Annotated in this window: 53 protein-coding genes and 1 pseudogene (2 of these 54 cut by a window edge); 32 read left to right on the top strand and 22 right to left on the bottom strand. The window is 45.7% G+C overall.

Features of this window, described 5'->3' with window-relative positions:
- On the top strand, positions 1-355 hold the 3' end of the coding sequence (locus FMR86_RS12930; protein ID WP_163351824.1) for an AraC family transcriptional regulator. Its footprint begins 536 nt before the window's first position; the window shows 355 of its 891 coding nt (coding positions 537-891); its start codon lies off the left edge, out of view; it ends in the stop codon at positions 353-355.
- A gap of 19 nt (positions 356-374) precedes the next feature.
- Here FMR86_RS12930 and FMR86_RS12925 read toward each other — a convergent pair whose 3' ends face one another.
- The 3 genes from FMR86_RS12925 to FMR86_RS12915 form a co-directional block, all read right to left on the bottom strand.
- Positions 375-1253: a radical SAM protein gene (locus FMR86_RS12925; RefSeq protein WP_163351823.1), complete on the bottom strand. Its 879-nt coding sequence runs from the start codon at positions 1251-1253 to the stop codon at positions 375-377.
- Between the two features lie 8 nt (positions 1254-1261).
- On the bottom strand, positions 1262-1579 hold the full coding sequence (locus tag FMR86_RS12920) for a TIGR04076 family protein (RefSeq protein ID WP_163351822.1): 318 nt from the start codon (positions 1577-1579) through the stop codon (positions 1262-1264).
- A 125-nt stretch (positions 1580-1704) separates the two neighbouring features.
- Positions 1705-2031: a helix-turn-helix transcriptional regulator gene (locus FMR86_RS12915; protein ID WP_163351821.1), complete on the bottom strand. Its 327-nt coding sequence runs from the start codon at positions 2029-2031 to the stop codon at positions 1705-1707.
- Positions 2032-2218: 187 nt separating this feature from the next.
- Between FMR86_RS12915 and FMR86_RS12910 the strand changes: the two genes are divergently transcribed.
- The 3 genes from FMR86_RS12910 to FMR86_RS12900 all read left to right on the top strand — a co-directional run bounded on the left by FMR86_RS12910 (position 2219) and on the right by FMR86_RS12900 (position 6164).
- Complete coding sequence (locus FMR86_RS12910) at positions 2219-3418, top strand: NADH:flavin oxidoreductase (RefSeq protein WP_163351820.1); 1200 nt, start codon at positions 2219-2221, stop codon at positions 3416-3418.
- 133 nt (positions 3419-3551) lie between these two features.
- The gene (locus FMR86_RS12905) at positions 3552-4892 is read left to right on the top strand and encodes an aldehyde dehydrogenase (RefSeq protein ID WP_163351819.1); all 1341 of its coding nucleotides are present in this window, start codon (positions 3552-3554) and stop codon (positions 4890-4892) included.
- 126 nt (positions 4893-5018) lie between these two features.
- Entirely contained in the window at positions 5019-6164 is a 1146-nt protein-coding gene (locus FMR86_RS12900) for a radical SAM protein (protein WP_163351818.1), read from the top strand.
- Positions 6165-6260: 96 nt separating this feature from the next.
- On the opposite strand, the gene FMR86_RS12895 is transcribed toward FMR86_RS12900, so the two are convergent.
- The 6 genes from FMR86_RS12895 to FMR86_RS12870 all read right to left on the bottom strand — a co-directional run bounded on the left by FMR86_RS12895 (position 6261) and on the right by FMR86_RS12870 (position 10307).
- Positions 6261-6728 carry a hypothetical protein gene (locus tag FMR86_RS12895; protein ID WP_163351817.1) on the bottom strand — a complete coding sequence of 156 codons (468 nt, stop codon included), beginning with the start codon at positions 6726-6728 and terminating at the stop codon, positions 6261-6263.
- A 35-nt stretch (positions 6729-6763) separates the two neighbouring features.
- Entirely contained in the window at positions 6764-7879 is a 1116-nt protein-coding gene (locus FMR86_RS12890; protein WP_163351816.1) for an acyltransferase family protein, read from the bottom strand.
- 103 nt (positions 7880-7982) lie between these two features.
- Complete coding sequence (locus FMR86_RS12885) at positions 7983-8552, bottom strand: TetR/AcrR family transcriptional regulator (protein WP_163351815.1); 570 nt, start codon at positions 8550-8552, stop codon at positions 7983-7985.
- Between the two features lie 103 nt (positions 8553-8655).
- Positions 8656-9000, bottom strand: coding sequence for a carboxymuconolactone decarboxylase family protein (locus FMR86_RS12880; RefSeq protein ID WP_163351814.1), 345 nt, complete (start codon positions 8998-9000; stop codon positions 8656-8658).
- Positions 9001-9071: 71 nt separating this feature from the next.
- Positions 9072-9653: a TetR/AcrR family transcriptional regulator gene (locus tag FMR86_RS12875; RefSeq protein WP_163351813.1), complete on the bottom strand. Its 582-nt coding sequence runs from the start codon at positions 9651-9653 to the stop codon at positions 9072-9074.
- A gap of 60 nt (positions 9654-9713) precedes the next feature.
- Entirely contained in the window at positions 9714-10307 is a 594-nt protein-coding gene (locus FMR86_RS12870) for a TetR/AcrR family transcriptional regulator (protein ID WP_163351812.1), read from the bottom strand.
- Positions 10308-10513: 206 nt separating this feature from the next.
- On the opposite strand from FMR86_RS12870, the gene FMR86_RS12865 reads away from it, so the two are divergent.
- From FMR86_RS12865 to FMR86_RS12855, 3 genes are all read left to right on the top strand, one after another.
- Positions 10514-11092 (top strand): flavodoxin family protein, encoded by a 579-nt coding sequence (locus FMR86_RS12865; protein ID WP_163351811.1) that lies wholly within the window; start codon positions 10514-10516, stop codon positions 11090-11092.
- A 232-nt stretch (positions 11093-11324) separates the two neighbouring features.
- The gene (locus FMR86_RS12860; protein WP_163351810.1) at positions 11325-11885 is read left to right on the top strand and encodes a pyridoxamine 5'-phosphate oxidase family protein; all 561 of its coding nucleotides are present in this window, start codon (positions 11325-11327) and stop codon (positions 11883-11885) included.
- 3 nt (positions 11886-11888) lie between these two features.
- Positions 11889-12497 (top strand): pyridoxamine 5'-phosphate oxidase family protein, encoded by a 609-nt coding sequence (locus FMR86_RS12855; protein WP_163351809.1) that lies wholly within the window; start codon positions 11889-11891, stop codon positions 12495-12497.
- A 68-nt stretch (positions 12498-12565) separates the two neighbouring features.
- Here FMR86_RS12855 and FMR86_RS12850 read toward each other — a convergent pair whose 3' ends face one another.
- On the bottom strand, positions 12566-13534 hold the full coding sequence (locus tag FMR86_RS12850; protein ID WP_163351808.1) for a GlxA family transcriptional regulator: 969 nt from the start codon (positions 13532-13534) through the stop codon (positions 12566-12568).
- A 184-nt stretch (positions 13535-13718) separates the two neighbouring features.
- Here FMR86_RS12850 and FMR86_RS12845 point away from each other — a divergent pair, with 184 nt between their 5' ends.
- The 3 genes from FMR86_RS12845 to FMR86_RS12835 all read left to right on the top strand — a co-directional run bounded on the left by FMR86_RS12845 (position 13719) and on the right by FMR86_RS12835 (position 16586).
- The gene (locus FMR86_RS12845) at positions 13719-14096 is read left to right on the top strand and encodes a C-GCAxxG-C-C family protein (protein WP_239057233.1); all 378 of its coding nucleotides are present in this window, start codon (positions 13719-13721) and stop codon (positions 14094-14096) included.
- A gap of 79 nt (positions 14097-14175) precedes the next feature.
- Positions 14176-14913 carry a DUF5131 family protein gene (locus FMR86_RS12840; protein WP_163351806.1) on the top strand — a complete coding sequence of 246 codons (738 nt, stop codon included), beginning with the start codon at positions 14176-14178 and terminating at the stop codon, positions 14911-14913.
- Between the two features lie 446 nt (positions 14914-15359).
- Positions 15360-16586 carry an ATP-binding protein gene (locus FMR86_RS12835; protein ID WP_163351805.1) on the top strand — a complete coding sequence of 409 codons (1227 nt, stop codon included), beginning with the start codon at positions 15360-15362 and terminating at the stop codon, positions 16584-16586.
- Positions 16587-16663: 77 nt separating this feature from the next.
- Here the strand turns inward: FMR86_RS12835 and FMR86_RS12830 are convergent, their stop codons facing one another.
- Positions 16664-17851: a site-specific integrase gene (locus tag FMR86_RS12830; protein ID WP_163351804.1), complete on the bottom strand. Its 1188-nt coding sequence runs from the start codon at positions 17849-17851 to the stop codon at positions 16664-16666.
- Positions 17852-19424: 1573 nt separating this feature from the next.
- Here FMR86_RS12830 and FMR86_RS12825 point away from each other — a divergent pair.
- From FMR86_RS12825 to FMR86_RS12815, 3 genes are all read left to right on the top strand, one after another.
- A complete protein-coding gene (locus tag FMR86_RS12825) occupies positions 19425-19601 on the top strand; it encodes a hypothetical protein (RefSeq protein WP_163351803.1) in 177 nt (58 codons plus the stop codon).
- A 445-nt stretch (positions 19602-20046) separates the two neighbouring features.
- A complete protein-coding gene (locus FMR86_RS12820) occupies positions 20047-20259 on the top strand; it encodes a hypothetical protein (protein ID WP_163351802.1) in 213 nt (70 codons plus the stop codon).
- Between the two features lie 54 nt (positions 20260-20313).
- Entirely contained in the window at positions 20314-20859 is a 546-nt protein-coding gene (locus tag FMR86_RS12815) for a hypothetical protein (protein ID WP_163351801.1), read from the top strand.
- Positions 20860-21584: 725 nt separating this feature from the next.
- On the opposite strand, the gene FMR86_RS12810 is transcribed toward FMR86_RS12815, so the two are convergent.
- Positions 21585-21908 (bottom strand): helix-turn-helix domain-containing protein, encoded by a 324-nt coding sequence (locus tag FMR86_RS12810; RefSeq protein WP_163351800.1) that lies wholly within the window; start codon positions 21906-21908, stop codon positions 21585-21587.
- 177 nt (positions 21909-22085) lie between these two features.
- Here FMR86_RS12810 and FMR86_RS20845 point away from each other — a divergent pair.
- From FMR86_RS20845 to FMR86_RS12775, 7 genes and pseudogenes are all read left to right on the top strand, one after another.
- Positions 22086-22517: pseudogene (locus FMR86_RS20845) on the top strand (flagellin); the annotation flags it as partial.
- Positions 22518-22523: 6 nt separating this feature from the next.
- On the top strand, positions 22524-23918 hold the full coding sequence (locus FMR86_RS20585; RefSeq protein ID WP_373682482.1) for a flagellin: 1395 nt from the start codon (positions 22524-22526) through the stop codon (positions 23916-23918).
- 1046 nt (positions 23919-24964) lie between these two features.
- Positions 24965-25540 carry a recombinase family protein gene (locus tag FMR86_RS12795; protein WP_163351799.1) on the top strand — a complete coding sequence of 192 codons (576 nt, stop codon included), beginning with the start codon at positions 24965-24967 and terminating at the stop codon, positions 25538-25540.
- A gap of 23 nt (positions 25541-25563) precedes the next feature.
- Positions 25564-25917 (top strand): hypothetical protein, encoded by a 354-nt coding sequence (locus FMR86_RS12790; RefSeq protein WP_163351798.1) that lies wholly within the window; start codon positions 25564-25566, stop codon positions 25915-25917.
- Between the two features lie 872 nt (positions 25918-26789).
- Positions 26790-28586, top strand: coding sequence for a reverse transcriptase domain-containing protein (locus tag FMR86_RS12785; RefSeq protein WP_163351797.1), 1797 nt, complete (start codon positions 26790-26792; stop codon positions 28584-28586).
- Between the two features lie 74 nt (positions 28587-28660).
- Entirely contained in the window at positions 28661-29680 is a 1020-nt protein-coding gene (locus tag FMR86_RS12780; RefSeq protein ID WP_163351796.1) for a hypothetical protein, read from the top strand.
- Positions 29681-29936: 256 nt separating this feature from the next.
- Complete coding sequence (locus tag FMR86_RS12775) at positions 29937-30380, top strand: hypothetical protein (RefSeq protein WP_163351795.1); 444 nt, start codon at positions 29937-29939, stop codon at positions 30378-30380.
- Positions 30381-30398: 18 nt separating this feature from the next.
- Here FMR86_RS12775 and FMR86_RS12770 read toward each other — a convergent pair whose 3' ends face one another.
- Positions 30399-31466, bottom strand: a complete 1068-nt coding sequence (locus FMR86_RS12770; protein WP_163351794.1) for an SH3 domain-containing protein — start codon at positions 31464-31466, stop codon at positions 30399-30401.
- 508 nt (positions 31467-31974) lie between these two features.
- Positions 31975-33141 carry a site-specific integrase gene (locus FMR86_RS12765; RefSeq protein ID WP_163351793.1) on the bottom strand — a complete coding sequence of 389 codons (1167 nt, stop codon included), beginning with the start codon at positions 33139-33141 and terminating at the stop codon, positions 31975-31977.
- A 456-nt stretch (positions 33142-33597) separates the two neighbouring features.
- Between FMR86_RS12765 and FMR86_RS12760 the strand changes: the two genes are divergently transcribed.
- Complete coding sequence (locus FMR86_RS12760) at positions 33598-34113, top strand: hypothetical protein (protein ID WP_163351792.1); 516 nt, start codon at positions 33598-33600, stop codon at positions 34111-34113.
- An 89-nt stretch (positions 34114-34202) separates the two neighbouring features.
- The gene (locus FMR86_RS12755; protein ID WP_163351791.1) at positions 34203-34502 is read left to right on the top strand and encodes a hypothetical protein; all 300 of its coding nucleotides are present in this window, start codon (positions 34203-34205) and stop codon (positions 34500-34502) included.
- Positions 34503-34635: 133 nt separating this feature from the next.
- Here FMR86_RS12755 and FMR86_RS12750 read toward each other — a convergent pair whose 3' ends face one another.
- Both FMR86_RS12750 and FMR86_RS12745 read right to left on the bottom strand, forming a co-directional pair.
- Entirely contained in the window at positions 34636-35367 is a 732-nt protein-coding gene (locus FMR86_RS12750; RefSeq protein ID WP_163351790.1) for a hypothetical protein, read from the bottom strand.
- Entirely contained in the window at positions 35328-36353 is a 1026-nt protein-coding gene (locus FMR86_RS12745) for a hypothetical protein (protein ID WP_163351789.1), read from the bottom strand. Before FMR86_RS12745 ends, FMR86_RS12750 begins: the two co-directional genes overlap by 40 nt.
- Positions 36354-36675: 322 nt before the next feature.
- On the opposite strand from FMR86_RS12745, the gene FMR86_RS12740 reads away from it, so the two are divergent.
- From FMR86_RS12740 to herA, 3 genes are all read left to right on the top strand, one after another.
- Positions 36676-36870 (top strand): hypothetical protein, encoded by a 195-nt coding sequence (locus FMR86_RS12740; protein ID WP_163351788.1) that lies wholly within the window; start codon positions 36676-36678, stop codon positions 36868-36870.
- 173 nt (positions 36871-37043) lie between these two features.
- Positions 37044-38195, top strand: a complete 1152-nt coding sequence (locus FMR86_RS12735; protein WP_163351787.1) for a hypothetical protein — start codon at positions 37044-37046, stop codon at positions 38193-38195.
- Between the two features lie 18 nt (positions 38196-38213).
- Positions 38214-39950 carry an anti-phage-associated helicase HerA gene (gene herA, locus FMR86_RS12730; protein WP_163351786.1) on the top strand — a complete coding sequence of 579 codons (1737 nt, stop codon included), beginning with the start codon at positions 38214-38216 and terminating at the stop codon, positions 39948-39950.
- 36 nt (positions 39951-39986) lie between these two features.
- On the opposite strand, the gene FMR86_RS12725 is transcribed toward herA, so the two are convergent.
- The 3 genes from FMR86_RS12725 to FMR86_RS12715 all read right to left on the bottom strand — a co-directional run bounded on the left by FMR86_RS12725 (position 39987) and on the right by FMR86_RS12715 (position 42802).
- Positions 39987-41240 carry a type II toxin-antitoxin system HipA family toxin gene (locus tag FMR86_RS12725; protein ID WP_163351785.1) on the bottom strand — a complete coding sequence of 418 codons (1254 nt, stop codon included), beginning with the start codon at positions 41238-41240 and terminating at the stop codon, positions 39987-39989.
- Positions 41241-41249: 9 nt separating this feature from the next.
- Positions 41250-41558 (bottom strand): helix-turn-helix domain-containing protein, encoded by a 309-nt coding sequence (locus FMR86_RS12720; RefSeq protein WP_163351784.1) that lies wholly within the window; start codon positions 41556-41558, stop codon positions 41250-41252.
- Positions 41559-41656: 98 nt separating this feature from the next.
- Positions 41657-42802, bottom strand: a complete 1146-nt coding sequence (locus tag FMR86_RS12715) for a site-specific integrase (protein ID WP_163351783.1) — start codon at positions 42800-42802, stop codon at positions 41657-41659.
- A 484-nt stretch (positions 42803-43286) separates the two neighbouring features.
- Here FMR86_RS12715 and FMR86_RS12710 point away from each other — a divergent pair, with 484 nt between their 5' ends.
- The 3 genes from FMR86_RS12710 to asnB all read left to right on the top strand — a co-directional run bounded on the left by FMR86_RS12710 (position 43287) and on the right by asnB (position 45934).
- Positions 43287-43487, top strand: a complete 201-nt coding sequence (locus FMR86_RS12710; RefSeq protein ID WP_275406894.1) for an HD domain-containing protein — start codon at positions 43287-43289, stop codon at positions 43485-43487.
- Positions 43488-43603: 116 nt separating this feature from the next.
- On the top strand, positions 43604-43771 hold the full coding sequence (locus FMR86_RS12705; RefSeq protein WP_163351781.1) for a hypothetical protein: 168 nt from the start codon (positions 43604-43606) through the stop codon (positions 43769-43771).
- A 249-nt stretch (positions 43772-44020) separates the two neighbouring features.
- Positions 44021-45934: an asparagine synthase (glutamine-hydrolyzing) gene (gene asnB / locus FMR86_RS12700; protein ID WP_163351780.1), complete on the top strand. Its 1914-nt coding sequence runs from the start codon at positions 44021-44023 to the stop codon at positions 45932-45934.
- On the opposite strand, the gene FMR86_RS12695 is transcribed toward asnB, so the two are convergent.
- A complete protein-coding gene (locus FMR86_RS12695) occupies positions 45924-48131 on the bottom strand; it encodes a tetratricopeptide repeat protein (protein WP_163351779.1) in 2208 nt (735 codons plus the stop codon). The two genes, asnB and FMR86_RS12695, sit on opposite strands and share 11 nt — an antisense overlap.
- A gap of 155 nt (positions 48132-48286) precedes the next feature.
- Between FMR86_RS12695 and FMR86_RS12690 the strand changes: the two genes are divergently transcribed.
- From FMR86_RS12690 to FMR86_RS12675, 4 genes are read left to right on the top strand one after another with little or no spacing between them, the layout of a single operon-like run.
- On the top strand, positions 48287-50194 hold the full coding sequence (locus FMR86_RS12690; RefSeq protein ID WP_163351778.1) for a radical SAM protein: 1908 nt from the start codon (positions 48287-48289) through the stop codon (positions 50192-50194).
- 18 nt (positions 50195-50212) lie between these two features.
- Complete coding sequence (locus FMR86_RS12685) at positions 50213-51424, top strand: bifunctional 2-polyprenyl-6-hydroxyphenol methylase/3-demethylubiquinol 3-O-methyltransferase UbiG (protein ID WP_163351777.1); 1212 nt, start codon at positions 50213-50215, stop codon at positions 51422-51424.
- Positions 51409-53625 (top strand): hypothetical protein, encoded by a 2217-nt coding sequence (locus FMR86_RS12680; RefSeq protein ID WP_163351776.1) that lies wholly within the window; start codon positions 51409-51411, stop codon positions 53623-53625. The genes FMR86_RS12685 and FMR86_RS12680 overlap by 16 nt, the downstream gene beginning before the upstream one ends.
- Complete coding sequence (locus FMR86_RS12675) at positions 53618-54490, top strand: sulfotransferase family 2 domain-containing protein (protein ID WP_163351775.1); 873 nt, start codon at positions 53618-53620, stop codon at positions 54488-54490. Before FMR86_RS12680 ends, FMR86_RS12675 begins: the two co-directional genes overlap by 8 nt.
- Before the next feature lie 73 nt (positions 54491-54563).
- Here FMR86_RS12675 and FMR86_RS12670 read toward each other — a convergent pair whose 3' ends face one another.
- Complete coding sequence (locus FMR86_RS12670) at positions 54564-56543, bottom strand: radical SAM/SPASM domain-containing protein (protein WP_163351774.1); 1980 nt, start codon at positions 56541-56543, stop codon at positions 54564-54566.
- Positions 56527-57671, bottom strand: partial view of an acyltransferase gene (locus FMR86_RS12665; RefSeq protein WP_163351773.1) — the 3' portion only. The gene runs 1450 nt beyond the window's last position; the window shows 1145 of its 2595 coding nt (coding positions 1451-2595); its start codon lies off the right edge, out of view — the gene reads right to left on this strand; the stop codon is at positions 56527-56529. The genes FMR86_RS12670 and FMR86_RS12665 overlap by 17 nt, the downstream gene beginning before the upstream one ends.

Below are 57671 nucleotides of genomic sequence, written 5' to 3'. Positions count from 1 at the left end.
CGCAGCAGGTGGCGAAAGCGCATACGCCAAAATAGCCAAGGCCATCCGCACCATTCATGACAATTACGCAGAGTCACTGGATGTCGCCCAGCTTGCCAAGACCGCCAGCATGAGTCCGCGCTCCTTCCAGCGTCATTTCAAAGCCGCCACAGACTGCACCCCCATCCAATACCTGAAGCGCATCCGCCTTGACCGCGCCCGGCACCTGCTGGTGCGCAAAGGCTTGCAGGCCAATGTAACCTCACACATGGTCGGCTATGAAAGTACATCCCAGTTCAGCCGTGAATTCAAAGGCTACTTCGGCTACCCGCCAAGGGATGCGCATAAGGCTGTAATTCCGGGCTTGGTACGTTAGGTCAATTTGATGCGCTATTTTACAAAGTGCTGCGGTCTGCAAATGCATCAAGGGTTGCGGCCGGAAGTTGCTCCACAGCCGCATCAATGCGTTTAATCATTACCTCCCGGTCATGGGGCAGGTTGCCGCTGACACTGACCAGATTATTCATATGCGAACCGTAAAAAAGGCAATCCTCTACTTCCAATTTGCGCAATAACTCACGTTCTTCTTCCAGCATTTCCCGCTCGGTGGGCGGGACGAACTTTCCTGCATTATGCAGTGTTTCAAGATTGCTGCCGGGGAAAATTCCCAAGGGAATTACCGAAATAAGTTTCGGGGCCGTAGCATTCAGTAACGCTGCGGTATCACTTGCGCTTTTCATACCCTCATTCAATCCACCCATGCCCAGCAGGATCAAGGCCATGTAGCTGATGCCCACTTCTTTCAGTTTACCCAGATTGGAATAAGCCTGTTCGGAATCATAGCCTTTATTCATAATTTTCAGGGCCGCGTCATTGCCAGACTCAAGCCCTACATAAAGATCATTTAACCGCAATTCCTTCAGCCTCTTAAGCTCATCCAAATTCTTGCCTTTCAGGTTGCGCACCGAAGAATAGGTAGAGATCGTTTCCATCTCCGGGAAGACTTCAATTATCCGGGTCAGGATCTGCTCCAACCTTTTCGCGGGTAGTGCAAAAGGGTCACCGTTGACCAGAAAAATACGGGGTAGCCGGGGATAAGTGCGCCGTAACTCCTGAAGATCCTCCTCAATATGCTCCATACTGCTGATTGAAAAATCCACATCTTTATACATGGTGCAAAAAGTACACTTATTATGGGAACACCCGGCAGTTATCTGCAATAGCGGGGTGCGCGCCTCAAGAGGATGTCTGTAAACCGGACCTGTATAATGCATGTCTGCTCCTAATCAATACGTTCAAGCTTGAAGACAACGGGACGCACGCCGTCATTGCAACAGGCAATCATTTCATTTTCTCGTTTCATCCAGCTGCCGTTAAAAATTTCACCGCCGCCAAGACAAAAAGCAAAAACGTAGCGGTCAATCGCCGCCCATGCCTCAGAGCAGAATCCATGCGGTTTATCCGGCATGGGACCGCGTACTACGAATTCCTGCCCTTCCCTAAGCATTTCGCAAGGCCCTACAGCGGGATGCTTGCAGAACTCACGGGCAAAATCTTCATTAAACATTCTTCGGATTACGGTAATTTTACACATAGACATGGTTAGTTCTCCTTGTTTTAAATATTCAACTTCGAGAAGTTTCGAATTACGTAAATAAAAATTATGGTGCCGCTACCGACACCACAAAGCACATCATTAATTGTCAGCCATGCAGAAGCCCAAAACTAACTGATAAAATCTTTCATCAATTCTACAGCCTCGGTATCCACCCAGAAAAGGACATTTTTGCCCTTGCGTTCCTTATGGATCAGTCCAGCCTGCCGCAACTCCTTGAAATGGTGCGACACGGTCGAAGGTGCCAGTTCAAGCAGAGTGGAAAATTCCCGCTGGCAATTGGCGTCTTCTTCCATGGTTTCCTCCACCGGGCCATCGGTATAATGCTCGATAAGGGCCTTATAAATGCGCAATCGATAAGGATTGGACAAAGCCTTGAACATTGCGGCCACATTTTTAAAGTCAGCTTCAGGTATATTCGTTTTGTACTTCGACATGTTTCGAACTATAATTATCAGAGTTTAAATGTCAACCTTTTTCCCCTTTGGCAGAAATGTGCATCTTTTCGGCAGCTATGTTCATTCAAAAATAATCTCGTCATGGTCATATTAAATTCAACGCTGAGGACGGAAAGCATCCGTCACAACTTGAATCCCAAAATATCCGAGGAATAAAACTATGACCATGACCCGCAGAAAAGCAATGAAAGTAATGGCCGCCGGAGCAGTGGCTGCATCCGTAACAGCTACCATGCAGCCCACATTCGCACTGGCTAAGCGCAATATTTTCGAACCCGTGACCATCGGCAACCTGAAGATCAAGAACCGCATCTTCAAGGCCGCCACATCCTACGATCTGTCCGACCACCACGGACGTCCCTCTCAGGACTGGATCGACACCTACGTGGAAGCAGCAGAAGGCGGCCCCGGCATGATGGTAACCGATGTGACCTACGTGGAATTTGACGACCGCCCCAGCCACGCGGACCTTTCCATCCACGACGACAGCCAGATTCCCGCATTCAAAAAAGCAGTGGACGCAATCCACAAGGCCGGATCAAAAGTCTGCATGCAACTCGGCTGGGCCGGGTCCATGACCATCACCGGATACCGCATCAAGGAACGTGAAGTCTGGGGTCCCTCCAAAGTGCAGCACCCGCTGACCAAGGTCACCCCGACCAAAGCCATCTCCAAGGAAGAGATAAAGCACGTGGTCAAGACCATGGCCGACGGAGCACTCCGGGCCAAGAAAGCAGGCTTTGATGCTATCGAACTGCACTTCTGCCACAACTTTATGCTCAGCCAGTTCCTTACTCCCTATTACAACAAAAGAACTGACGAGTACGGCGGCCCCATTGAGAACCGCGCCCGTCTGCACTTTGAAATCACCGAAGCCGTGCGCAAGGCTGTTGGCCCGGATTACCCGGTACTCGCCAAAATCCATGGCCGCGACTATCTGGAAAAAAACGGCATGACCATTGATGAAGGGTTGTTCTTTGCCAAGGGTCTGGAAAAGCGCGGCGTCACCGCCCTTGAAATCAGCGGTGGTAACCTCGTAAACGGCTTTGATACCATGCCATGGCGCGGCGATCTTGAAGACGAACCCCAGAACCAGACCTATTTTGCTGCGGATGCCCGAAAATATTCCAAAACCGTCAAGCTGCCGCTGATCCTCACCGGAGGCAACCGCCGCATGGAGATCATGGAAAAAGAACTGAACACCAATCCGCACATCGTGGCTTTTGGGCTCTGCCGGACTCTGCTTTCCGAGCCTGATCTGGTCAACAAATGGAAGGAAGCCCCTGAAACACATGCCCAGTGCGTGGCCTGCAACGAATGCATCGCCAACTACGGGCAGGGCCCCACTGTTTGTGTGTTGAATTAAGATGCTCCGGCGGCCCTTTCGGGGAACCCTGTCGGGGGCCGCCTCCAGCGGGGCCAAAGAACCCTTTTGGAAAAGGGTTCTTTGGACTCTCCTAAAACCTTTAATAGGCTTCGCCACCAATGGATATAACGAAATGAAAAATATGCTTAATTCATATGATCCCTGCAACGGGGAACTGGTCGGCAGTGTTGAGATCACCCCTGTTGAAAACATAAGCGATGTTGTTTCCACTGCCCGTTCTGCCTCCAAGGAGTGGGGAAGCAAATCCATCAACGAACGGGCCGAAATCGTCAGCCGCGCTTTTTCCGGCCTTGAACCGCATATCTCTGAACTTGCGGAACTGATCAGCCGGGAAATGGGCAAAGACCTGCGCCGCTCCGGGGGCGAAGCTTCCGGCACAATCTACGGCGGTTCCTACATTGCCGACTCCGTGAAAGCAGCCCTGCAAACACGCCGGGTCAGCAATGAAACCCGTGTGGAATACAAGCCGCTGGGAGTTGCGGCGGTAATCTCACCGTGGAACTATCCTCTGGCCATGGCCAACAACCTGATCGTTCCCGCTTTGGTGGCCGGAAACACGGTTGTGTTCAAGCCTTCGGAAGAAACCCCGCTGGTGGCAGGGCAGTACGTTGAAATTTTGAACCGCGTTCTGCCTGAAGGAGTGTTAAACATCATCTTCGGTACTGCCGAGCAGGGCAAGACTTTGGTTGAAAGTGATGTAAACATAATCGCCTTCACCGGATCAATGGCTGCGGGCAAGGACATCATGCGCCGCGCATCCGGAGGACTGAAACGGCTGCTCATGGAGCTTGGCGGCAATGATCCCATGATTGTGTTACATGATGCCAATATTGAATCCGCAGCACGTTTCGCAGTAGCCAGCAGCTTTGAAAATGCAGGCCAGATGTGTACCTCAACCGAGCGAATCTACGTGGATGAACGTATTGCCGATCCATTCGAAGCACGGGTAGTAGAAATTGCATCCGCATACCGGGTTGGGCCATGGAATGAACCGGGAGTCAATATCGGTCCTATTGTCAATGCGACTCAGCACGCTAAGATTGTCGAGCACATCAAGGATGCTGAAGACAAGGGAGCACGCATACTCCTCGGCGGATCAAATCAGCCGGAACGCTACATTAATCCCACTGTAATTTCCGGCATGACTCCTGATATGCTCATGGAGCAGGACGAGACCTTCGGCCCCGTTGTCGCCATCAGTCGATTCAGCGATGTAGAAGATGCCATTTCCCGTGCAAATGACAGCGACTATGGACTCGGTGCGGTGGTCTACGGAAAAGAGAATGCCGAAGCGGTAGCGGATTGCCTTGAGGCCGGAATGGTCGGTATCAATCAAGGTGTCGGCGGTATGGGCGATGCCCCGTGGGTCGGGGCCAAGATGAGCGGGTTCGGTTTTCACGGTTCAGCCGAAGGACACCGCATGTTCGCCCAGACTCGTGTTGTGAACAGTTAGCCTTCGGCGACCCTGCCGGGGACCTTAAACCCTTTTGGGAAAAGGGTTTAAGAATCCCAAAACTTTTTATTAGGGCTTCGCCACTGATAATTTCAAACCGTCATTTAATTTACTCAGAGGTAGAAAATGACCGAGATTTTAGAAAATTACACCGGATTTGAACAAGGCCCCATCCGCCCTCCCAGTGAGGCCGGGAGCTTGCTTCTCCGTGTTTCCCGCAATTGTCCGTGGAACAAATGTACTTTCTGCGCTATCTATAAGGGCCAAAAATTTTCCAAGCGACCTGTTGAACACATCATGCGCGACATTGATATTGTGCATGGTTATGTGGAAAAAATGCTTGAGCTTCAGGGATCATCCCCTTTCAGCCGCTTTGAGCAGCTCAAGAATCAGCCGGACTTTGATGCCCACGCCTTTCATGCTGCCTACAATTTCGTCAGCAACGGCATGAAATCCATCTTCCTGCAGGACGGCAACAGCTTTGTACTAAAACCTGATGAGCTGGTGCGCATTCTGGAGCATGTGCGCTTGCGCTTCCCGGATGTGGACCGAGTCACATCCTATGCCCGCTCAAAATCCATCGCCCGTATCAGTGACGAAGACCTGCTGCGTATTCGTAAGTCCGGGCTGAACCGTATTCATATCGGCATGGAATCCGGTTCCGATGCGGTGCTGAAAAAGGTCAAAAAGGGAGTGGACAAGGAAACCCAGATCATTGCCGGGCAGAAGGTAAAACTCTCGGGCATGCAGCTTTCCGAATACTGGATGCCCGGGCTTGGCGGGCGCAGTCTTTCCCGTGAGAATGCATTGGAAACAGCCGACGCCCTCAACCAGATCAATCCCGACTTCATCCGTCTACGCACTCTGGCCCTGCCTTTTGGTGCTCCTATTACTGAAGAATATAAGGCCGGAGAATTCGATAAAATGGGCGAGGTGGAAACAGCACAGGAACTGCTGCTTATGCTCGAAGCACTGGACGGCATCAGTTCCACAATCCGCAGTGACCATGTGCTCAATCTCTTTCAGGAAGTGGACGGTAACATACCGGAAGACAAAGAAAAAATAATGACACCCATCAAAGACTATCTGGCTCTTCCGGCTGAAGAACAGATGCTCTTTTCCATCGGTCGCCGCACTCGACGTTTTGCACGCTTCACGGACCTGCAAAATCCTGAACTGCGCAGCAACGCACAAAGGATGTGCGCTCAACTGGGAGCTACGGCTGAAAATATGGATGAAATTGTGGAACGGATTACGAAGCAGTTTATATAGGCAAGAATCAGTTCATAACATCCGGCACTTACTGAAAGGTAGTGCCGGATGTTATTTACAAAGAACAGATTTCTGCTGACTGCCATACTTTGGGAATCAGATTTGATCACCGGAAACTAACTGCGGTCGGTAAACACCGGACGGATGGGCCTTGGTTCTTTTTCCCTTAACTATTACCCGGACATACCCATCTCCATTTTTCGAAGGATACAGCGCCGAGCATTGTTTGCCGTTTTTAGCCCACATGCCGGACCATTCTGAACAATACAATCCTTCATCAGTAACATACCAGATCCCGGTATCCAGTTCTTCACCCCAATCGCCCCATGCCTTGCCTTTCAGGGTTCCATCCGGGGCTTGGTACATCATGTAATGGTACTTTGCTAACGACTCTTCCATTGTTTTATCTTTCAGGAGAGTTACGATTTCTAATTTAGTCAGTGGCTGAATCCCCTTGTCTGCCATGGTTCGTACAAGTTTATCAGCATCCGAACCATAACCAACGGCAGGCAACAAACCAAGAACAAGCACCGACACGAACAGCAACATAAATTTAAATTTCATTTTTACTCCTCAAATTTAATTGCAATAACACAGAGCTAAAATATTCGCCGTAATACAGGCATATTCTTCATAATATTTGCAGTTATCCACGACAAAACCAGCCCGACGACAAATGAAATCGTGAACTTGCTAAAAACCGAGAACTGATAAGGAATCAGAAAATAAGCAGTCCAGAAAACAAAATACATATGCACGTAGTAAATGGCGTATGAACAGCCTGCGAAATTTTTCCAGACTCTGGTCTCTCTGTTGAGCAGTTTTTGAAAAATTGCGATCAAGGACATGGTCGTGCTAAGACAGAACAGGTTGAACAGGCAGGCATATCCACCTTTCAAAAGCGGGGTTGTCTGGGTCTCCAACGGTATCGCCAAACGATAATTGATAAAACAATATGCGCTTACCAAAGCCAAGACAGTCCAGCTGATAGCGCGGGGACTATAACCTTGCGGGGTGAACCAACCTTGTTTTTCTGCATAGATACCCAGCGCAAAGTAGGAAAAAAGGCCGATAATCTTAACAGGCTGGAAGCTGAGCACATATGTTTTGTTAAACCAGTAGTCGGGAGAAAAAAACAGGCTCATGAACAGGAAGGCTGCGCTGGTAAAAACGAGAAATCCGATAAAAAGCAACAGAGACGGCTTTACTGCTTGGTTTTCTTTCTGCACCAGCTCCGGCTTGATTTTAGCTGCCAGCAAAGCAAGCAAAAAGAAGAGGAGTAGAATCCCCAGAAACCAATACTGGACCTGCTGGTACATCTTTCCCCAGAAATCATTCATCCAGAATTGCCCTAACGAAACAGGCACATTGCGTGTGAAATAAGTCATGTATGCTATGGGTGGTCCCAGAAGCAAAACTCCGGCAACCCACGGCACGGTAATTCTGATCTGCTTATCTTTCCAGAAATGAGCCGCACCTTTGCTGCGAAGCGAGGTGTAAGCAAAATATCCGGCACAGAAAAACATTACCGGCATAATAAAAACATCAGTCAAAAGTACCATCACAGTGAATACAAAACTGCGCTGCGGATCAAGGACATACCACCAGTTCGGTGCGTATGCCATGTAGCATAAGGCCGCATGGAACATGACCACCAGCCCGATTATAAACGCGCGCAAATTATCAATAAAGTACAACCTGTTGCCACCACCCATAACTAAACCTCCTAAAAGAAATTCATGACTAAATTATGTATACCAGTCGGTATAGTTGCTAATCAAAAAAATACGCAGCCACCAAGTGACCGCGTGTTATGGATCAGCTCCCGATTCCGTATAAAAAATTCTTAACTATAAAATCGACCTTTGTATCTGAAAGGTCTGTAATTTCATTCAGATACAAAGCTATATACTGATGCACAATGCCGATAAAGGTTATTGCGTGGCCCATGCAGATATTATCCGTAATCTGATCATTATCCTTTAAAGCTTCAGCAAACAGTCCCTGCATAATCAAATAGGGAGCTGTAGCCACCTTTTCAATAATTCGTACCGGATCTCCATCCTTAGGCCCGAAAACCATGGCCAACTGCATTCGGTAAAAGTCTTTGTTTTCCTCGGCAAAATTGAAAAATGCTTTTGCAACTTTGGTCAGGCTTTGCTCAAGGTCATCTTCATACCGGGCCGCTGCGGAAATATCGCGCACCAATTCCTGATAGTAGCGATCAAGAAGGACTTCCAAGAGGCCTTTCTTACTGCCGAAATAATGATACAAAGTAGGCTTTGTGACCCCAGCCTGCTTGACGATTTCCTGCACCCCGGTTGCTTCATAACCCTTTGATCCAAAGAGCTTCAACGCGCATGCAAGTATCTTTTCTTTATTGTCCATGTCGCTCGTATACCGATCGGTACAGAGGTTGTCAACATGGCAATAAAATCTAAAATTCCGCCCAGATTATTAGCCTGAGCGGAAACTTCTGTACAATAGCAGCCTACAGCTTTTCCAGTTCATCCAGCAGCTGGATTACTTTCAGGGATTCGGCAGCACCGGTAGTGCCGCGCATACTGATCACAACCTGAATTGTTTCCAGAATTTCTTCTTTAGTGGCCCCCAGCTCAATGGCTCCGGTAGCCTGACCGAGCGTGCAGTTTTCACAACCCACAGCAAGGCCGATCCCCAGAGCCATCAGCCGTTTGGTTTTTGAGTCGATGGCACCGTCTTTATAGGCAATTTCCACCATTTCGATCACATTTTTTCCCGCTTCCGGCATTGTTTCCAGAAATTTACCAAGGTTCTCTTTGCGTTTTTCGTTTTTTTCAATCTGACTTTCACTCATTGAATTTTCTCTATTTTTAAACCGATCGTTCTGTAATTGTTCAAAAAAAATGGTCACACTTAAAGACATTGTCACGACTCAAGTGTTCCCATTACCAGTTCCACAATCTTCCGCGCCCTGTCTTCGTCTTTACTCAACTCCGCAGAGACAAGCATGCCACGAATATTATTCAACAAAAAATCCGTCAGCAACGCAGGGTCCTTACCTTTGGGCAACTCTCCATTGTCAATGGCAGCCTGGAGACAATCCCAAAATGCTTGCTTGAACACTTTTTCATGGACAGCAAGCCGTTCCACAGCATTGCTTTCGAGCAAATTAATCCCGACAGTTGCTTTCAGGGTCAGGCAACTCTTGTAATCTTCAGAACAGGTGTACTGAATCCGCTCTGCAAAAAAGGCCCGGATATTCTCAAGCCCAAGCGGTTCGCGTTTCAGGATTTTGCCCAGCTTCTGCCATGCGGTAGCGGCATAATGGTCAAGGCAGGCAGCAAAAAGCCCGGCTTTGCTGCCGAACTCTTTGTACATGCTGTGTTTGTTCAGTCCCGTTGCTGCCACCAGATCAGCCAGAGAGGCGGCATTGTAGCCTTTTCTCCAGAATATTTCCGTTGCCGCATCAAGGACTTTTTCCCGGTCATATGCCTTTGGTCTTGCCATATGCTTTCTTATAAACCGATCGGTCTGAAACTGTCAACGTGGTTTGCGAACATACTTTCGCTACCCGGAAAACTTTCCTGCAAGGCAGGATTCAACCATTCGCACCAGCAGCCCGGATACTTCCTGCTTACTCAAAGGCAGCGAAGATGAAATCATACCATGTCCATCAACTGACATAATCAGCACAGACGCAGCCTTGATTGCGCAGTCACGATCTTTGGCGAAGGGGGCCAGCATTTCTGCATAATCTTTCACGTAATGCTGATAAAAGCCGTGCAGCTGGTTTTTGATTTCCTCATTGCGATCCGCGATTCCCCAGAGTTCGCGGATAACTTTCCCGATTTCGGAATCACCGTAATTAACTCCGTAATCCACCAGAAAACGGATTATCTCATCCTTGCCCTGCGGATTCTGCGCTGCAAGTTCCTGCTGATAATGCTCGGCGCATTGTCCGAAATAAACATCACCCAAACCGATCAGCAAGGCGGTTTTGTTCTTGAAGTAATATTGCAGATTCCCCAAAGCCATGCCCGCTTTGGCAGCGACCTTACGCATGGATAAACCCTGCTCCCCATGGTCACGGAGAATTTCAAGGGTGCTCTCAATAATCAGCGCGACTTTGGGACTCACTTTTTTGGGACTGCATTCTGACAAAACTTGCTCCTTTGGCTTGAAAACACTGGGCCTAAACTTGGCCGCTCATACCTTCGCTGTCAAGTTCAGGAAATTGTAACCTGAAAATTTTGCGCTTGGGGATTGACAATCTAGTACACCAGACCTAAATACAATCTTAGTACAAATGACCTAGTCAACTGTACTAAAAAATTAATCCAAACAAAACCTCAAAACAGGAGCAAGTCATGAAAGTCCTCAGCATACTGGGCAGCCCCAGAAAAAAAGGAACCAGCAGCCGTATCGCAAAATCTTTCACCACTGTGGCCGAGCAGAACGGAGCTGAAGTGCAGGAATTTTATCTGAACGGCATGAATTACAAAGGGTGTCAGGGCTGTGAAAAATGCCACTCCAAAGACGATAAGTGCATTCTCAAGGATGATTTGACCCCGGTGCTGGACGGTATGCGCGAAGCTGACATCATCGTCTATTCCACACCCGTTTACTATCTGGATGTCTCCGGCCAGTTCAAAACATTTCTGGACCGCACGTGGTCCCACATTGATTACCAGCCCGAAAAGACAAATCCCTATATTTCACGCCTTCCAGAAGGAAAAACTGTCATATTTGTTGTGACTCAGGCTGACGTAGAGGAAAACCAGCGCGATGTTGTGGAGCGGCAACAGCTTTTGGCCGATCTTTACGGCTATGATTTTAAGGTTATCCGTGCCGCCGGACTTTCCATGGGCAGCCCGGATGAGGATGTCTCCACTTTTGAGGCTGAAGCAACCAAACTTGCTCAGGAACTTATTCCCATAAACAGCTAAGCAGGAATTCATGAACCGAAAAAACTCATTGCAGCACGAGGTCCGGACCTGTCCGGGCCTTATCTTTGATACACTCAAAATGTTGCCATTGTGATTTCTCTCAGGCCTTCTTTGTGTCGCATTTGAACATTTTTATGCCGCATACGCCACTTATGAAAAGTAATGCAACATGTAAAATTTCAAAAATGAATTGGGCAAGACAACAAGAACAATGTGCAAAAGGGAGTGGATAATGAACGATCTGAACAACAAAAAATTGCAGGCTGAAAATGAAATGGACGAAGTGATCAAAAAAAGGATCTACGGCAACGGTGCCACAGAAATGACTGAAGAATTGCGCCGGAAAATGATTGAAATCCTCGGGCAGTGCAAGGACATGGTCATCTGCACCACCCGCGAAGACGGCTGGCCGCAGGCAAATACCGTAGGCTTTGTCAGCATGGAAGAGCACATCTATTTCGAGACCTTTACAAAGTCATCCAAGGCACTCAACATCGCCCGTGATAACCGTATTTCCATAGCCATTTCACCTTTCTATGAAAACGTCGCCAACGGTTGCGGTATTTCGCTGGCAGGTTACGCAGAGCCGGTCACAGACGAGGAGACTGCGAAGGAATGCACCCGCTTGCTGCTCGAAAAAATGCCTGAACTGGCGGATATTACTTACAATGACGGCGATCCGGTCTTTCCTGATCCCAACATCACCAAATACCGCATCATTCCCACCGTGATTTCCATTCTTGATTTCGAAAAAGGATTCGGACACGCAGACCTGGTTGTGACGGGGGAATAAAACATGACTGAACTGAGCACAAAAAGAGATTTCAAGGCCGAAATGACCGAAATCATGGCCAACTGGAACCCTACAGGCGAACCCGCCAAGTTGAGCGACGAAATTCGCGCTCTCATACTCGACATGTTTGCCCGCCAAAGCGAAATATCCCTCGCCACTGTGCGGGCCGACGGCTGGCCGCAAGCCAACGTAGTTGATATCTGGAATCTCGGCCTGACCCTGTATTTCCAGACCCACGAAGCCGCTTCCAAGGCACAAAACATTGAACGGGACCCGCGCATATCATTCACGCTCACGCCCTCCTTTGACCACGACTTTGGAAGGATGCAGGGCATCACCATGGCCGCCCGCGCTGAAAAGGTCACCTGCAAAGCGGAAATCGGAGACCTCTACCACCAGTTTCTTACCCGGCTTCCCCATATGAAACAGTTCGCCAAGTACGAAGGCGACACCGCCTATCCCGGAGAGGGAATGGCCGTGTATCGCATCCGCCCTGAAATGGGCTGCGTTCTGGACTTTACCAAGGGTTATGGTCACTGGGATTATGTCCGATTTGATGCTGACGATTTTCAGGAATGGCAAGAAAGACAGACTCAGTGGGCAGATAAATAAAAACTTTGTGCAAAACTCAGGTCCGACCGGATTAAATTCGGTCGGACCTCAAAAAACAATTAATATATTTAACAAGTCTGGTTGTATTTCCGCCTGTACAGGTTCGGGGTAAGCCCGGTACTTTTCTTGAAAACCCTGCTGAATGTACTGCTGTCCTCATATCCAACCAGATAGGTGATTTCATCAAAGGTTTTTCCGCCCAGTTCAAGAAACCGTTTGGCCTTTTCCACTCTGATCCGCTGAATGCACCGTCTGGGGGAATCCCCGGTAATATCCTTGAACCGCCTCTCGAATGTCCGGCGTGACATGCCGACTTTTTCCGCAAGCTGCTCCACTGTGACATCTTCACTGAAGTTATCTTCAAGCCAGAACTGGATGTCCAATATCTGCTTATCTCCATGGGATTTATCAAAGCGGAATGTCGAATACGGGGACTGTGAAATCCTGTCCGCATCCATGAGCATGACCCGTGCGGTCTGATGCGCCACCTCCCAGCTTACGTATTTTGCTATGAGGTAAAGGGAAAGATCGCCCCCGGCATTGGCCCCACCCGTGCAAAACATATTTCCTTCATCAGTGATGATTTTATCCGGTTTCAAACGCACCGCCGGGAATTCCTTGCGAAAACGATTCACATAGCCCCAATGGGTCGTTGCGGTCTTGCCGTCAAGTAATCCGGTCTTTGCCAGCAAAAACGCACCAAGGCAGATGCTGGCAATATGCGCCCCCCGTGCGTGAGCCGTCATAATCCATTCAACCTCTTCCGGCCGCAATGCTTCCGATGCGTCCGAGGGTGGAATAAGGATGGTCTCGCTGTCCTTCACGTCTTGAATGGAGCCGTCCGGCTTGAGTTCAAGACCATCATAAGTCTGCACCGGATTGCCGTCGATGCTGACCGTCTTGACCTCGAATAGTGGCTCAGGTTCCCTGTCGTTTAAAATATTCCAATATACCCCGGCCCCCTTGAATGCATCCAGAGGGATTGCCAGAGATGAAAGCATAAACCTGTGCGGCATCAAAATAGTTATTTTCCTCATCGCGTTTTCCTCATGACGCATTAGAACATTTTTATGTCGTATACGCCACTTTTCTTTTTGATCGCAAATGGGGATTCTAATTACATCAAACGCAACCACCCTAACCCGGATAAAGGAGAAAACTATGACCACCCACACTGCTTCCCATTTCATGGAACAAGGCTTTTCCTGATCTGAATCAGTATTGCTGGCCGTGAGCCAGAAAATCGACATTGAAAGCGACATTATTCCGGGCGTAGCCACAGGCTTAAGTGGCGGCATGGGCCTTACCGGGACCGTATGCGGTGCCGTCTCCGGTGCTGTAATGTCAATCGGCCTTGTACAAGGCCCTGCTGAAAACAAACAGATATGGTATCAAAATATGACCGTGATTCAGGAGTTCCGCCGTCGATTCGAGGCGGAAATGAAAACCATCCAGTGTCGCGAACTGATTGGTGTGGATTTGACTGATCCAGAGCTTTTCGCAGAATATATAGAATCGGAGACCCCAAAAACCGTATGCGTTCCGGCTGTAGATACGGCCTATCGCATTGTACTGGAATTGCTTGATTTAGATTCCTGAACACAACTATTAATAAAGCAGAACCTGTCCATCCAATAGATCAAGCAGGTTCTGCTCTCATCAAGACAAGAGCAAGGAAATGACAAGCACATTTAAACGCCCCAAAGTAATCACCATCAACCCCATTACCGGATGTGACAAACACAGCCCCGGCTGCAAGAACTGCTATGCCCTGCGCATGATTCCCAGACTGCAAAGTTTCGGAAACCCAAAATATAAAAACGGAGCAAAGATCACCTGTCATCCGGGTGTTATGGAAGCGGTGCTCAAAAGAAAAAAGCCGACCTTCTACTTTGTAAACAGCATGTCGGACACCTTCCACAAGGATGTTCCGGTTGAATTCCTGCGCGAAATTTTCACCATCATGAATCAGGCTCCGCAGCACACTTTTCATTTCCTGACCAAACGGTCCACCCGGCTTGCCGAGCTGGCCCACGAATTCAACTATACCCCGAACATCATGCCCGGAGTAACCGTTGAGGCCAACCAATACCTCTACCGCATTGAAAACCTAAAAAAGGTTCCCGCAACAGCACGGGCAGTGACATTTGAACCGCTACTTGACGGCTTGCCGGACCTTATCCCCCAAATGCTGGAGGACATAGACTGGGTTGTTGCCGGAGGTGAATCCGGGAGCGGCGCAAGAGAAATGAAACCGGAATGGGCAAGAAAACTCCGCGACACATGCAAAACTGCCGGGGTCCTCTTCTGGCTGAAACAGATGGGCAGCTATGGCCGTAAACCAAATAAGGGTGGCAATCTGCTGGATGGTAAGGTTAATGAGGAATGGCCCTTAAATATTATAACCGATGGATAAATATATTTTTAATCGTGACGATTAAAGCTGAGCAGTCCTTAAGTCCCATCAATCAAAACACGTTGAACCGAAGGTGAATAAGTCACCCTCAGCCCAAGGCTGGGCAGGACGTAAGGTACACCGCTTTGAAAAAGTGGGACTACCTTACCTGTCCTGCCTTATGGCACCATGAGAAAGTTTGCCATTTTTTGGTATTTTGGGTGCAGTTTTGGAAAAATAGCAAATAATCTCGCACAATAAAGAATAATGGCAAAGAAAATCAATCTGAATCAAACTAAATCAAAATTTCTCAAAAAATATCATCCAGTATCAAAAAATATCATGATTCAGGCTTTACTGTTCAATGTATGGCGATAATAAGCTTCGCCGCAAACGGACGCTCGCTCATATTTTGAGTACTACATTTTTACCTTGAAATTTTACCATTAGGTGGTAAATATTTCACCATGTACTTACGAAATATCACTCAAGAACTTGTTGAGGCACTGGAAGATTCCCCCGTTCTTTTTCTGCGCGGGGCCAGACAGGTGGGTAAAAGCACTTTGGTCAAAAATCTTCTCTCTGATGCCTATAAAGCCAAGTATGTCACTCTCGACAATGCCACATCTCTGGCCTTGGCTGCCGATGATCCAACGGCTTTTATTGCCGGACAGCCGAAGCCGCTTATTATTGATGAGGTGCAGCGTGTCCCGGAATTGTTGCTGGCAATCAAAGAGGCAGTGGATAATGACAGAAAGCCGGGGCAATTTCTTCTGACAGGTTCTGCAAATCTGCTGACTTTGCCACTTGTAAGCGATTCACTTGCCGGACGCATGGAGATACAGACTCTCTGGCCTCTAGCCCAAGTCGAGATCCATAGGCACAAGGCAGATTTTGTGGAGACATTGTTCAACAAAGATTTCATACGTGAATACGAAACGAACGAATACGATCTTCCCGAAATGATTGTCACGGGCGGCTATCCTGAAGTCATGGCTCGCAAATCGCTAAAGCGGCGGGATGCATGGTTTGAGTCATACCTGACATCCATCATTGAGCGGGATATACGCGACATCGCCCGTATTCAGGAAACAGCCGTCATGCTTAAGCTTGTGCGGCTGCTCGCAACACGTACAGCCAATCAGCTCAATTTGTCGGAACTATCTCGAACCATGCAGATTCCCAATGCGACACTTCGCCGCTACATGGACCTGCTTGAAAAAGTATTCCTGATCCATTTTCTTCCGGCATGGGGACCGAATCTAGGTAAACGTCTGGTCAAATCTCCCAAGCTTTACTTGGTGGACTGCGGGCTTGCGGCTCACCTCATGGGCGCAGACGCTGATCGACTGAAGAACACACCCGAACTCGCCGGGCAGCTCGTTGAAACTTTTGTGGTCAATGAAGTGCTCAAACACCTGACATGGAGCAATGTTTCAGCCACTCCGTATCACTTCCGCACCCATGCCGGACTTGAAGTGGATATGGTTCTGGAAAAAACTTCCGGCGAAATAGCTTGCATAGAAATTAAACAATCCGCCCAAGTAGCCCCTAAACATTTCCGGGGATTAAAAACATTGAAAGAAGATCTTGGCGATAAGTTCAAAGCTGGTGTTGTTTTATATGGCGGCAAAGATATTGTACCGTTCGGAGAGGACTTGTTTGCTGTCCCCATAAGTATGCTTTGGAGATAGAATTATGTACCCAGCTCCCTGATGTCTCGCAACAGTGTAGCTGGGTACAAAAGGCCACTACATAAAATAGTGAAAAGCTAATTTTCCAAAACAGCTATAGCAGCTTTCAAGTTGTCCGGTGCAAGATGGGCATACCGCTCAGTCATAGCCAGAGTGGAATGGCCCATGAGCTTTGCTACGGTGTAGAGCGGAGTGCCTCGCTGAACCAGCCAGCTTGCAAAAGTGTGGCGCAGGGTATGGAAAACAACTTTCTGCCTGCGGTCGTCGATACCGACATTTAAGCCCAGCTCGTCAACTGCTTCATTGAAAAGTCTGGAGACCTCATTAAGTTTTTCGCCGCGTTGTGCGCTGAATACCGGCTTCTGGTCGGGGGCGACCTGTTTGCGCATTTCCCGGAGTTGCAGCTTGACCTGTTTGGTCATGAAAGCATGGCGGGAAAATCCATTCTTGGCATCACGTATCAAAATCATATCTTCTGCGAAGTTTAAGTCGCGCCATTCAAGCTCAATGATTTCACCTGCCCGCAGTCCGCAGTAAAGGGAAATCAAAGATACACTATGCAGTAAAGGGTTCCTTTCCTGCAAAATTTCAAGGAGCTGAACAGCTTCATCTTCTGAAAGGAATCGTGTTCTCCGGTTGTCCATTTTGGGCATTTTGATTTTTTTGACTGGATTATCGCCTTTGAAAATATCCAGATTCTTGGCAACATTGTATACTTGGCGCACGGTCGCAAGCGCATACTGTATGGAGCGGGGGCTGAGTTCTTTCTCAGCCATGTTGATTTTTATTTTTTCAAGGTCAGTGGCTGAGACACCGGCAAAGGGGATTTTGCCAATGGCCGGTGAAATCCAGATGCGATGCAAACTTTCTTCTCGCTTCCATGATTTGGCTGCTTTGTTGGCTTCCGCTTGTGGTCGATAAAATTGCTCCCAGATTTCATCAAAGGTGATACCTTTGGCTTTCTCTGCTTTTGCGTGTGCTTCCTGTTCTTCGAGTTCAAATGCGGCCATTTCCTTTTTTTGCTTCAGCGTCTGGGGGAATTTGCCCTGCGTCTGGTTGACTTTAAGCTCGCTGAGAATGTTTGCCGCATCCTGTGCTTTGATACCTTGAGTGGCCCAGCCGATGGCTTCGGTTTTGGTCTTGCCTTTATACTTGTAGGTGATGGTGTAATATTTGTCCGGCTGGATGCCGTGTTTGCGGGTTTCATGCTCCCGGTAGCGAACTCCGGGGAACTTTGTTTTATTCCATTTCGATCTTGTTGCCATTTTTATCTCCAAGTTTTTGTACAACTCCTGTACAACTTTTTTGGAGGATGGACAATGATCACAAGTGATGATTTATGAAGGTTTTCTAGTATAAAATTCAATAAAAACAAAGTTTAAGTTGGTTTAAATTAAATCTCGTGATTTATTGTGAAGCTTGATAGAACGGACTCAAAATCCGCCGGGTTCACGCCCTTGCGAGTTCGAGTCTCGCTCCCGGTACCAGATATTACAAGGACTTACAGCTTTTATGCTGTGAGTCCTTTTTTTGTTGGGGTAAAATCTGCCCCACTCCTGCCCCACTTTTATAGGTTAAAGCAGATGATAGTCAGTGATGTTTTCGTCAGCTTTCGCCCTTTCTCAATTGTTCGCCATGAGTCTTTTTTAGTGTGTCCTAGAATATTCACTATTAATATTCTGAGTGTATGCTTAATTATTGATAATGAGTAATTTTAGTATGTTTAAAATATTCACTATTAATATTCTGAGTGTGTGCTTAATTATTGATAATGAGTAATTTTAGTATGTTTAAAATATTCACTATTAATATTCTGAGTGACTGCTTAATTATTAATAATGAATATTTTTAATATGTATATAATATTCACTGTAAATATTCTGAGTGTTTTATTAATATTGCTAATGTATTTTTTGAGTATATATTATGCATTTGCGTCTAATTGTGATGTTAAATATTAATTATGAATATTAAATTATGTGGTTTGATCTTGTTTTGTATAAAAAATTCATAATTAATATTTTAAAGTATATGAGAAAAATCAAAAAAGCTATTGACACAACAGTGAGTGTTGTCTAGCATGGTTTGCATGTTTTCGGTATTGCTGTGCTGAATGTAATGGTTTTTCAGTGCATGCTTGTTATATAACATTAACTAATGGAGTTGTGACTCTTATGTATGTGAAAAATTTGAGCACTGAGTTAAATCATGTGCTTCCATCTGTGCTTTGACGTTCGAAGTGGGCTGAATATCGAAAAGAATTCGGTGTCCCGTATACACGTGGAAGCTTGGCTAATCTTGATTCTAGTGGAGCAGGCCCTGTGAAGGGGGTCGAAGCCGGGAAAGTCTACTACCTGAAAAGAGATTTTTTGGAATGGCTAGATGCGTTGTAGGTTTCAGGTATTGAATCTGCGAGATGTCGGTTGTGCTAAAGCAGGCCGTAGCATCTTATTTTTAAACTTTGTAACATGAGAAGGAAAAATTATGAATGTAATAGATTTTAACTGTACTTCTGTGCCATTCGATAAAAATGAATGAGCAATATTGAAGGTTGCGACTAGTAGTCGCATAAGTAGTGTTTTTGGTAATTACTATGGGTGTATAGCATCTTGTAACTATAGAGGAATGGTTAATGAATTTGTAAATGTTGATACAGATCAAACTTGCTACGGTAAAGAACCTGCAACGATTGCTTCGGTGATAGAAGGTAGTGTCGCTAAAGCCTTAGGTAAAGGTGTTTTGGTTTGTACAACAAATTCATTACTAGTTGACGTGATCGATCGTGGGCTGATTTATAAGTGAGAAGCTGATGGATGAACAAGAAGTCAGGGGCGAGAATTGGCCTTTGCTGAAAGCTGGAAAGAGCTACATCGTGTAATTCAAGGGCAAAAGGTGAAATTCGTGAATGTTGGCTTAGACTTTGTACAGGATGAAAAAAACTATATCACTGAAGTAGTAAGAGATGCTTATATTAAATATGGTATGGGTCGCCCATTGCAAAGGGAAAGTCCTTGAATTAATTAGTTAAAAGTCGGGTTGAAAAGCTATGTGTTGGGCTGATCTAAATCAGTTAAATGTAATAGTTGAAACAGCCCGTCTTTATTGTGACAGGTTGGAATATTGATATCGATACTAGCTTTAAAGTTAGTAAATGTTGTTAGAAAATAAGTGGTTATGACGAATTAATCCGAAACAAAATAATGTTTATGGTATGGTGAGGGTTTCGATTACGTGGTTAACATTTATTCTGATTCAATGATTTCAAAATGTCCTATTAATGAAGAGAGGGGAAAATGAAAAAGAGAGAAGGAAAGAATAGAGAAATAAAAAAAAGGGTAATACATTAAATACCTTGATAGGTTTAATGGTTTCTTCTTCAATACTTTAAACAAAGGAATATAAAATGATTAAATTTGACAATAACGATTATCAACTGATGAAGAGTATTCATCTGGTTTGAATGAAATTTTTCAACATTGATGATGACCTTAATGCAATTATGACCCCATGCGCTGACGAACTTTGTGGCATTGCTGGCGTTAATCAGATGTTTAAATATAAAACCACCCGCTTAAAAGCACGGGACTTAATTAACCAATTGATCCTCAATACACTTATTCTGATTGATGAAGGCGCAGATGCCATCACACTTTCACGGGATAAAAATTACTGAGTATCATCAAATCCCAGAAATCCTCGTGGATATTCCAAATGGGTTATGTCAGTTATGGATCAGCTTGAGGAATTCAAGTTGGTTCGGATCTGTCAGGGGAAAACATTTGAACTCCCAACTGAATCTGAGGAGTCTGAGGATGATGACCTTAAATATGAAAGCATCAGATCTTTTTTTCTTCCAAAATTGGAATTGATCAGCATTATTCAAAGTCATCTCTCTGGAAAAATTGATCTTTCTAGTCTGCAACTCATAAGAAATCCAATTTCAGTCAAAAAGATCTGGAAGGCCCCAGTCAAGGGTAAAAAGGGGAAGAAGCGCAGGCAATCAAAATTCATACCTTATGAACATTTTGAAGGTGAAATTGTCCTGCATGATCTAAACGGGTTCAAATTTTATTTCAGTTCTGAGCAGCAAGAAGGATTCATCACAGCTTACAATACCTTCCTATCGAAGTTTCATTTTTCAATGGACGAACTAACCCCAGAGCAGCAGTATGGATTAGAAATGTGCCGTCGTCAGTATCCAGATGCTTTTCGGTTTCCGTATCTTCGAAGATCATTCAATTACGATGAATCCACAGGTCGTTATTTCGCCTGAGGTGGACGTTGGTACGGTCATTGGGTTCAGTGTCTTTGGCAGAAGAAACTGTGTAAAAGTGGACTGCCATACCACTTACGCAAGCAGGTTTTAATCAATTATTCAAAGGTGATTGAGCTTGACTTTTCGAGCTATCATTTAAACCTCTTGTACGCTCTTGAGGGTATAGTCCCACCACATGGTGATCTTTACACTATTCCGGGATTTGAACCCCTTCGTCCCTATGTAAAAAAATCAATGTTGATTATTTTCAATACACGGGGGAAAAGGGCTGCCTACGAAGCAATCAGGAAGGCAGTACCCAGAGGTAAACTTGAGGATTGGGAGATTTGAAAAATACTTGATAGTCTCACTCAACATCATGCCCCGATCAAGAAGTACTTCTTCACCGAGACAGGTAGATCAATCCAATGTCTTGATTCACTCATCGTATCAAGGATACTTTCACGATGTATGGAGCTAGGTAAACCGTGCATTCCGATTCATGACAGCTTTTTAATGAAGGCTGAAGACGAAGAATTCCTTCATGGTCTGATGCTCTCTGAATTTCAGAGTGTGCTAAATACTACTAACGAAATTAAGATCGGTTAGCGACTACCCCAGAGAAGAGGCAGTCCCGTAATGGGGCTGCCATCTTGATTTATCCTACCCCAGAATAACATCTGAGAGACCGTCAGACAGCCCTCATGGGGTTAAAACCGACGCAAGAGGCTATCAATCAGAAGCTACCCAAGTATCGTCCGCGAAATGGCGAAAAACACACGGAGCTTTTCTTCGTCCGCCTGCTCAATTCTAGATATGAGTTTATCTCTCATCTCACCTGCATCAATTTGAAATTCTTCCATATTGAAAAGATCTGAAACAGACATATCCAAGGCCCTTGCGAGCGTTTCTATGCTCGACAGTGAAGGGTTCCTTTTGCCGCGCTCAATATCGGAAATGTACTGAACCGACATATCTGCGGAGTCCGCTAATTTTTCCTGAGTAAGATCCATCCTGCGACGGATATCACGTAGCCGTTTACCAAATGCATCTTGAAGTGTTGTCATCGTCGCCTCCTTAAGGCTGACAATGGTAGTGAATGGTATGATGATTAATAATCAACAGTGGTATGAATTTTGCTCATATTTTTTCTACGAAAGACGAAGTTGATTCGATTTGTGTTGTTTCAAGGGTTCCTGTTGACCTGAGTCGGAAAAAATTTCCTGTTGAGGAGTTCGTAGAAAATGGTCTTGTCGATAAATCACAATTTAATGGCATCTTCTGCCGCTAAATCTTTGAGTAAACATTACGGTTCGCTGGGAGTTTCGACACGAAGGTTGTCCTCAGGTCTTCGGGTTGGCACCGCCGCAGACGATGCCGCAGGTCTGGCAATACGTGAACTGATGAGGTCTGACATTGCCTCACACCAACAGGGGGTACGAAATATCAATGACGCAATTTCCATGATTCAGACAGCTGATGGTGCTCTCTCCGTCATTGATGAAAAGCTTATCCGAATGAAAGAACTCGCCACTCAGGCCGCTACAGGCACGTACAATGCTGACCAGCGTCAAATTATTAATGATGAATTTCAGGCCATGAAAAATGAGATTCAGCGGATCAGTGAAGCCACAGACTTCAACGGGATCAAAATTATTAATGATGAAGTTTTGGGATTTGAAATGGACCCGCAACAGATTAATACTTCCGGCTTCGGTGGAGTTGGCAATGTTGAAGGGTCTATAGTCTCATATAATGGGCAACTATATGCCGCTGACAACCGAAGTCGAGTTTATCGTTACGATGGCGGGAGCACATGGACTCCGATTGTTCCGAACGCAGATAACAGGTTGAGTCCAACTGGCGGAGCTACGGGATTAAAAATAATCGATGGTAAGTTGACTGCTCATTCATCAGATTCTGCTACTGGCGGCAAGATCCACCAGATGGACAGCAATGGAAACTGGGTGCAACTGTTTAACAATGGAATTACAGGAGACACCACGAATAGAGGTGGTATTATTGAAGAGTTTAGCGGTGTTACTTATGTTTCTGCCTCTAACCCCACCACAGGAGGCTCTTTATACAGAGTCAACGGCGATGAGCTAACCATGCTCGCCGAGGACGGATTCGGAGACCCTGATAACTATGGACTCAGATTTACCGATCATAATGGGACTCTGTATGCAGGCTCCTCGAATAACAGCGGTTCTGTGATTAAACAGTATGACGGCTTGACTGGCGAGTGGAGCGATGTAGATTTACCCGGATTTAATAGCAATGACATTAGGGTAAGATTCAGTGAGGTTGATGGTGACCTATACGTTTCTACCCGTAACGAGATTGAAGGTGCAAAAGTCTACGAGCTAACTGAATTCGGTTGGAAAACTATTACCCTAGATGGTTTCGGCGATCCGAATAACATTACTGCCGAGGTTTATAATGTTGCGGGTGTTCCAGTTATCTCTACACGAAACGACGTAACAGGCGGCAATTTTCTGTCCGAAAGCGATGGAGAATGGAATGAGACAGCGCAGGATGGGTTAGGCAATGCCAACAACTTATTTTTTCAGTTTATCGAAACCAGCGGTGATGAGGTGTATGCGTCCAGTTTTAACCTTACAGATGGTACCGAGATCTACAAACTTGGCGAAGTGAGCAGCACAGGTCCATTGATCCACTTCGGTGCAGGGAATGACGCTGCTGAAGATTTTTATCGAATAACTTCCGGTGATGCTGGAATATCAGATTCAGGGTTAGGGATTGGCAACCTCAATGTCGCGAGCCAGACAGCCGCACAGTACTCACTTGCTGCTATTGATGATGCAATCATCAAGAAGGATAAAATCAGGGCCAACCTTGGGGCCACACAGAACCGTCTTGAAAATTCCGCTACGAATATTTCGATTCAAGCTGAGAACCTACAGGCTGCTGAATCTCGAATTTCTGACGTTGATGTAGCTAATGAAATGACCGAGTTCACGAAAGATCAGATTCTATCACAGTCAGCAACGGCGATGCTCGCGCAAGCGAACTCCATGCCGAGAACCATTCTTCGGCTAATTGAAGGCGGATAACAGGAAACTTCCCCGCATCATAAAAAAATCATTACGAATATTTTTTCCAGACTGAGAATTGCTTCATACTGAACCCTGAAGGTAAAAACAATATCATATCAACTCACATATTTTTCAATGTAACAAGCCATCCGTTCAGTATGTTTTAAAAAATAACGTTAACGTAACGTAACTTTTTTATAAATAAAGGTAGAATTAAAACTATGGTAGTATCTTAAAGTAATGTAATTTGAAATATGACTAATAAAGAGATCTGCCATATCAATACAATCAGGAGTAAAAAATGAAAAATAACATTAAACTTAATGTATACGTCGATGAAGGTCTTTGTGAAAGTCTTAAGGTTCTTGCGGAGTCACATGATAAATCTGTGAGTTCCTACTGTAACCGTGTTCTTAATATTTGATTAAGAGATGTCATTAAAGGTGTACACGGATCTGACACATCTGAATTCTGACCTGAAAGTTACGTTGGTGAAGGTGTTCCAGAGATTCTGAAGCAGGCAGTAATGGAAGCAAACCCTGAGACCTTGATAAGGCCCAGAGAGTAGGTGTGCATGTGGCTTAGTAGTGATGTGATGGTTGATTGATATGCTTGTGTGCTGAGAATCTGTTCAGGTATATCAATCTACTGTGACCATATCCTTTACCTATTGATATGAACAGGGGTGTTGTAGTTGCTCGTTTAGGTATGGGTATATGATACATACCTAATGCGCTGCCTTATAGGTCTCATATACGTCACATGCACGCTATATGAGACAGTTCTCACTTGCCTCCTAATTATTAAGATAATTCTCTTTAATTAAACAACGTATGAATATGGGGTTCATATGGGGTAGTTGTATATAGAGTGTGAACATTGAATTAGAACATCAGCTTGCTAAGGGGTAATGCCTCAGATTTAAAGTGCTAGTTTAGAGTCTAGCTCACACTTACAGTTTACAAATTCTATAAATGTGTTAATATAGGGTTGTATTGATAGTTTATTTACATATGTAAGCTGGTGTTTAAGATTTCAAATTAACACTTCATGAGAGGGTGAGTATGGGTGCACGTGTCGGATATGTTCGAGTGAGTTCCTTGTTGCAAAATACTGAACGGCAATTAGCAGACATTGATTTGGATCGGGTGTTCGAAGACCGTATTTCAGGCAAAGATAAAAACCGCCCTGCACTGTCAGACTGCCTTTCTTACCTTCGAGAGGGTGATACCTTATATGTGCATAGTATTGATCGTCTGGCACGAAACCTCAGAGACCTTCAAAATATTGTTGATGAACTTTCCGAGAAGGGTGTCGCGGTCCATTTTATGAAAGAAAATTTGATTTTCAATGGTCAGGTTTCGCCCCTTCAACAGCTGATGTTTCAAATGCTGGGCGCATTCGGTGAGTTCGAACGAAATCTGATTCGTGAAAGACAGGCCGAGGGCATCGCCATTGCCAAGCAAAAGGGGAAATATAAAGGCCGCAAACGGGCTTTAAGTAACGATCAGCTGACAGAGATAATTGAAAGAAAATCTAACGGTGAAAAAGTGACCCATCTCGCACGTGAGTTCGGTGTTTCGCGGGTGACAATTTATAAAAATATTGGTGATCAAAAAAATCCTACAGCTCAAATTTAAATTTCATAATTCATGGAGGCTGCATGTCAAAACGCAAAAAATTCTTAAAGAAAAAAATGCAAGATTATGTCGATAGAACTGCCCCTCTGAGAAATCTTCACTGCGAACTTTTTCCTGAAGAATATGATCACGTATATGACTCCATCGCTGATGCCCAAGACAGAGCACGAGGCGTGTCGCCTATGCGCCAAGAATACATTGATAAGGTTAATGCTCGCAGGCGTAAGGTGGGCGTTAAGCCCTACGAATTGAAGGACAATTCACCTGAGATTGATGTTCTCAATATGGAGTCTGAGGTAATGATAAATTCTTGGGAATACTGCCAAAAAGTTCTTAACGGTGAGATTGAAAAAGGTGTTAAATGCAACGCTATTTAAAATTTAATTATGCATATAGAATGCTTACTCAATTTTGAATGATCAAAATTCTTTTAAAGAAACGGTCTTTTAAGCTTTATGTAAAGAACCCCGCTCCTATTTGAAGCGGGGTTCGTGTTTGTATTGGTGGTCTTTAAACCACCCCAGACCTTACCCTACCACACCAAACCAGACCTTGCCTGACCGAACCTCACCTAACCACACCCTGCCTTAAGCTTAGGTGTACCGATGAAACGATTTCATGAACTGTTTCGTTGGTAGTGAAGAACTTTTAAATCTGCTGCGCACTAATGTCAAATAAAAATATGTATTTTATGCGAAAAAAATGAATTTAGCTATATTAATTACGAATATTTTATATTCATAACTAATATTTTTTGAAATCTTAGATTTGCTCCTTATTTAAACATTCTGAGGTGAGGCAGGGCTTACCACTCAGAGAGACCAATTGACGGTGCGAAGGGGTAAAGAATGCGAATGAGCAGGGCTTCTATCAGTTGAGGTCACACTCAATGGATTTATCACTGAGCCTTTTTCACTCTGGAATTAAGAGGAATATAATATTTAATGGAGAGGTAATAATCAATCTTTGCAAAGTCAGTTCATTGTACTCCTTAATAGGAAGTGGGTTGAAATTACGAATTACTTTAGCACATGAACAAAGCTTCTTGACATATTATAAATGTTTCGCTCACAGTGTGGTGGGTATCTGCTGAAAAGTAATTGCCTTTTTGTCGGTGCTCCATCGATGATTATTGTACGTTGCCATGCTGGCTATCACCGCCTGTTCGACGGCTCTGGTTGACTTTAACGCCATGAGCTGCGCAGCATGTAGAATTATACAGCAGATACCCTAACAATGCGAGATTGCCGTGAAGAGAAAAGAAAGTTTAAAGCAATTACGACGCATAACAAGTCTTCATCAATTCGCAACTTACCTCGGATTCACTCCTAAAGACTTTGGTTACATCCTGTATGGATTACATGGCGGCCCAAACGGACAATATACTGATTTTACGATTAAAAAGAGAAACGGAACCGATAGAAATATCTCAGCACCTACAACAGCATTAAAGGCAATTCAGAGGTCATTAGCAATAAGGCTTTCTGGAGTATATGAGCCTAAAAAAGCAGCCTATGGCTACATAAAAAAATCTGACAATAATCAAGATAAAACAGTATTCGGAAATGCCTTAGTCCATTCTAAGAAACGATACGTATTCAACGTTGACTTGAAAGATTTCTTTCCATCTATCCATTTCGGAAGAGTTATGGGGCTTTTTCGATCTAATCCATATAAATTAGACCGCAGTATCGCAATACTCATTGCCAAGATTGCGTGTTATAATGACTTTCTTCCTCAAGGCTCGCCATGTTCTCCTATAATTTCGAACATGATCTGTTCGCATATGGACCGAGATCTAAGCGATCTCGCGAAAAATTATCGCTGTTACTACACGAGATATGTCGACGACATAACGTTTTCGACGAATGTTAAGGATTTTCCTGAAGATATCGCTTTTTTTGATGGAATCTGGAATCCGGGAGAAGGTTTGGTTGAAATAATTGATGACCATGGTTTCAAAATTAATGGTGAAAAAACATCATTGAGAACCCAATCTGATAGGCAAATAGTAACAGGTTTAACTGTGAACGACTTTCCAAACGTCAGAAAGCGGTCCATAAATCAAGTTCGTGCGATGCTTCATGATTGGAAAGTAAATGGCCTTGAATTGGCATATACCAAGTATATTGAAAAGTATGACACCAGAAACAACCAGCACGAAGAGGAAGATAAAACTGTCTTCGGGAAGATTATAAAGGGAAAGCTCGAATGGATAGGTTCTGTAAAAGACAAAAGGTTCGAAATAAACGAGAAGCATAAAGGCAATAAGGCAAAATTGAATAGGTTAGGCTACAGTAAGAATTTGTTAGAGCGTCAATCGTATAAAAAATATATTGAGCGTTTAAAACACCTTACTATTAACGAAAGTGACATGGTTACTGTTTTGGGTGAAGGCCAAACAGACTGGATGCACCTTAAGACAGCATATAAAAGATTGTGTAGTGATCCTGAACTGTCGTTTCCAATATATTTTTACCCGCACAGCAGAAAAGAAAAAGGTGGGGAAGATAACCTATGGACGTTTTGCTCAACTGCAAAAGATCATTATGTGACATATCGTCATCCAGTAGTATGTGTATTCGATTGTGATCTTGAAAGAATTAATAATAAGCATAAAGGTAAAAAGTTTATCGACCATGGCAATAATGTGTTTTCCATTCTTCTCCAAAAGCCAGAAGGTTCTATTTACGAAAAATATGCAATAGAACAGATATACGATTTACACGATATGCTGAAAACTGATGAGTACGGAAGGAGGTTATATTTAAGCTCTGAATTTGATGGTAATTCAGTTCACAAAATGAACCCAAATATTTTTTCCAAGAAAAAAACATCTAACGATGAAAAGATTGTCGATAATGAAGTTTTCCTAAGGAAGAAGGATGGTACGGAAAAGAGTATTGCGCTCAGTAAGACTAATTTTGCGGTTTCGATTGCTAGAGGAATTCAACCGTTCAGAACGATGAACTTTTCTGGGTTTATGCCAACATTTTTAAGAATTAAAGAGATATACCAACTTCATATTTCAGATAGTAGCCACTAGCAATCAGTAGTATTTAAACTCCACGGACTTAAAATCAAGAGCATTTAACTTCCAAATATTATATGAGTGAAGACATGCACAGCATCAGTAATGTTCAGCAGCGATTTGCCCTGATTGAAGAAAGCAATGAAGTCAAGCTAGTATTGCTTGAAGCTTTAGCAACGTACTCAAAAGGAAACTTGTCCCTCTCAGGTTACGATGTTTTCTTGTCGCATATGTCTCTGGGGATTGAGAAGTTGAGTAAGTTGATTATCGCTACAGATGAATTTCTAAATAATGGTGAATTACAACGTAATAAAATAAAGTGTAAATATAGCCATAAAATATTAAAGATGAAGGATTTTATCATAACGCTGTATAGTAATGATGGTTGCCGATCTAAACGACTCGACTATGAATTTGTTACTTCAGATGAAATGATAAATCGAATACTAAGCATTTTACAAGAATACTTGTTTGTTGGGAAATTCGACACTATCAATATTTTGGAAAATCCTAATCAAGAATCTATTAAAGAACAGTGGATAGAGCTTGAAGAAGAAGTGATAAGGGGGCATGACTACAACTTATCACAGCAAATTAAATCAGCAGTGATATTAGGAACAATAGAACGCTATATTCGCGCCTTGGTAAGACTTCCATATTTTGACTGCATGAATGAAGATTCGAAACAACTACTATCTCCACTGATGACATTTCTTTACGCTAATGACTCTGAATTAGGCGTACATGATTACGAGTATATTCTTAAGCGCGAGAATGGGCAACTTCCTACTCCGATTAACAACATATCTGAACAGGATTTCATCAAAAAATACGGCAAAGTATATACGCGACAGCAAGTTACGAAAGATGAATTTGGTGAAGATTGGCCTTTCATTTTTGATACTGCGATTGTCGAATGTCGGGATAGCAACTGCGCCATGATTGTTATCGACAATCATTACTTCAGGCTAAATGGCACCGCCGGATCACGCTACCAGCTATCATCGCCACACTCGGCGGGGGTTGCAAAGGAAGGAATGTCGATTGGGACATTTATTGAATTAGCGTTTGAACTGTGGCCTAAGGCTGATTATCTTAAGAATATTTAACACTAAGTAATGACATGACAAATGAAATGTACAACGATGTCGTAATTAAACTTTAACTATAATTTATTTGCACATGCTTTAACTGTGCTCCTGATTTGATCATAGCAATTAAAGAGTAGCAGTAAATCACACTTGATTAGCAAATACTGCTGTATTCATATGTGGTTATTATAACCTAGCACGCCTAACAACATTAACCATGAAAATGAATATCAAGATTTCACGATAACAAGACTCAGAAAATATGGATTGAACTATGGATATTTTTAATGCAGTGAATTTAACTGTAGGACTTACTGGTAGTGTCGCTTCAATCGCAAGTTTGTTGATTCCAAGGAACAATAAAAACACGAAATTGATTCATGCCATTTATATTTTTATGTTTATTGTCTCAGTCGGAGTTGGCGTAAATTATTACAATAAATATAGCCGTACGATTAATGCCAAAAAATCTGCACAACAAATGGTCGAAAACCGTAATATGCATTACACTCATCGAGGGTACATACTTGCAACACTGTCATTTCTTGAAAAGAACAAAGATTTATTTCCAGACACATACGAAAGAGCAAAGTTAATGTGCGAAAAAAATCATATAATTGACAATGTTGCAGATTCTGACTCTGTACACATTGTAGAGATTAGCTTTGCATTTGAGGGATTACTTAAAGGCATTATTGATATCTCTCCACAAGATTGAGGATTGCAAATAAACCTTTTAAACTTTCACCAGATACTTCTTCGCAACCCATCCAGATATAGCATCTCCTGACAGGGGATCTCTATACAGGATTAATGCCATTTTTCCTTTTGTGTCTATGACTTGTACGGCAACAGCAGGTCGTAACCTGTAGACGACAGGGCTTTTCAACTTTGGATTACTATGAACCCTTAAAGATGTCTTCACTTTTACAACACGAACACTATAGAGATTGTAACCGCCTTGTTTTAGCTCCTCTTTTACTGCCTTCAACTCTATTCGCAGTTCATTGGCAGTTAAGGAAGAGCTAGGATAATACCAAGTGTTCCACAAATTCTGAATGATGCAAGCAACTATAGTAGTAAGAACAAATTCTATTACAGCTATAACATTTGGTTTGACTAATTCTCTCTTAAAATATTCAATCTGCAAATATATTTGATCAACTACACCTATCCAAAATACGAAAAAACTTTCTTTAATAGTGCAAGTATTTTCATTTAGAATTAATGTTTGATTAACAGTCTCTGCAATGTAATCAGATGCTTCCCCGAACTCCTCATCACTTACTAGGTTGTTTTCATCATAAATGCATGCGTACGTCTTCCTAGAAATTGCTCCCCAATCATAACTGCTTAAAAATGCCTGCAAATGATCAGATTGACCGTTACACCAATTCTCAAAAGCAGATGAACCGAGGAGCTGCGTGTTGCCGAAAGCCTTAACAGAATCGCCAACTTCTACTCCATACAGTGCTTCTCTAGCCCCCCTCAAAATAGCAGTGTTTCCAATCATGGCTGCTTTTATTGCTCCACCAATCTCAGTATTTTTTATGGCATCCCCAATACCAGCATTTTTTATGACGTCGCCAACGCCAGCATTTTTTATGACGTCACCAATTGTGGGCACACTTGCGAACGGACTGCTTTGAAACGTTGAGAAAGTATCTAGTTGCTTCTGCATGCTCGGAGGAATCACTCTATCAATCATTGAGTTATACTCGCTGACAGCACTGCCAATATTAACAACAGAATTAAATGCAGAATTATCAAACATTTCAAAAGCATGAAAAGGTAAATTGTCCATCGTTCCTCCTTATAATTCACATGAGCATTATCTCCATTATTATGGAGTGTCTAGTGAAGGGAAAAACACGACAAGCTATTTGAATCGCATGCCCTGTTCACTAGCACCATCTCACAAAAAATATTCATAACGAATATTTTACCCAAGCTGAGAATTAGGATCTAAGGATAAGAAGCATTGAGGAGAAGCCAGAGTTACGGTGAGAGATGTTAAGCTCTTGTACGGCCTTGTAGAGGCAAAGAATCGATAAGAATGGGTGGCAGCCGCAAGGCACACCTAAAAATGGATACCAACCCAACAATCAGACATAATTTTTGGGTAGGCGGATAAGAACAGTCACCCTTTGTCACTCAGCGTCATGTGAAAAGGTCGTACAGGAGTTGTACAACCCGGAAAAACAAAAAATAAAAGGCGTTAGGCTAAACGTCTAACACCCTGTATTTACCGTGGTAGGCCACCAAGGACTTGAGCCTTGAATAACGGATTAAGAGTTTCGGGGTATCCTAAATCATCCCGAAAGAATTCTCCCCAGTCCCTCCACTGCCTTAGATTTTGTCGCGTTGACTGTATGCGTATACCGAGCAGCCATTTGTGTAGTTGACCAGCCGAAAAGGTCTTGAAGTGTTCTTATGTCAACTCCAGCAATGAGCATTAGTGTCGCTGCTGTATGTCTGAGGTTGTGGAATGAAAGCCTTTCTTTAGAGCTTTCAATGCCATCGTTAAATCCCAATTTTTTAACGGTTTCTCTGAATGCCCAAGGTTGCTCTTTCCATTTTTCACCTTTGTTATTGGGGAAGACAAGGTCAGCACCACTTCCTTGTTCTTGTCGTGACAGCATATTGAAAAGATCATCTGTCATAGGAAAAGTGCGCGGTTTGTGTGTCTTGGTATGGATGACTGTTAGTGTTCGTCTGACAAGGTCAACATTTCTCCATGTGAGAGAGCTAAGTTCTCCCAAGCGTGCCCCTGTGTTTACTGCGGCGAGTGTCAGGTCGTGAGCGCGTGTGTCGCGGCTCGCGATTTCTTCGAGAAGAATTTTTACTTCTTCTGGTTTGAGAAAGCGTGTTCTTTCGTTATCAATTTTGCCCAGTTTTATCGCTTTCCGTGGACAGTCTCCTGAAGCCAGATTGCGCTCTTTGGCGTGGTTCCAGACGATTCGAAAAGTGCTTAATACATGCTGAATCGTTCTTTTTGATCTCCCTTTGTCATTTAAATTCTGAACAATTATGGCGAGGTCGTCAGGCGTAATCTCCTTTATGATCATATCCCCGACAACGGGAGCAATCCAGTCCCGTACATGCTGAAATTCTCCCTTATGAGTCTTAGGAGCTTTAGCCAGCTGAGCTTGGGGGTAATATGTATTATGAAAAAAATCTGAAAATGTGACGTTCTCTCGATCTTGTTTCGCCCGTTCACGTGTCTCTTGGTCCCGCCGCTCTTTTAAGGTTCTAGGACCGCGACCGAGCTTATTGGCTTGAATCAGTTCATTGCGTATAATTGACGCCTTTTCAGCGGTCATTCCCTCAGAGGACCATCCAACAGATTCTTCGACCTTTTTTTCTGCGGTCGTATAGCGTATGAAGTAGTCGCGGTCTTTTCTGACGCCATGTCGACGTGTCTGGTGTGGTCTGAATCGAACACCTCTGAAACTGGTAGGTTGTTTTTTCTCTGCCATGCTATGTTCTCCGTGCCCCACTTATGCCCCACTTTTTGAGCTTAAAGGAGATGTTAAGAGATGAAATGTGATGACGTTATACTATGAGTTAATCATTGATATTACAAGTTAATTGTTAAAAGTAGTGAAGGGTGCTGATAGATATTCTACAGACTCAAAATCCGCCGGGTTCACGCCCTTGCGAGTTCGAGTCTCGCTCCCGGTACCACTTGAAATTAAAGGGTTTTTCGCAAAAAGCGAAAGGCCCTTTTTTTATGTCCAAAACAGACTTCCCCACACTCTTCCCCATAAAATTCAAAAAAGTGAAAAAAGTTTGATTAAATCGAAACTTTTTCTGCTTGCTGTTCCCCATATTAAATTTACTGAGTGAGTTCAGTTAATTAGTTTGTTATTTGTAAATAAGATTCAGCTCGGTTAATGATGGCTAAGCCCGATAAAACTATGGAGAGATTGAGCATGAATGAACCGCAAGGTGTTAAGACCAAGTCCAAACCTGTTAAAGAAACAAACCGTGAAATTTTGATTCAACCACTTAAAGACGAGCTGGGTGAAGATAAATGGATAGATGCAGTTATCCTGTTCCTTAGCTTGATTGGGTCTGTTCTTTTGGTTCAATATGGGCCGAATCCTTCGAACATGGCGTTTTTAGCTTATGCTTTTGTGTGTACCGTGATTGTTTGCGGAACAATTTGGTTGCTCAATCGTGTGGTATCTTATTTTGCTGAGGGCTTGAACTGGTTCGTAAAGTATGAAGTTCCGCGTAGAATATCAGCCTCAGAACTGAGAGTTCGATGGGACAGAACGTCTAGTGCTGATTTTACAAATGCTATTCTTGAAACCAGATTGCATGTCTATTTTCAATTTGAGTATAATTCCCAAAAATTCTCATTGCTGCGTTATTTTTATTCCTCATTTTTCCGTCAGGCCGAAAGATTGAATCGTCTTTTGATGAGCGGTGTTTTTTTGACTTAGATGAAGTTGAGCAGATTGAGCAGAAGTATCCTAGGTTTTCATCAAAATCAGACTTAGGCGGAGCAGCACAAGATTTACAGATTGAAGAGTTGGAAAAGAAGCTGAAAGACACAAAAACTTTGAAAGCGCGTTGTGGCAAGGCTGAGAAAGCATTGAAAGGCGCACGCAAAGAAGGATTCTTCTTCGCCAACATGATCCTTGAAATGGTCGCTGACCCGACAGCGAAAAAGCAGTTCCCACACAAAGAATATAAAGTCATCGCTGATAAAGTTATAGCCAAGGACTACATCCAGAAACTGGAAATGGTCAGACCTGCCAATTCTGTGATCGAAGAATTCCGTGAAAACCTTCCTGCCGAGTTCAGGCACGAGGGCAACAAACCAAAATAAAAACCACGGGACAAAATGGACAATATGGACAAAATTCGATTTCTGTCCATTTTGTCCATATTGTCCCGGTTAATTTAGTTGAGAAAGCCCCCGGACCGAAGTCCAAGGGCTTAGATGATTTTGAGCCGTTTTTTTATTGCGATTTTTTTTTTAGCTTTAAATAAGAAGATGCTGCTTCAGCGGGTAATATTACCGATGGCCGTTTATTGGGGCTTATTCTTTTGTCTGTGGAAACAGGATTGCAATTGAGCCTGAATTCTTCGCAACTCAACCCGGTTTTAATGCGTTTAACGCATTCATTGATCATTCCTTGGGCTGTTTCATATGGAGCTTCTATTCCTTGGCAGTCGCTGTAGTCATCGCCTATCCCCAAAGCTTGTTTTAACTCGCGAAGTGGGAATATGTCCGGTTCAAAGTCTGCACATATTTTTTTTGCTGTTTTGATGGCATCTTTTTTAGTTAATTCCATAAATAAGAAGTACATGTTGCGATTCATTTTGGTGTTTTTAAGGTCCGGGACAAATCCTTTCAGAATTTCATCGTTGATGTTCACATCAAAGCGCATTAGGTGCGTATGAACATACCCATCGATTAAAAATTCTGTACAGTTGGAGAATTGCGCAGAATTTTTAAGTCTTATTACTGCTTTTCGATTTAATGTCACCTGTACCCTATAGTAGCACTCATCAGGCTTTACATTAATTCTCGGTGCTGTTTCTCCATCGACTTCGTAGATGTTTATTTTTTTTACGTCTTGGCAGTTTAGTTTGAAGGTTGTGTCCGCATGAACTGTTGAGCAGAGAGCGGTAAGAAGCAGAGTGCTTATCAGTCCCATGTGGAATATATTTCGAAAGTAAAGAAGCAATTATCAACTCCTGCTGGTTTTATTTCAAGGTCCCATGTGACAGGAACTTTCCCAAATTGTGATATCCTGTAAGTCTTGCTGGTACCTATCGGGATATGGGCTGGGTTTATTGCAGATGATCCATCTACTGAAATATCTACACCTCCCAGCACTGAAGGCCCCATATTTCTAACTTTAATTTGCAGGCTTTGTCCTGCAATAAATTTTTTGGCCCAAAATGAAGTCTGGGAACTCACGGAACCGTTGATAGTGTACTCTTTGGACCTTGCATCATCTTTAGGTTTTTTCTTTGAAGTGTGCTTGCGTATCTCACATTTGCAGTTGGGATGCGGACGTTCAGGTTCTTCATTGTGTCTATAGCCAGTCATTTCTTTGCATTTTATGCATGCTTTGGATTTTGGGTGTACAGTCCAGTATGTGTGCAGAGTGCTATTGCTTTCAGTCTTTTTGGGGGGAGTTTTTGAAGTGGAGTTCATGTTTCTATATTTGTTCTCAACATAAGGATTTATTTGGTTTTGTAGACTATTGCTGTCAACAGCATCCGGCTCCTCTTGGTAAAATTCATACAGGTCACTATTTCTAGTATTGATATAGTTTTTGAATTCATTTTGAATTTTGTTTCCGTAGGTCGTCTTTTTCAGTTTTTGAACTATAGGCATGTTGGGGTTCTGTTCCATGAACTGCGCATGGACCATGCGTCTCAGTTTGGCATGTTGAGCTTTGGTTTCTTCCCATTCATAATTTTTCAGGTCCCAGCGACGTTTGACTTCCGGCTTCATCATGGAGGGATACATGCGGTCAGAGGATGAGAATTCATCAAAGTCAGGTTTTGGGTCTGCAAGCTCTTCACCTGTTCTGCGGTCAACAATTTTCCAGAGATTTTCAATCTGCATTTCCGCAGGTTCGGTCTCACCGTACAGTACGAGTCCGGTTGTCAGTTCGCTACGGGGCCTCAGTTCCATTTTGTAATGATTGAAAGATTTCATCTTTCCTCCATAGTTTATAATTCCGGGGATGTGCTATGAGCCCCAGCGGTTCAAAAGCGACTTTTCCCCTGATACTTATAAACTAGCCGGGAGGTCGGACATGGAATGACTTGCCAGTGTCCGTCCCGGAAGAAAGATGAAAAATTGCTGATTCAGGTAGCCCAGAAACAACTTCTGTCCATCAATTTCAGATTTTTTCAGAATCTAGAGCCTCCTAAGTCAAAAACTCCTTACCTGTTGATAGTATTGGAATTTCATCGTCAAGTTCTGTCGTGTTCTCACAGAACTTGGTGGTCCAGCCGTTTTATTGCGGAGGTAGATCATGAACGAATTATCGAAGAGCTTATCGGAGGCCCTAGCCCGAATGGAGCAGTCCCGCCGTCTGAAAGAGCAAGACCTGAAAATAGATGCGCAGGGGCGCAGGATCTCGGAGTTGGAAAGGGAGGTTCAGGGTTGCCGGGACTTGCAGAGCGAGTTGGAAGATGTTTTGCGGAAGCTTACGAGGTTGCGCGGGTGAGGGGGAAGATGGCAAAACAATTTCGAACTAAAATGGTTCGGTGATTAAATATTAACCGGGATGGCGTTGTTATAAAATAGCTATACAAATTAATTTGAGAGGAGTATAAGTTTTTGCGTGAAATTAAGTTCAGTTAAATTTGGTTTTAGTAGACTAAGAAAGGGATAGTTCGAATGAAGGAAGATGGCGGATATATAGCGATTCGAGGGTTCGCCTATCAATTTGATAAAGCCCTGTTGGATATGATTCAGAATCCAGATAGGGTTTATCAAATTGAACACTTGCAAGACCATAATTATGAAGATTGCGCAATTCAGGTTAAATATTATGGACGTGAATACACTGCCTCTGAACAAAAGCAGAAAATAAAAAATATTATTATCAAATTACTTACTGATTTTAGTGAAAATTCAGAGCTAGGGTATTGTATATATGCTTATTTTGCAGGATCTGGTGAAAAAACGATTCTATTTGATATAGATATGTTGAATTCCTATCTTGGGAAAGAGCAGGGCAAGTTTGATGCTGCCATAAAAGGTAAGTTTGTTGAGAAGTTTAAACTTATTTATGCTCCAGACTTTAAGAAGCAGTTTGAAATTTTAATAACAGAAATTTCGCGGTCTTATAATTGTGATGAAAATGATGCATGTTGCTACCATGCTATGATGGTTTCACATCTTGAACGACTAGTTCTTAAATATAAATTAGAACAAGCTGGGGAGCGAGTATGCTCTAAGGATGAGCTTGATAAATTGGTTGCCACTGCAAAGGATGTTATTTTCAGGACTGCTTATGTTGAATTTTTAGGTAAGGATAAATTTCAAAAGCATATACACAAACAATACTTTAAACGCCAACATATTGATGCCAAAGAACGCATATTTATTATTGAACCCCCGGTGGAGTGGGAATCTCATCTTTTAAGACATGTCCTTTATGATATTGCAATGAAATGGGGTAAGCATTCTGATAGAATCCCTAATACTGAAAGATGTTCCCCGTTTTTTTTCCTCCGTATCAAGGAGAATCAGCTAATTGAGCTTAAAGAGAAGATTCGTGCCGCAGGTAAAAGTTTTAAAGATGGGCATTATTTTAAAGGGGCTTCTTTTGATCCAAAATTGTTGGTTGAAATTCAATCTAAGACGGATCGTTTTGATATGTTTTTTATTCATAGTGTTGATGAAATTTTTCAAACCTTTGAGGTTGCCAATCGGCCAAAGGAAATTTTTCAATTTTTTTGCTCAACACCGATTAAGATAGATGCTGATGTTAAACACGTAAAGATTCAAATCCAAGACCTTGGTGATATAGGAAAAATGATTTAGTTATTTAAGGAGTCTGTCATGTCTGAAGAAAAAGTTATTGCAGAAGTCATAGGTGTTTATCCAGATAAGATTAAAATTTCAGTTGATGCCATCCATGATTTTTGTATCCCCGGTGAAAAGTTAAAAGTAGGTTCTTATCTTGAAGTTTCCGATGATGAAAATCATAGACTAGTTGCTGCGATTGAAAGTTTTTCGATTGAATTGAAAGAAATCAAAGATGACGCCGGAAATGTTGATACAAAGCGCGTATATATTATTGAGGCTATGCCGTTAGGAATCGTTGAAAATGGCAAATTTGAACGTGGTGGAGATACCATAGCAATTCCCCCTACAAGTGTAAGACCTGCAAGCTTTGATGCCATCAAAAGTATTTTCGAGAACAGTGTTAGCGATGAAGAAAAGTTTGTTTTTGCCAGCCTTGCTCAACAGGAAAATATAAAAGTTCCAGTTGATGGTAATAAGTTCTTTAATAAACATATTGCTGTTGTCGGATCTACGGGGTCAGGTAAATCTCATTCAGTTGCTAGAATAGTACAAAATGCAATTTCTGCACGCGCAACTGGTTTTGATGGATTAAATAATTCGCATATCGTTGTATTTGATATTCATTCAGAGTATCAGAAAGCATTTCCTGATGCTAACATTATAACTATTGACGGCCTATCTCTTCCATACTGGTTGTTTAATGCAGAAGAGCTTGAAGAACTTTTTTTGGAATCTGGAGACTTTAATAACTACAATCAGGCTTCAGTCCTGCGCAACGTAATCGTTACGAATAAAAAACATCATCATCCTGAAGTAGATAAAATATTTTTTGATAGCCCTGTTTTTTTTGACATAGATGAAGTCGCTAGTTGTATTAAAAGTTTGGCTAGCGAATGTACTATGGGTGATGATCCAACTAAGATCTATGTTGATAATCAAGAGAAGTGTTTTGATAGTGAACAAGAAAAGTTATGTGCATATTTTACTACGGACTACAAATTTACTTACAAGCAAAGGACTAGTAAGAAGGGCGCATATGCTGATGGCACTTTAACTAAATTCATATCTAGACTTGAAAGTAAAATTAGTAATGATCGGCTAGAATTTCTGTTTGGGGATGCTGCTAAAAATATGACTTTCGAAGATGTTTTAAAGCAGTTGATAGGCTATCGAGAAGGAAATGAAAGTAACGTAAGTATTATTGATTTGAGTGGGGTTCCCTTTGAAGTATTAAGCATAACAGTTTCTTTGATTTCAAGGCTTCTTCATGAATATGGATATTATTATAAGAAAATATGCAATACTGTTGAGACTCCTCTTTTGCTTGTTTATGAAGAAATACATAAATATGCCCCGAAAAGTGATCTTGCGCGTTATAAATCTTCCCAGAAAGCGATTGAGGCTATTGCCAAGGAGGGGAGAAAATATGGAGTTAGTTTGCTTATAGCAACACAGCGTCCTTCTGAGGTCTCTGAAACAATATTTTCGCAGTGCAGCAACTTCATAGCTATGCGTCTCACCAATCCAGACGATCAACGCTACGTAAAAAGATTGCTTCCAGACACATTAGGAAACCTTACTGACAGCCTACCTTCGCTTAGAGCAGGTGAAGGTATCCTTATTGGTGAGGCTGTTGTGCTTCCATCTGTCGTAAAAATTGATAAATGTGATCCTGAACCTTCGTCAGCAGATGTGCCATACCTTGAAGAGTGGAAACAGGCATGGAGAGATGTTGATTTTGAGGAGTTAACTAAGAAATGGAGTAAGTAGGCTTAATAGCCATTAGCTGAGACGGGGGTGGGTTACCTACCCCCTCAACCCACTCCGCAAATCCTCATGCTCAAAAGCAGACTGCATCATTTCAATCTCAGCCTTGCTGGCCCCCAGTCGTGCGGCATCGTTGGCCCAGCTTTGGGTGGCTTGGGCAACCTTCTTGGCAATGGCTTTTGCTTCTTTAAGTGAGAGGCCGAATTCTTCGATAACTGAATAGGCGAGATCAAGGGAAGCTGTGCCGTCATCAAGGTCGATGAAGGTGTGCAGGATGCGCGGTTTTTCATGTTCCGGGGTCGGTTCCAGATCGTAGAGCGGGGAGAGCCGCCAGCCTGCTGATCCGGCATAGAGGAAGCCGTGGTTGCGCAGGTGGTCGTCCACATTTGAAATCATGATGTTGAAGACAATCCGCCGCCAGAGGTCTTTGAGGTCTTCGGTGGTGCTGGCTCCGTATTCGCTCAGTGCTTCGCCGATTTCCAGATAGCTTCCTTGTTCGCCGTCAGAATAGCCGAGCATGCTCATTGCCGATAGAAACGGGATGCGCTTGCCTGCGGTGCGGTCAAAGCGGTGGAGCAGGAGCACGTTCTGTCCTCCGACTTTTTTGAGCATAACTTCCGGCGTTGGTATCCCGGCCTTTTTTGCCATCTGGAAGGCGAGATATTCCCATAATTCCACATCCCATTCATCGGTGGGACTGGGGAACTTGGCAATCAGCAGCTTGCCGTCCGTATCTATAATGGATGCCTTGGGGCGTGCTCCACCGAGTGACGCACCGGGGGCAACCAGATCCTGAATGTCCTGATCCAGTTCCTTGTTTTCCAAGATGCGGCTGGATGCTGCCATGAGCCGCCCCAACTCAACCATGGGCGGGATTGCGGCTTCCTCGTCCGTTGCCAGAAAAGGGCCGCCTTCCTGTTCGGCAAAGCGCAATGCTCCCTGCCGGGCCAGATCGTTAACCATGAGCAGGAAGTCGGAATCATGCAACATGCGGCGGGTGCGTTTTTCAGCCTTGGCGTTTCTGGCCTCCAGCCGTTTCATGAGCACACGGCCCCAGCGGTCCGGAGCTGAATCTCCGATAGAGCCGAAAAGCGATTTGCCTGCTGGGGTATGGAAAGAGCCTTCGCCGAGATTCAAAGTCGGTTCAAGGGAAAAGCTTATGGGTGATTGACGCCATTGGCGGGAATATTCAAAAGATGCGCTTTCGCCGCGTTGACCGGAATGAATCCACAGCCGCCCCACGAAATGTGTTTCGCCCTGAAGGTCTATATGTACAAATATTTCTTTTGGCATTTTTCTGTCCTAACTCGATATCTCGTGCACTCGGCTGGGCAACCGTTCCTCTTCAAGAGCCTGCCCGACCTTGTCCTCGGTTATATCAGCCAGATTCATCCAATCCGTACCGAGGCCGAGGGCGAAGATTACGGCAGCATAGTTGCCCATGCTGACACCGGGATCACCACGCTGAATTTTGGCAAGAGTCTCCCTGCTGACCCCGGCGCGGTCGGCAACTGTGACCATCTTCAGGCGGCGGCGAATCCTTGCGTTTTTTAAGGATTCACCGAGGGCCTTAAGGCTGCTGCGCAATTTTATAGGTAACTTCTTTTTCATTTTAATGCCTACTAAAATAGTCTTTAGTTTGATCTGTGACTAAAATATTAGGCATTAATTGCTAGTAGGTCAAGGGCGGTAATTTTATGGACTACCGTTTAATTTGATTTCCTTGGAGCACGCTTCTTCATATCTTCATAAGAAATGTTAGCAATCTCGCTGGCCCGGATCATGGCGTCATCCCGCAAGTGGGCATACCGCTGAACCATTGATGGTGTCTTGTGGGTGAGCAGCTTTTGCAGGGTGTACATATCCACCTGCCCGGAGCTGGCAAGGGTGGAAGCAAAGACATGCCGCAGCCCGTGCATGGGCCGGAAGTCTTTGGGCAACCCGGCGTTATCGCAGATTCTGCGGAATGGAACACGCAGGTCTTTTGTGGGACCACCGTATCTGCCGGGAAAGACAAACTCACAATCTGTGTGTGGTTGTTTTTCCAGAATGGAACGCGCAGACTTATTGATCGGTATGCGCTGATCCTGCCCGCCCTTTGGGTCTTTGAGCAGGATGAAGCCGCGCTCGAAATCAACATGGTTCCATTCCAGATTGAAAATTTCGGATTTTCTCATCCCCGTATAAAGGGCCATAAGCATTATGGAGGATGCTTTCTGGTTGCGGTCATTTTCAATGGAGTCCAAAAGCGCGGCGAGCTGCGCGGGAGTGAGGTCTTCAGTCTTTATGTTGTTCAGGCGCGGCATTTCAAAATAGAGCTTGCCGGGATTGATGGGCTGGCACATCCCGCGCCTTGCTCCGAAATTCAGAATACGCTTGAGCAGGACAAGCCCCTGCTTGACTGTGCCGGGAGTAAGTCCTTTATTCTGTAATTTGCGGCGCAGGCGGTCGATGTCGGTGGTGACGACTTCTTCAGGAATCCTTTTCCCGAAATCCTTGAGCAGGTAGTTCTGCCAGCGGTTGCGGTCATCCCTGATGCTTTTGTTTTCCTGCTTGGCGTCATAAAAAGCTTCCCAGATCCGGCCTACGGTCATTCTGTTGCGCTCAGCCCGGACTTTCTTCCTACGCTCGTTGTTGGAGTCAATTTTTCCTTCAATGCGCAGCACCCGCAAGCGGTTTGCCTTGGCGGGTGTCATCTGATCCTGATGCTGGCGTCCGGCTTTTTCTTCAATGGACTTTCCATCTTTATAGTAGCGGATGTAGTAGATCTTTTCCTTTACCCCGGTGACCTGATTTTTACTGTCAATGTAGAACACGCCTTTATATGCGGTTTTGTGCCTTTTAACTGCGGCCATCTGTCTTCCTTTTTGAGCTGGTTTGTGGGGAATTATGGGGAGAAAAGTATGCTCACACCCGTTTGGATACGCAGGGTGGGGAAGCTGTATTCCCCATACTATTCCCCATAAATGAGGGCAGAATACAGTAAATTATGGGGAAATCAAACAAGCTCAGTTAAAGAAGTAAATTCTTTTAAATAAAGACTTTATGGCTGGATTAAGTCCGGATAAACAGTTGAATTCAGTGCTCAAAATCCGCCGGGTTCACGCCCTTGCGAGTTCGAGTCTCGCTCCCGGTACCAGATAATACAAGGACTTACAGCTTTATGGCTGTGAGTCCTTTTTTTGTTGGGGCTGATCTTACCCTGGTTTAGGTTTGGAAAAAAAATGAAAAATTCGTGTATACATCCTTGCTAGGGTGTGTTTGTGATTTAGCGAATATTATAGAGGGGGCGTCATGCAGTACTGGGGAAAAACATTTGAAGACGGGTAGTGGCATCATCTGCGCCGTCATTGCATCGAAGTTGCTGCGGTGATTAAGGTTATGCTGCGTGCTGATCCTGCTTTGCGGGCCAGGGTTTCTAAGTTGTCGCCGCTTGATCCTGATTTTACTGAAGAACTGCTGGTTTATCTGGCCTGTATTCATGATCTGGGGAAATTTTCCCTTTTTTTCAGCACCAGAAGCCTGAGCTTGCAGCTCTGAACGGCATCCCGGAACCAAACGGCAAGGAACATCATACTGAACTGGGTGTCCAGTTCTGGGGAGCTTATAGGCTTTACGAAAAAGTCGGCTGCCAAGGGCCCAGAGTCTTTACCCCTATGGCTGTAGCTGCTCTTGCTCATGGCGGAAGGGCACTGCATGATGAATATCTGGGCAGCATCATGTCCATGAATGAGTCGCGGGCATCATCTGAAGATGAAGGCAGGGCGGCAGTGCCATTTTGCTTTCCGCTACTTTGCCAATCTCCCTACGTCGTAAGCTCTTAAATGCTTGGTCGGGGGGACGAGAACTTGCTGGGGCTGATATTGCGGTTGTTGAACCGAAGCAGGGTGGTTTCCCCTTGCTGACCCGAATGCAGTGTTCCCCGCGTGTGCGGGGATGATCCGCTGATGTCCTTTTCGTGAAACATGAGAACTGCGCGTCTTCCGCTCCAGAGGTTGCGCGTCCTGTAAATGTGTGTATTTATGAGCGTAAACAGGGCAACACTTTATTAACGATCAATAGGAAAGACCGGAATGTGCGGCATAGCGGGTTTGATACATACAGAGCGGGGGAATATCCCCGTGCTCGAACGCTGGCTTCAGGTTGTGCAGGAACTGCAATTTCACCGGGGGCCGGATGCCGGAGGTGTGTGGAGACACCCTGACGGATATTTGGGATTGGCCCACCGGCGGCTCAGCATTATCGACCTGAGCGATGATGCCGGGCAGCCCATGAGGGGGCATGGCGGCACGACAATTACATTCAACGGTGAAATATATAATTATATTGAATTGCGCCATGAGCTTTCCGGCCACTGGGATTTTACCACGGCCAGTGATACAGAGGTCATCCTTGCGGCCTATGATCGCTGGGGGCGAGAATGTGTGACCCATCTTCGGGGCATGTTCGCTTTTGCCATATGGGATGAAAAAAAACAGCGTCTTTTCTGTGCGCGGGACCGTTTCGGTGTCAAACCGTTCTACTATGCCCGGGTGGGGCCGCTTTTTCAGTTTGCCTCGGAAATCAAGGCACTGTTGCCGCTGCTTCCGGAGATCGACACGGATCTTGATGCGCTCAGCGAATACCTGACCTTTCAGTATACCATTGGGGAGGGCACTCTTTTTAAGGATATAAGCCAGCTCCTGCCGGGGCATACCCTGACTCTGACTGGCGGACAGGCGCGTGTTGAGCGGTACTGGGACATCCGGTTTGAAGCGGATACAGACCATTCAGTCAGATATTTTGAACAGCGTCTCGAAGAGCTGATGCACGATTCCGTTGCCATGCACCTGCGCAGCGATGTGGAGGTGGGGTCCTACTTAAGCGGCGGCATCGATTCCAGCCTGATGGCCATCCTCGGGGCAAGATATAATGGAATGTCCAAAGCTTTTCACGGCAAGTTCACCTGTGCGAAGGGGTACGATGAAAGCAGTTACGCCCTTGCGGCCTCCCGGGCGGCGGGGCTGGATTTGCATCAGGTGGACATTACCGCTGATGATTTTTTGCGCGATATTGAAAAGGTCATCTATCATCTGGATCATCCCGTGGCCGGGCCGGGATCTTTTCCGCAATATGCTGTATCCTCTCTGGCGGCAGAACATGTGAAAGTGGTGCTCGGAGGGCAGGGCGGCGATGAGATTTTCGGCGGCTACGCCCGCTATGTTCTGGCCTATTTCGAACAGTGTATCAAAGCAGCTATTGACGGCACTTATAAGGACGGTAATTTTGTCGTTACTGCGGAATCCATCATTCCCAATCTCACAATTCTCAAACAATACAAGCCCATGATTAAATCCCATTGGAAGGAAGGCTTGTTTGACCCCATGCACAGTCGCTACCTCCGTCTTATCGACCGCGCCGTGGATGTCACCCGGGAGATTCGCTGGGAGAATCTCGACCGTGAACGGACCGTGGAATCTTTTAACGCGATCTTCAACAATGCCGATAATGTGAAGAACAACGCCTACTTCGACAAAATGACGCACTATGATTTCAAGTGTTTGCTACCGGCCCTGCTGCATGTGGAGGACCGTATGAGCATGGCTCACGGGCTGGAGTCGCGGGTGCCGTTTCTGGATCATCCGCTCATTGAATTTGTTGCCACGGTTCCGGCCAATGTCAAATTCTTCGAAGGCCATACCAAGCACCTGCTGCGCAGCACCTTTGCGGATACCCTGCCGGATACCATAGTCAACCGGGAGGACAAAATGGGCTTCCCGGTTCCCCTCAAGGAATGGTATCGGGGCGAGCTTCGGGAATACGTGAGCGATTTGTTTCTTACAAACAATGCGCGTGGACGTTCCTATGTGAATTCCGGGGCCGTGCAGGAAGCCGTGGGGACTTCGGCCCCGTTCAGCCGCAAGGTCTGGGGACTGCTTTGTCTGGAGATCTGGCATACCCTGTTCCATGACCGGGCCGCAGAATACCGGGCCATGCTTAATCCGTAGGCTGCAGGGATTCCAGTGAGAACATCCGTTCAAAGGATTCGATTTCCGTTGGTACAAGATCGAGGTTGTTCAGAAACGTACGGCATCTGTTCATCAGGAGTGTGTACTGCTCCATGTCTCCGCTTTTTCCCGTAAGCAGGGCGAAGTTGGCTGCCGCTGTGATGGAGTAGGGAGCGAGAGCCGTGGCGCGGGCAAGATGGCGCGTCGCGCCGGACATATCGCCTTTTCGCAGAAGAATGCCGCCTGCTTCCGCCATGGCACGGATGTCCATGGGGTTTAATTTGAGGATTGTTTCGTAAGTCTGCAATTCCTGATCGATGTCTCCGGAAGCATATGCAATCATGGCTCTGACGTGCAGAAGGGAAATTGTTTCTTCCGCAGTTTCAGCCCCGGCGATACGTTTTTCAATATCTTCCATGGCCTGCGGGCGAATCTGCCGGTAACGCCAGAAATCATATTTAAGCGCGGGCTCCGGTTGTCCCGGAAAGAGACGGTCCACCTCGGGGTAGATGTGGTATCCGGGGCCTTTGATCTTGCAGAGGAATTGAGCCCGGTCCAGCAGGGTTTCATGGTATTTTGCCTTGTCGAGCTGATAGAGTGGAAAGTCCCATGTGAAGTCGTATTCATCCACATAGGGCTTTCCATCGTCACCGGGGACGCTGAAGTTTCCGGCACTGGTGTATGGCGTCATGGTGTGGGCTTGTATCTTTTCCATGTCCCAATCGTCATGGATGCGCCAGTTGTAAAAAATGATGTAGTCCGGCGGAGTTAGGGTCAGGGACTTGAGTAGATAGGGCAAATGGATGGCCTCGCCATGATGGGCGTAAACAAAAAGGTAGCGAGGATCAATGCTTCGGCGGTTGGCGTAAAGATACAGGGAAGGCTGGTCGCCCCAGACAAAAAGTGAAGCATCCTGCGGCGTGGCTTTCCGGATGGCTGCGCCGACCTGCTCTGCGAATTTGAATAGCAGGGACAGGCGCGGCTCGATGTCGCCTATTGCGATGCGCTGCTCTGCCTGACGGGAGCGGACGAGGCAAAAGGCCACACGGCCTAGCCAGAGAGATGCTGCGACAACGCATACGGAGATGACCGCTCCGGTGGCACCGCCCATTGAAACGAGGTCGGACACGGTTTTGGCGGAAAGCATGGCGACAGGTACCCAGACGGGATTGAAGTGCGGCGGATGGTAGTTCTGCTGGCATTGCTGCATGATGATGAAAAGCGAGAGCATCCCTGCCGGGACAAGGGCGGTCCCGCCCTGTATCAGGCAAAGCGGAATCTGCGCAAAGCAGAGCAGCAGGGGCAGGCTCATATCCAATGCCGGTGCGCTCATGTTTTCTAAAAGAATCTCAAGCTTGCGATTGCGTGATTTTGTTATCATGGCCTTGGCATAAGGCGTTACCGGGGAGTCGTATTTGGCGGCCTGTGATGCTTTTTTTGTTATCTTTTTTACTGTAGGCAGCTTAATCTTTTTTAAAACCATAATTAAAAACAGTAGCACCGGACCGTACAATGCCATAAAATATGTCTGTTTTTCGTATCGGTCCTTGATAAACAGCATCGGTGCTGCCGTGACTAGAAGATAGCCGAGCCAGAAAAGGCCGAGCATCGGAAAAAAAGCACCCCCTAAAAGGAAGAGCAGCGGTGTTGCCAGAGTGATGGGGAGTGACGTTATTTTGATCTGGTTGGACCATGCTGAAAAGATTCCCGCCAGCAGGATGAGCGGTAAAGATGTTCCGGCAGTGCCGATGATGACCAGAGCGAGGCTGATGTTGATGGGCAGCAGGAAAAAATGCTCCCCGTATGTAAAAAAGAATAATGTACTCGGCAGGGCGGTGGCAACAATGAAAATTGTTGCGGCGATGCCCGCTGTCAAAGCTGAAGGCCAGATGAGCAGGGTCAGCCAGAATATGGAACAGGCGGTCAGGGTGTACCATATAGCTTTAATTGTATATGCGGCGCGGGAGTCCGGGCTGGACCATGCGGAGAATGCGCGGGAAAATATCCATGAGATGCCGAAATAGCCATGAGACTGGTGCTGTTTGTGCTTCGTGTCAGGGCTTCTGGTTTTGAGCAGCGCATTATACAGCCATTGTCCGTCATCTTCGGAAAAGGGCTTGTCGAGCATGGGACGGTAAAGAAAAAAGCACAATGCGACGATACCGATTAGAGCGGTGGAAATTTCTGCAGATGGCATGGCGATCCGGTGACGATGTTTGCGGTTTTTTAGAAAATACTCCAATGTTTGGATTTTTAAGGTAGCTGATATCCGGCTGGGAGAAAAGGCCGGAGTTTTGATTTTTCAGCCATGTCACATATAGTGCCGGGAAGCGATATAAAAGGAGCAGTTTCATGAGTTTGTTGAGCGGAATGTTTCAAAAAATTCCACCCTTATCCTCCTTGCGGGCAAGCCGGCCATGGAAGGACGCTGCCGCCGTGACGGTTGCTGAGCGTTTTATCAGTTACGGGGGAAGTTCGGCTCCTGATGCCGAATCCGCTCTTCAGGAGCCTGCGGTCAGCCATTGTGTGAAGAATTTTCTCGGCAAGCGGGGCTTTTGGAAGTTTGACGCGCGTCTCAAGGGAATCCTTTCGCGCATGGGACGTAATGATTTTCATGATTTGAACATTTTGCATATGGGGTGTGCATGGGGTTTTACCAGCCTGCATTTTGCCACTCACTGGCAACCTGCTTCCCTTGTTGCGACGGATATTATGTGCGGATTCATCGCAGCTGCAGCGAAAATCAAGGTTAAGTTTCCGAACACGCCCGGATTCGACCGCTTGTCTCTGTATACCGATGACCGATGGTGTGACCGTCCGCCCGGATCAGCGGACATGGTTCTTATCGACGCGCATTTCCGTTTTAAGGATACGGAGTATTATCAGGATGTGTTGTGGAACGGATTGCGCATAGGGAAGCCGGGAAGCCACGTGTTCTGGCTTCTTCCTGCAAACAGTTCTTCCGAAGAAAAGGAGCGTCGGATTTCAGTGCTTTCAGCTTTCGGTGTGAAGTCGGTCGAAGTTGTCCATGGTGAAATGCTGCACGGTATTATCGGCAAACCGCAGCCGAAATTGCGTCCTGAGTGTATTGATGTCGATAAGAATACTGGGACGGAGTATCCGTTTTGTACTTACTTTTGGACGAACCTGATACTGTACCATCAAACATATCAGGCATGCTGCTGGGCGCGGAAGGAATTTTACCAGACTTACTATTTTCCCGGCGCGGAAATGGATATCGCTGATATTCTTGCATCGCAGAAATTGGATTATGCCCGGCAGTTGATGGTTTCCGGACAGGCAGCCAGAGTTTGCTCCTCCGTTTGCCCAATGTACAAAAACCATTTGGCAGGGCGGGAGACATCATTGAAGTCACGGTATGACTTTTATGCTCCGTTGCGCTATTCGGATGAGGAGCTTGACCGATGTACTCCTTTGTTCAGGGAAAACATTCTTCGTCTGAGGCAGGGAATGAAAACGGGCAAACTGCCTTCCGGGACCTATCCTTTGCTTCTGACTTTTTCTCTTGGCAACGCCTGCAATCTGGAGTGCCGCATGTGTTCTCTAATCCTGAAGCCCCGTTTTCGTTATACCGATCACGCGTTGGAGGCAGTGATAAAGGCCATGCCTTATCTGACCTACCTGTGCCTGACAGGCGGGGAACCTTTCCTTTTTCCTGCCATGAAGCGGCTGTGTGATGAGGCTGCCAGGTATCCGCAGTTAAAGTTACGGGCTTCCACCAACGGGAATTTGATAAACAGCCCGTACTGGATCGACAGGATACTTGAACAGTTCGGTGTGATTTCTTTTTCTGTTGACGCGGCTACTTCGCAAACACACAGCAATATCAGAAAAGGTAGTGATTTAACAAAAATTATCGGCGTTACATCTGCCCTTGCGTCTAAACGTAGGTCAGAGCTTCCCCAGATAGATTGGACATTCTGCATGCAGCGGGAAAACATGAGTGAAGTCTCGGATTTTGTCAGACTTGCCGCTGAATCAGGAGCAGATAAAGTTGTTTTGCAAATAATGAATTATTATGAATACAAAGAAATGGGGGTTTCCCCGGAAGATGATGTCAGGTCGTCCCGTGAACTGGGCCGGACAGCTTTGGAACACCTCGCCCGCGCCCATGAAGCAGTTAATGATACGGGAATAGTCATACAGGATAATGCCAGTGTGGATATCTACATTGCGTACCCGGATCTGGATAAGGTGACGCCGGAAAACACGACAGCCTGCTGCATGGTTGATGTATAGTCTTTACAGGAAGTTCGTATGATCGCTCTCTATCACCATCCTCAGGCTGACCGGGCACATTTGCGGGGACGTCTTTCCCAATTGTGCGGAAAGGAGGTCCCGGCGGATTCCATTGTCTGGTTTTCCCATGCGGGGAGGAGCATGACTCCGATTGCAGGCGGGGATGCCAATTTGTGTGCTCCGCTTTCTTCGAAGTGTAAGGTTGCCTGTTTTTTCGAGTCCGCTGTTCCCTTGCCCAATGATGCGGGTGTTGCTGCTTATTTCGGTCAGAAGCTACTCGACATGGGAGATGGTTCCGAAATTTTCGTTTCGCTGGGTTGCTGGCCGTCATCCATGGAGCGGCGGCTTGTCTTGTGGAGATTGTGCCGTTGGCTTCCGTCCTGTCGGGTCGAGAGAGCTCCCGGTGCCCGGTCTTTTTGGCGGTTGACCCGAAAAGGTGAGGGCCTTGAGGAAGATTTGCGTAAGCTTCCGGGAAGGGTGTATGGTTTGGCAAATGATTTTGCCGGATTCAGAAACAGCATGCTGGAGAGCGGTAATCTGTTTTCGGACCCAGATGAAGATTATGCCCATTCCGCGGAGCTTGTTTTTTGTAATAACCTGAAGCGGGTGCTGCTCAACGCTTTCCTCATGGATGTTGTCTTCCGGGCGGCTTTCGGTTCACGCCGGATACGTTTGCTTGACGTGGGGGGAGGATTTGGTTTTCTGGGGGCGGCTCTGGCTGAGCGCGGGCATGACGTCACAGTTACGGATATAATGGAGAACCGGGTGGTCACGGGCAACCGCTGGCTTGCCCCGGCTTGCGGGCTGGAAGACCACTTGAGATTTGAGCAGGGGCGAATGGAGGATTTGAGCGAGCTGGGCGGGACTTATGACTGCATCACTTTCTGGGGCAGTCTGCTGCTCTGCGACAGGGAGCAGGTCGAACAGGTTCTGCACACGGCAGCCTCCATGTTGAGCCCGGACGGCATCATAGTGGTGGAAGAGCGGCCTTCGGGGATGAGCGGTTCAGATAGAGCGGAGCAGTTCAGCGCAGATGAGTTCAATGCACTTTTGGAAAAGACAGTGGGGTCGCCTACATATTTTAATCCGGTCAGCGGTAAACGAATTTCTTTTGACACAGCAAAACATTTCATTTTGCTGGCTGTGGCAGCACGTGACGGCCGGAAGTTGACGCATCCGGTGATGTCCTTGATTAAGGAGCTGTTGAGGACTGTATGCGTTACACCGTAATGTATTATTTCTTTATGCTTAGAAAGGCTGTCAGGCGTCGTTTGGGGCTTGTCCCGCGTTCGTTGAAGTTTCCTTTTGCCGATGACCTTGATGCTGTGATTCCCCCCGTTAAGCAAAATGACGGCGAAGAGAAAGTCCGGCTTGGGGTTGCTGATTATTTTCTGGAATTCTCCGGGGATTGCGTGCAGCTGCTTACTCCTGAAATGGAACGGCTTATTGATGATATGCAGTTCTCATACAAGCAGTGCCGCGTGTATGACTGCGTGGAAGAATGCAAAGGGCCGATTCTGCATCTGAATACTGTGCAGGGTTTGAGTGTCGGGGACTGTGTTCGGGTATACATGCCGGTGTACGGACGTTCCACCAGGTCCTCGTTTTACGTGCCCGTGCGCATCAAAGAATTGCATGAAGCGGAATCTGTCATTGTTATTGATCGTGATCTTCCCGGTTATATACAAAGTCTGAAAATATCGCCGTCAGTGTTTAAAGAACTGAACCAGCAGGTTCGCTGGCGGAATCAGCTTGTCCGTCTTGAGCAGGAAGACGGCATTGAGACTCTGGTTGTGGAACGTTCCTATGATGATCTTGAACTGCGGCTGGTTTTTATTCCGGACACAACGGGGCACAGCCTGACCTGCCGCATGACTGTGCGGCATACGCGGTCAATACTTCTGGACCATATGCGGCTGGCATTGCTTACGTCCTGTCCCCCTGAGGAATTGTATCTCAAGAACGGGGATATGCTTAAGCCGGGGGCCAAAGATTCGAAATGTGATTTTTGGCTTTGGAAAGAAGGGGCCCGGTTTGCCGGAAAATCGGCTAAATGGACCTGTTTGCGCAATACGGACATGTCCATGGTGGAGTATCGCGGCTGTGTCGGTGAGAGCCGACAACATGCGCTGGTGCTGCATGCGGAAAATTTCATGGGCCAGCGGCATCGTCTGGTCAGCAGGGGGCGCGGCCGTTTTCTCCTCTCCAAGGATAAATCAGCACCGTATCGGCGTGCCGGTGAAGAACACAGCTATACGTTTCGTTTGTTTGTGGGGCCTAATCAGGTATCCCCGCCGAGGATTATGCATACTCCCGGACGGTACAGCGCAAGCCATGTCTGGACCGAGCATGCCGATACTGCGCTTATGAAGTCCCAGCGGGCGGTTTATTACGGTGCGGAGGATGTCGAGTCTCCGGCGCATGCCGCCGGTGGATTTGTCGGTCAGGGTCATGTGGTCACCAAAAGCGTTTTTTACAACAATCCGACCGGTCAACCTTGTCTGCACGGAGGTTCATCCGGCTCGGCGGAATATACTGAGCCGATGGTTGCCTATGCCGATAATGAGGCTTTCCGCTTGTTTTTGGATGACCTTCGCGGGTTGGGGCATGATATTTGCCTGCATACCAGTTCCCCCGGGCATTCTTCGGCGAGTGATAATCAACGGGCTTTAAAGGAAATTGCGGACAGATACGGCAGTCCGGTCTGGATAGATCACGGTGCGCATAAATGCCCTGTATGCGTTGGTGCAAAAGGTACGGACCCATCTTCGGAATATTATATGGTGCCGACTTGGAGGAGTTGCGGCATTAAATTTTTCTGGCAGGATTCGTCAGAAGATTTTGCACCTATGGAGCGGCATGAGATCAACCTGCTGCACAATGAAAGTGGAACCTACACACCCACGCCCCTGTACTGGAAATCTCCTCTGCCGGATGGCGAGTCCATCACATGGGCCTCCTGCTCATGTCCCGGGCGTTATTACACTTCGTCCTCGATCCGGCGGCTGATCAGGGAATACGGGGTGAGTATCCATAGGTCCTATTACCCGTATATTGAAAAGGAAGGGCAGGATTTTGGATATCTTGACTGTAATAACGGATTTTATACTATCTCCAAATCTTTTGACAAAGTGCTTCGCTTTATGCGTGTTCAGGCCGATAAGGGGGAGTTGCTTATCACCACTGTTGACACTCTCATGGGTTACTGGTTGAAATTGGCATTTTTGGAAATAACAGCTTTGGATCATAATTCTTTTACTTTGGAAAACCGGGGCGGCAAATCCATTCCCGGGTGCAGTTTTTTAATCCGGGCCGCTTCCGTTACATCACCGGACGCGACTCTCTCGACCAGACCGGTGAAACGCGGCAGCATAATGGTCTGGTTTGATTTTCCCGCCTGTTCACAAATGAGGTTTAACATTCATGAGTAATGATATTTTGAAGTTTCCCCTGCGTTGTCTGAATCGGGTGCGGGAAAAAATAGCCAGCCGGCATGAGACGTGGGTTACGCCTGAGAATTATCCTTTTTCTCCGCCTGCCCAGCGCGGGGCCATGCTTGACTGGGTGTTGAATTCTGAAAAAGGCTTTGCAGCTTTTTTCAGGCCTCGGTGCGGCAGCACATCTGTGACGATGTGGTTTTTCGCCAATATGGGATATCGGCTGCGTGGCGTTTCTGTGGCAGCTTTTAGAAAAGATTGGGTGGATACCCACCGTGAAGAGCTTGAACAGGGATTGGAAAAAAATTGGGATAGTCTGCACAAGTTTGTTGTTGTCCGCGATCCCTTTGACAGAGCCGTGAGCAGCTATCTGCATACGGTGAATTATCCAAGCGAGGCGCAATTAAAGAATCTTTCCACGGTTCTGGGGCCAGATGTGACGGAAAAAAATCTCACTTTTCGTCAGTTTATGCACTTTTTACAGCAGGTTGACTTTGACAATATGGCTTCAATCTGGCGGCGGCAATCCACTTTGTCCTGCTGGGAGCGGGGCGGGGTCGATGATGTGGTTCGTCTGGAACGTATGAATGAATATCTACATTCATTGAATAAGAAATACGGCTTCCGACACGAACCGACTTATAATTCCGTAACCGTTCCTGAAGGAGAACATGTCCGACAGGCGGGAAAGGAGTGTTTTGCCGATATCCCGTTCAGTGAATTGTTGGCCTACAAACAGGGGGCAGTCTTCAAGTCTTTTCCGTATTACAGCGAGTTCTATGACAATGAGTTGCGCCAGATACTGAGCGATGTTTTTGCTGATGATCTGGATATTTATGAAAACGCAAATATCCGGTAATCCGGGCTTTCATACAACAGGTAGGTCACGCTGGTTTTTATGATTTGAACGTGCTGCATCTTGTTTTTTATAATCAATTTCTACCCTTCGCTTTATGGGTTTTCAGATAAATCTGATAAAGCCTGCATTCCGGATGGCAGACCTCGGAATATTTTTCCTCAAGGAATAGACGGCGTGCCTTTTGAAATTGCCGCGAGTTCCAAACATCAAGTATGGATTTTTTTGTATCAATCGGTATGTATGTAAATTCGGGTTTTGCATGGCAGCAGAAACTTGCATACGGGGGAGATGATATTTGTAAGCGGGAAAATGGTGCAATGCACGGCATGCAGCCGTCAGGCATGGTTTGCAGCAGTTTCTGATTGTCGGATGTTCTTCCGCTCATCATATCTGTATAAGATTTCAATTTATCCAGTTCAAATTTTTCATACAGACCGGGCGTGAACTTTTTTATGGCAAAAGGTACTTTTTCCCATCCTATACGTATGCCGTTCCGCGAGGCCAGTTCATCTGCCAGCTTCATTTCCCGGCACAAGGTTGCCATTACTTCCATATCATCAATCCTAACGCGGGCCTGATCCGTTATTCTGGGGGTATCCTGCCAGAGCAGCCATTTGAAATCGACGGTCTTGATGCCGTGTCCAGCTGCGAAATCAACAAATGCGCTGAGTTCAGAATAGTTGTGGCCGGTGACGATAAAGTTAATCTGCAGTTCTGGATGCTGCTGGTTATTTTCTTTTTTGTATTGCTCTATAAGTGACAGGTTTTCGTTAAGGAGATTCCAGTCTCCGCCTTGTCTCATTATGCTGTATGTTTCAGCAGAGGCTGCGTCAATGGAGTTATTGATATGGGAACAGCCGTGTGCAATTTTTGCCACATCCAGATTTCGGAGATTCAAATTGCTGGTTACTGACAAGTTTAAATCCGGGTAGTCGGCAGCTGTATTTATTATTTTCCATGCCATCGAGTTCAGCAGGGGTTCGCCGCCTGTCAGGGTTATTGCCGCTGTACCGCCAATGCCGTTTATAACCTGATGCAGCAAAGTTTCGGAGATAGCATGATGCCGCAATTTGTCCGGGTAGCCGCAGAAGATGCATTTGAGATTGCATATCGATGAAACATTGAGCAGATATGAAGCTGGAAGTGTGGAAAGTTTTGTTTCAGCTGATTGGATATGCCGTGCAATTTTTGCCTTTCGTTCTTCTACCGACTCTTTCCTTTTTTTTTCAGTTGTTTTTATTCTGGATATGCGAGTGTCGATATCCTGCCCGGTCATAGTCAGGGCTTCCTGCGCTGTTGCAGTCTGTACAGGGGCGTCTTTTCTAAAAAGTTGCAGGTAAGAATGCTTAACTGCCACGGCGCGAAACCCGAAAGCCTCCAAAGTCGCGGACAGGTCTGTATAGGACATGCCTTCCAGAGTGTTCAAATTCGTAAACGCGAGTACGCCGCCGGGCAGTATGCTTTCGCTTATACGCATTAATTCCATGCGGGCATCTTCAGTATCGTGAAAGGGCATGCTTGCCGTAACTATACCGATGTGAAACGGTTCGTTACGCTCAAGGATTGAGAGGCCCGCTTTTGCAATGTGCAGGTTTGTAAATCTTTGTGAGTAGCGTTCCAATATCTTTTTCCCCACAGGGAAAAACTGTCCGTGAAAGCACAGAGCCAACATGTGTTCCGGTTTCCGGGCCCTGTTCAGGTACATGGGTCTAAGGCCCCAGCTTGAACCTAGAATCAGAACCCGTTTTCCTTTTATGGAGCCTCCGTCTTTTGTGGCTTTGGACGCAGTTGATGCTATATGGTCAAAAGCGGCAAAGGCTTTGGGAGAACAAAAGGAGCGGATATGGCTGTCTTCGTCTTTTTGTCCCCGGTATTTTTCGGTTTGTCTACGGAGTTCGTGGTTGTTCCACTGGCGCATGGCGTCTACTGCGTCTCGCACCCAGTCTGCGTCGGGTCCAATGCAGCGAATCTGGGCTACTGCCATGGAGATTATCTTGTGTAGTGTTTCAGTAATCATTGAAACCTTTGTTTTGAGATCATGTGTTTTGCTCAACTTGTCGACACGACTCCACCTCGCGTGGAAAACCGCTGTTCATCTGAATGCAGATGCGGCGGCTCTTTTTAGCTCCGGGAGCAAATAACTCTACCTGTACATCGGCTATGGTGTAGCGGCTGACCAGCGCGAACCCGCCGTCTTTTGTTTCTGCTGTCGAGATTGCGCCGTAGGAAAGCAGGCGGCGGCAACGCTCCACAGCTGCCTCCACAGGCACCCGCCACAGGGCGCGCATGTCCAGTCGCTCGGCAAGGGAGGCGAGCAAACCGTGCCGCAGATCCGGGTGGGTGCAGATAATGGCATGCCCTCCAAGACGGAGCAGCTCCTCAAATCGTGGCCCCAGACGGTCAAAATAGTCCAAAGAATTATCCGAAGTGGCCCCCTCCAACGGAAATCGTATGGGCAGGAGCCAAACATCCGTCACCCGGCAGGTGTTACCGTGGTCGATCAGAGTCGGACGCGGAATCCCGATCTGACTGGAGAGAATTTCACCGTACAGGGCGTTATCGCGCTCCAGCCATTCAATGCTTCTGGTTCCTTCCCAATAATCCGAACGCAGGCCGGAGTGGAAGGTTACGCCGCAGCCCTGTGTTTCGTTCCGGCGGCCAAGGGCGTGAACGCCCGACTCCTGCATGTTGTTGCGTACGAATTCGGGAATTCCGGAACTGTGCTCAGCTTCTGAAATGAAATACCAGCTTGCACATGCGCTGTTATAGTGCTCGCGTTGGCAGTCAAGCAGGCTCCGTGCCTGTTCTACGGAAGTGTTGCGGTCCACATCAAAGGTGATGCTTAAGGCGTTCTCGTACCCCTGCGGCCATGGAAGGATTCGCGCAAGGGTGATTCCGGATTCGGCTGCCATGGTTCGGAACAGGGCCAGCCAGCATTGTTCAAGTATAAGCGCGTTCGGGGAATAATTGTTTTCGTTGAGTTCATAACTGCCGTCCTCAAGATCGGGGACAGTCAGCGAGTCAAGCCAGTTTGTCAGCAGGGAGCTGGAGATCTGGCGTCTGTCAGGTGATACGTAAGCTCCGGTTCCGTGTTCCGTGGAGATTTTCCAGTCTGAATCAGCATCTTCATAAACCAGCCAGCTTCGGGAACGGACAGTTGTGGAGCAGAGTCGATCAGCTA

It is taken from the genome of Desulfovibrio sp. JC010, assembly GCF_010470675.1.
Lineage (GTDB): Bacteria > Desulfobacterota > Desulfovibrionia > Desulfovibrionales > Desulfovibrionaceae > Maridesulfovibrio.
This window is presented reverse-complemented; position numbering and strand designations above follow the sequence as displayed.

Excerpts from the sequence above, each read along its gene's own strand:
- FMR86_RS12925 (WP_163351823.1), bottom strand. The coding sequence starts at position 1,253 with ATGCATTATACAGGTCCGGTTTACAGACATCCTCTTGAGGCGCGCACC.
- FMR86_RS12920 (WP_163351822.1), bottom strand. The coding sequence starts at position 1,579 with ATGTCTATGTGTAAAATTACCGTAATCCGAAGAATGTTTAATGAAGAT.
- FMR86_RS12915 (WP_163351821.1), bottom strand. The coding sequence starts at position 2,031 with ATGTCGAAGTACAAAACGAATATACCTGAAGCTGACTTTAAAAATGTG.
- FMR86_RS12910 (WP_163351820.1), top strand. The coding sequence starts at position 2,219 with ATGACCCGCAGAAAAGCAATGAAAGTAATGGCCGCCGGAGCAGTGGCT.
- FMR86_RS12905 (WP_163351819.1), top strand. The coding sequence starts at position 3,552 with ATGAAAAATATGCTTAATTCATATGATCCCTGCAACGGGGAACTGGTC.
- FMR86_RS12900 (WP_163351818.1), top strand. The coding sequence starts at position 5,019 with ATGACCGAGATTTTAGAAAATTACACCGGATTTGAACAAGGCCCCATC.
- FMR86_RS12895 (WP_163351817.1), bottom strand. The coding sequence starts at position 6,728 with ATGAAATTTAAATTTATGTTGCTGTTCGTGTCGGTGCTTGTTCTTGGT.
- FMR86_RS12890 (WP_163351816.1), bottom strand. The coding sequence starts at position 7,879 with ATGGGTGGTGGCAACAGGTTGTACTTTATTGATAATTTGCGCGCGTTT.
- FMR86_RS12885 (WP_163351815.1), bottom strand. The coding sequence starts at position 8,552 with ATGGACAATAAAGAAAAGATACTTGCATGCGCGTTGAAGCTCTTTGGA.
- FMR86_RS12880 (WP_163351814.1), bottom strand. The coding sequence starts at position 9,000 with ATGAGTGAAAGTCAGATTGAAAAAAACGAAAAACGCAAAGAGAACCTT.
- FMR86_RS12875 (WP_163351813.1), bottom strand. The coding sequence starts at position 9,653 with ATGGCAAGACCAAAGGCATATGACCGGGAAAAAGTCCTTGATGCGGCA.
- FMR86_RS12865 (WP_163351811.1), top strand. The coding sequence starts at position 10,514 with ATGAAAGTCCTCAGCATACTGGGCAGCCCCAGAAAAAAAGGAACCAGC.
- FMR86_RS12860 (WP_163351810.1), top strand. The coding sequence starts at position 11,325 with ATGAACGATCTGAACAACAAAAAATTGCAGGCTGAAAATGAAATGGAC.
- FMR86_RS12855 (WP_163351809.1), top strand. The coding sequence starts at position 11,889 with ATGACTGAACTGAGCACAAAAAGAGATTTCAAGGCCGAAATGACCGAA.
- FMR86_RS12850 (WP_163351808.1), bottom strand. The coding sequence starts at position 13,534 with ATGAGGAAAATAACTATTTTGATGCCGCACAGGTTTATGCTTTCATCT.
- FMR86_RS12840 (WP_163351806.1), top strand. The coding sequence starts at position 14,176 with ATGACAAGCACATTTAAACGCCCCAAAGTAATCACCATCAACCCCATT.
- FMR86_RS12835 (WP_163351805.1), top strand. The coding sequence starts at position 15,360 with ATGTACTTACGAAATATCACTCAAGAACTTGTTGAGGCACTGGAAGAT.
- FMR86_RS12830 (WP_163351804.1), bottom strand. The coding sequence starts at position 17,851 with ATGGCAACAAGATCGAAATGGAATAAAACAAAGTTCCCCGGAGTTCGC.
- FMR86_RS12820 (WP_163351802.1), top strand. The coding sequence starts at position 20,047 with ATGAAATTTTTCAACATTGATGATGACCTTAATGCAATTATGACCCCA.
- FMR86_RS12815 (WP_163351801.1), top strand. The coding sequence starts at position 20,314 with ATGGATCAGCTTGAGGAATTCAAGTTGGTTCGGATCTGTCAGGGGAAA.
- FMR86_RS12810 (WP_163351800.1), bottom strand. The coding sequence starts at position 21,908 with ATGACAACACTTCAAGATGCATTTGGTAAACGGCTACGTGATATCCGT.
- FMR86_RS20585 (WP_373682482.1), top strand. The coding sequence starts at position 22,524 with ATGGACCCGCAACAGATTAATACTTCCGGCTTCGGTGGAGTTGGCAAT.
- FMR86_RS12795 (WP_163351799.1), top strand. The coding sequence starts at position 24,965 with ATGGGTGCACGTGTCGGATATGTTCGAGTGAGTTCCTTGTTGCAAAAT.
- FMR86_RS12790 (WP_163351798.1), top strand. The coding sequence starts at position 25,564 with ATGTCAAAACGCAAAAAATTCTTAAAGAAAAAAATGCAAGATTATGTC.
- FMR86_RS12780 (WP_163351796.1), top strand. The coding sequence starts at position 28,661 with ATGCACAGCATCAGTAATGTTCAGCAGCGATTTGCCCTGATTGAAGAA.
- FMR86_RS12775 (WP_163351795.1), top strand. The coding sequence starts at position 29,937 with ATGGATATTTTTAATGCAGTGAATTTAACTGTAGGACTTACTGGTAGT.
- FMR86_RS12770 (WP_163351794.1), bottom strand. The coding sequence starts at position 31,466 with ATGGACAATTTACCTTTTCATGCTTTTGAAATGTTTGATAATTCTGCA.
- FMR86_RS12765 (WP_163351793.1), bottom strand. The coding sequence starts at position 33,141 with ATGGCAGAGAAAAAACAACCTACCAGTTTCAGAGGTGTTCGATTCAGA.
- FMR86_RS12760 (WP_163351792.1), top strand. The coding sequence starts at position 33,598 with ATGAATGAACCGCAAGGTGTTAAGACCAAGTCCAAACCTGTTAAAGAA.
- FMR86_RS12745 (WP_163351789.1), bottom strand. The coding sequence starts at position 36,353 with ATGAAATCTTTCAATCATTACAAAATGGAACTGAGGCCCCGTAGCGAA.
- FMR86_RS12740 (WP_163351788.1), top strand. The coding sequence starts at position 36,676 with ATGAACGAATTATCGAAGAGCTTATCGGAGGCCCTAGCCCGAATGGAG.
- FMR86_RS12735 (WP_163351787.1), top strand. The coding sequence starts at position 37,044 with ATGAAGGAAGATGGCGGATATATAGCGATTCGAGGGTTCGCCTATCAA.
- herA (WP_163351786.1), top strand. The coding sequence starts at position 38,214 with ATGTCTGAAGAAAAAGTTATTGCAGAAGTCATAGGTGTTTATCCAGAT.
- FMR86_RS12725 (WP_163351785.1), bottom strand. The coding sequence starts at position 41,240 with ATGCCAAAAGAAATATTTGTACATATAGACCTTCAGGGCGAAACACAT.
- FMR86_RS12720 (WP_163351784.1), bottom strand. The coding sequence starts at position 41,558 with ATGAAAAAGAAGTTACCTATAAAATTGCGCAGCAGCCTTAAGGCCCTC.
- FMR86_RS12715 (WP_163351783.1), bottom strand. The coding sequence starts at position 42,802 with ATGGCCGCAGTTAAAAGGCACAAAACCGCATATAAAGGCGTGTTCTAC.
- FMR86_RS12705 (WP_163351781.1), top strand. The coding sequence starts at position 43,604 with ATGGCTGTAGCTGCTCTTGCTCATGGCGGAAGGGCACTGCATGATGAA.
- asnB (WP_163351780.1), top strand. The coding sequence starts at position 44,021 with ATGTGCGGCATAGCGGGTTTGATACATACAGAGCGGGGGAATATCCCC.
- FMR86_RS12695 (WP_163351779.1), bottom strand. The coding sequence starts at position 48,131 with ATGCCATCTGCAGAAATTTCCACCGCTCTAATCGGTATCGTCGCATTG.
- FMR86_RS12690 (WP_163351778.1), top strand. The coding sequence starts at position 48,287 with ATGAGTTTGTTGAGCGGAATGTTTCAAAAAATTCCACCCTTATCCTCC.
- FMR86_RS12685 (WP_163351777.1), top strand. The coding sequence starts at position 50,213 with ATGATCGCTCTCTATCACCATCCTCAGGCTGACCGGGCACATTTGCGG.
- FMR86_RS12680 (WP_163351776.1), top strand. The coding sequence starts at position 51,409 with ATGCGTTACACCGTAATGTATTATTTCTTTATGCTTAGAAAGGCTGTC.
- FMR86_RS12675 (WP_163351775.1), top strand. The coding sequence starts at position 53,618 with ATGAGTAATGATATTTTGAAGTTTCCCCTGCGTTGTCTGAATCGGGTG.